Origin of the sequence: Lysinibacillus sp. FSL K6-3209, assembly GCF_037976175.1 — a bacterium.
Classification (GTDB): Bacteria; Bacillota; Bacilli; order Bacillales_A; family Planococcaceae; genus Lysinibacillus; species Lysinibacillus sphaericus_D.
In genome coordinates this window covers 1264975-1322645 of sequence record NZ_CP150264.1, presented here as the reverse complement: position 1 = coordinate 1322645, position 57671 = coordinate 1264975, and the positions used below count along the sequence as shown (strand labels likewise).

The following is a 57671-nucleotide window of genomic DNA, read 5'->3' as shown; positions in this document are numbered from 1 at the left end:
TGAAAGCTATACTTCTGTGACAATTGGTTGCTTTCAAACAGTTGTATTGTTTCGGGTTGAATGCAAAACGAAAAAGAATCAAGGGGAATAGTCAATCCTTTTCCCTCAGCTTTTACATAACTTTCTTTCAATGTCCAAAGTTTATAAAAATACTGTATTTGTTTGTCTTTTGGTTGACTTAAAATATCTTGATACTCACTGCTTGTAAAATACGCTTTTGCAATGTCCATTTCTATCATTGCTACTTGTTCTATATCTATTCCAATAGGCGTATCACTCACTGCACATACAACCCAGTCACCTGAATGCGCCAAATTAAAATGAATATGGTCGAAATTTTGAAGGCTAGGCTTACCATATTCATTGATAATGAAATGAATATGGTCATTTGTCATGCCAAAGTCTCTCTTCAAAGAATGACGTAAAAGAACTTCTGCCAATATAGAGCGCTTTTTATCTTCATCAAAGTGGAATTTGCTTACTTTCTCTTTTCTTTCAGCAGAAATCCTTAGCTCAAATTGTTGGAAAATATCTTGATACGCTTTTTCTGTTATTTTTATTGCATATTTATATATCATCATTGTGCCCCATATAAATTTTAATCAGCTGGTCTTTGGATTTCACTTTATAGTATAATTTTGCAACAAGAAATACAAAAGCGTTAATTACTTGGCCATCTTCTCTTCATCCTTGTTGCTATAAGTATCTGTACTTTCCACTATCCATTTCATAATGCTTTCTTCTCTTTCCTTAATATTGTCAACCTTCGCATCAAATTTATTCATTTTCTTAGAAGCGACAATTTTTCCATCTACCATAAATAGAACTCTTTCAGTTTTTGCCGCAACTTTTGCATCATGTGTTACCAGCATAACTGTTGTTCCTTCTTTATTGATTTCTGTTAAAAGTGACATAATCTCTGTCGCTGATTTAGAATCTAATGCGCCTGTCGGTTCATCCCCAAATATAATATCTGGATCATTAATTAATGCCCTACATATCGCGACCCTTTGTAACTGGCCCCCTGAAGCTTGATTAATATTATTATTTTCAAGCGCTGCAATCCCAGTCATTTCTAATAATTTTTTTGCTCTTTTATATACTTTATTTTTATCTGCATCTTTGGATACAAGCGCAGGGAACATAACATTATCAATTAACGAGAGGTTTTTTAAAAGATTTATATTTTGGAATATAAAACCCATATTATTTAATCGGATCTTTGCTAGATTTTCTTCTTTTAGTTTGCCGATTTCATTCCCTTTAAAAAGTACATCGCCAGAGGAAATTCGATCCATACCACTTACATTATATAAAAGTGTTGATTTTCCACTTCCCGATGGACCCATTACGGCAACAAATTCGCCCTCTTTAATTTCTAGATTTACATCTTTTAAAATATGCAGTTCATTGTTTTTTCCTAATTCTACTATTTTGTTAATTCTTGTCGCCTCTAAAATGTTATTCATATCTATTCCTCCATTGCATCGTCTTTCTACTTCTTAACCCTTTAAAATAACAGATAAATCATCTTTTACAGTTACTTTACAGCACACAGATATCGTAATACCAACTACTACTATTAATGCTAAAGGACATAGTAGCCAAGTCTGCCATGCAACGTTTACTAACTCTATTTTCGCAGCGCCCATAGAAGACATCCCCATACTTACAAGATACTCTCCTAAGTAATTTGAAACTAGTACACCTAAGAAGATTCCTACTATTAGTACTAGTAGTGTTCCTGCCATATATTGTTGTTTAATATTATTGGCTGTTAGACCCATACTTCGCATAATAGCGATTTGAGACATATCTTTTGATAATAACATTCTCAGGAATAGGGCTGTAATTAAAACAATAATGATTAATGAAATGGCAATTCCACCGATAACAACCGTGCTCATTTGACCAATAATATTGCCAAGTGTTTGTTGCGTATATTCTTTAATATCATTGACCTGTGCAGAGGCATATTGACTTTGATAATATTCCATTTTTTCCGGAATATTGACATCTTTAGCCACATCCATGTTCACTATATACCAAAGAATCGCATTTTCGTTTAGTTCAAGACTTGTTGTTGCCTTTGCCGTTTTCCCGCCATTTGTAATATCTTGATAGATACCACTTACGGTCATCTTCTTTTCTGCTCCAGCAACCTTTACAATTACCGTATCTCCGACTTTTTTATCTAAGCCATCTTTAGAGGCATTCGCATAAGATAGAGCAATTTCTCCATCCTCTTTCGGCGCATTTCCCTCCAAATAACTTAGTGGAAATACTGAAAAATCACCGGTTTCAATATTTATATAATCCCATGCACCTTCTGCATTTTTAACCTGAAACGAGCCTGTAATATAAGCAGCGTATTTTTCAATATCTGGATCATTTGCTAACTCTTCTTGCAATTTTTTATAATCTTCTGAAATCGTATCTGTTTTTCGAAGGTCAATCCTCATATCAGATTTCCCTACACCCATATAAGTAGAGAATTCCGGTGAATTCATTGTGTTATATACACTTATTGGAAGGATGATAATAAATGTACAGATAACAAATATAACGATAAGTAATCTATATAATTTGAAACGCTTAAATACATCTCTAATACCCATATAAATATTGGTACTGAAAAATTTATTTTTTAGCAGGGAGAAGCTATATTTTTTATTCTTACCACGTTGCATAATATCTGAACGAAGTGCTTCTACAGCAGAAATCTTATCAATTCTTTTTAGCACTTTCTTGAAATACAGCGTAATGATGAAATAAACAAATAATGGAGCTATAAGGGAAAGTACATATTTCAAGTTACCTGATAAATCAGAAGATATGTAAAGTCTCATATTCCCCGTAAACAGATTAACAACTACAAAGGACAGTAAATATCCCACAATACCCGCAACTACAGATATAGCTCTATACTTATTAAGATATACCTTTTTAATATCTTTCTTAGAGATTCCGATCGCTTTCATTACACCGATCTCTCTTAAATCCTCATCAATCGTTGCTAAGAATGTAAGTCGAATACAAAGCGCAGCAATAATAATAAGCAAAATACTAATCAGTATAATAACCATTGCTACAATCGTATCTGACATTGCATTAAATATTAAGAATATTTTCCCACCAACTGTAGGTCCATTTGCTGGAAGACCTGCATCAATATATGCTGTCTGAACAGCTTGAGCATCGCCAGTTTCATGTAGTTTGAATTGAATTAAATATTCGCGTTCGCCTACTTGATTTACCAACATTTCATTATAATCAGATTGATTGATAACAAAACGTTTGGACGAAGTAAGCGAAGAATTCATCTCATAGTCTCGGGCATAATCTGAAATGGTAAATTCCTTTTCATAATCGCCTCTTTTCACCGTAATCGTTTCGCCAACTTTTAAGTCATATTGTTGCATAAAGTAAATAGGAACTGCTACAGTACCTTCTTTTACGTCCAACTTGTTGTTGTTTAGATCCAATATATAGTCAAAATTTTTATTTTGAACAACAAATGATATGTCCTGTACAGTACCTGCCATTGTATTGTTGTTTCCAAAATGTATATTGTTTCCATCTAAAGTGAGAAGAACCATCGTTTCCTGCATTGCAATATGTTCACGTTGTTCTTCTGTAAAATTATCAATATCCCGCTGATTATAATCTCCTGCATGCATCTGCGTGATATCAGCCGGGTGTGCTCTTTCTTGCAGTTCTGACATTGACTGCGTTAAATTTGCAATGATATTTGTTGCACTAGCTCCTAAAATTACTGCCATCGTTATAAATACAAATATTGTTGCAGTAACAATTTTCTTTCTGTAGCAATCATTCTTTACCATTTTCAGAAACAAAGCTATTCCTCCTTCATCTAACTACACGACGTACCTATTTATTAAATTCTTCTTATTGAACTGACTGCCCAGTTGGTATTAGCTCAGTATCTTTTTGTTTTTCCATTTCTCGAATACCTTTAGATTTTGAAACAAATAATGCCGTAATTATTAGCCCTACTCCAGAAAGAATGATTAAAAAACCAATTCCCCTAGTTTCACCAGTACCTATAATTTTTCCAACAGTATTTGCTAGAACGCCACCTTCAACTAATGCTGGGTTAAATACGTAATCGGCCAGAACACCTGCAATAACGTAAGCAACGACGAAACCTATTTGTGATATTAAAGAAATAAGTCCCCATGCTCTACCTTGCTTCTCATTGTCTATCGATTTTCGTATTAAAACATCAATACATGTCGTTGCAAATGGCAATGAAGCAAAGAATAAAAATCCGGAAATAATAATAACTGGGATACTTGTTGTGGCGCCGAATCCTGCCATCGTTATACCAGATACAATAAAACTAACGACCATTACCTTTACAAAATTTCTTTTGATGATTCCCGTACCGATTAAAATACTGGATACCATCATACCGCATGCTACAACTGTCTGAAGTATTCCGGTTGTTTTCTCACTCGCAAATGATAAAATCATCGGTTTTGATAGTACTTGAATAATCCCCATATAGAACATTAAAACAGAGACCAGTACTATAAGAAGCATAACCCCTTTTGATTCTACAATAATTTGCCAGCCTTCTTTTAAATCTTTGAAAAAGTCTAAATCTTTTTTCTCCAAAGGCTTTACCGAAAGAGATTTTCTTACAAAAAGAATTGTGGAAACTGTTATAACAAGTGTCAAAATATCAATGATAATAATTAATTCCATACTGTAAAATGCTAAAATTAGACCACCAATAATTGGTGAAATCAAAAATTTAGAAGAGGAAGCAATCCCCACCATACCACTTGCCTTTGCATATTCATCCTCTGATAGTAAATCCGTTAGTGTTGCTTTATACGCTGGATCTAATAATGATGCGAAGGCTGAACTAAATCCTACACAAAGACAGATTTGCCACACTTGAATATTTCCTGTATTCATTAGCACTAATAACAAAACGAGTCCCAACCCTGAGACACAATCACCAATAATCATAAGGAGTCTTCTGTCAAATCGATCTGCAAGAACTCCTGCAGCCGGACTGAATAAAATCATGGGTAGTAGCGCTGCCATCTCAACCATAGCAACATCCAATGCGGATTTCGTAAGTTGCCAAACGTATACGCCAAGACCAAAGGCAGTCATACCAGTACCGATATTAGATATCAGCTCCCCCATCCAGATGACCAAGAATTTTTTAAACCCTGCATCTGTCTTTACGTCATTCATAATTCGAGTCCTCCTTCTTTTAAAAATTCACTCCAATATTATTTTACAATTTTATCCGTTAAATAACACATATATATTTGAAATTTTTTAATTTTTTTCCATAATCTAATACTTTTTCATATGTAAAAACAACTTCGATTTCAGTTTGTCATTTTCAAGTTTTATTGTTATGCAAGTATCCCTCTTTTTATTTCCGTAAAGCATTCCTCTTTCCGTCTGCGACACTCTGTTTATACAAGGTGCACTATTCAATTCCCAGATCTAAAATTCCTTAGACCTGGGAAGAACAGTAACTACTTGCCCTTAAGTTCTAACACTTCTAAGTTAAGAAACTGATTAATGTACTCGACAACTTCCTTTTCGAAATTATGAATAAACATATGCTCTGCATTTTCAATAGAAGTTACATTTAAATCTTGAACAAGGTAATCATTCCACATAATCGCTGAACGAATATTCTCTGATTTATCATTTTCTCCCCATAACAAATGTGTTTCGATATCAATTTTTTTGTATGGCGCTTTTGCTGAAGATTCTAAAATGCCATAATCAGCGCGAAATATGGGGAGCATAATATTCATTAACTCTTTGTCTTGTAATACAGCCTCTGGCATACCACCATAAACCTGTATTTGCTTTATCAAGTCCTCATTACTAAACTTGCTATACTGTTTATTTGCAAAACTGGATGGTGCAACAGAAGCAGATAATATTAATGTTTTTGGAAGAACTTTTTCCTGGTTTTGAAACATTCTTTCCAACAAAAAATATGAAACTACGCCACCCATGCTATGCCCCAAAAATACGCTTCCTGGGCGAATAATCTTTGATATCTCCTGATAATATAACGAAATTAGCTCATGAATATCACTAATTAATTCAAGTTGAGAACCAAAATGTCCAGGAGGATTCGCCACCCATATTTCAACATCCTCTGGCATTGCACGCACAATTTCATTGAATGAGTTGACATAGCCTCCTAGATAAGGAAAACAAATTAACTGCCCCTTACTACCTTCTTTGGATTTGAAAAATGTTTTTAGCTCCATCATGATATTTCTCCTATTTCAACTAAATATTATGCTCCAATCCCAACATATTCGGGTAATACTTGAAGCTTTTGTTCAATATTTCTCTTCTTCGTAAGGAAATGCATAATAACAACAGAAATTGCGAAAAATGCAATCTGTAATAATTGAACTTGTGCATTAAAGTAATATAACTCCAGTCTCGCACCTGATGAAATAAGCCAGAATAATAAAACGTAAAAGAGTAGATTTCCGTTTGTCGCATTAAACATATAACTAATAAAAATAAGGAATAACATTAATTGAATAACGTACAATGGGAAGATAGCTGCCAATTCAAATGATGTAATTACATATCCAGGTAATACATAGATGCCGAATATAAGACCTGTTATCACACCCGCTTTTATATTACTGTTATATTTTTTCTGAAGATACGGCATTAAAAACCCGATCCAGCCAAGTACTCCACCAAGAATTCCTGCTTCTTCAAACAGATTTTTAACTACTTCTATGACCATTTGCTTAAAAGTTAATGTCATCTCTGGTACTTCAAAACCAACAGCAATGGAACCATAATGAATACTACCTACATAAAGAAGAAACAAACCGATAATGATTGGAAACCATATCAAATCTTTTTTTCTAGGAATAAACTTAGAAAATAGATTTTTGATCGCCTCAAAGCCGCCCATTAACCAATAAACAAATAAACCTGCAATGGATGGCGAATACAAAGCGATCATAACAATCGGGTTCGTAAAGGACGTTTCACCAAAAAGTTTTGTAAAAAAATCATTAAAAATCATAGATGCCGATGCAAGCCCCCAACATAAGCCAAATGTAATAATTAAATAAATCGTTAAATATTTATTTTTCATTGTGATACCCTCCCTTGTTCGCTTCTTTTTTCTACAATAGTTCTAAATTTTTTCTCATCAATTCCAATAACATCTTCAAATTCAATGTACAGGTGGTCACTATCGTAATTTAATGTTACAGACATACGGGCAAGGCTGTTTTCAGTATTGTTATGACTAAATGCTTGTTTCTCATCCGCTTTAACAAATCCTTGGAAATTATAGAGGATGAAATTACAGTACTGTTTATCATTGAAATAGTATTTTCTAAGGAGTTGATTTAATTTTGGATATGCCTTACTAAATCGTTCTTCCCCCAGTAATGCGAGATAATTGATGGAATGCTCTTTACAAAGCTGAATGGCCGTTTCAACTGATGTTTTATTTCCTTTTTCACTAATAATCGGTACAATATCTAAAAACTCGCCTACGCTATTATAAAAATCCTTCCCCTGATAACTTCTCGCATACTCCAGCATTACAAAGGGAATGACTTCTGTATTTGTGTAATCTCTTAAAATATCAGATACAAAATCAAACGCATACCACCAAATATCTAAATGCTCTATATCTGATAAAGGAATGATAATTTCTATATTATTTTGTAAGGTTGCGTTACCTTTTGGTTGTGCCATTACCTTACGATTATTTTCACTCCACTTCACCAAATGAAATTTTTCAATTAGCTCCTCCTCACTAATCCCTATTGGCCCTTGGTTTAGCACATCAACATACTCTTTAAAACTTGGAATAGCTGTTTCGATGTTCGTTGTACCTTTTAATCCTTGTTCAATCTGGGATTTGATAATCTCGGCACTCATGCCATCGAAAATTAAATGATCAGCACCCCAGATAATAAGATGTCTCGTATCACTTTCTTTTAGTACACACATTCGCCATAGTAGTTCATTATTTGAGTAGGTTCTTAAAAGTATTTCTTCACTAAGCTTATTGATGATAGTTGTTTTTACACTCTCGGTATACATAGATATATCTACATATGTAAGATAATTACTCATAATGGTTTCTAATTTGAGTACTTCATGTTCACACCATTTCTTTTCGCCATCGGTTTCTACTAATGAGCAGTGAAGCAACTGATTGTTACTTATTACGTCTGCAATAGTATTCTTTATTCTATTTTTCGAAATTATTCCATCGAAATGGTTTATAAATCCACTATAGTTCGACCCTTTTGACATATGACCTTTCTGAATTGGAGATAGAGAAAATGCCATTACCGTATCAGATGCTGCGATAATGTCGGAGAGACCTTCAATACGAGCAGTCACATTCTTTACAAGACTAGTAATTTGTTTCGCATTTAATGCTATATTTTTGCTTGTACTTATTTTATCAATCCTAGGCGGCGATACTTCCGCAAGCGGTTCTATCGATGCAGCAATTTTTTCTGCTGTCTGGTACTGGAAAATTTCATTTATCTTGAGGTCCACACCTTTGTTTGACAATGCCTTCACTAATGCAATGGCTTTAATTGATTGACCACCGAAATGGAAGAAGTTATCTTTCAATCCAAATTCCTTGACATCCAGTATCATCTGCATTGTTTTCAGAATCGTTTTTTCTAAAGGTGTTCTTGGCTCATCCTGCACTATAACTTTTTTAGAATATTGTTCAGCGTTTACAAGCGCTTTTCGATCAACTTTTCCGCTAAAGTTGAGAGGGAATTCTTTTAAGACCACAAATTTAGACGGTATCATATATTCAGGTAATCTATTTTTTAAATGATTGCGCACATAATCGCCATCATATTTTTCTATATGATGATTTTCATTCACCGTATAGTAAGCTGTCATAGATAATGTGTCTAGATGATCCCTATCAGCAGTAACAATGACATTTTTTATTCCATCAATATTTTTAATATGTCTCTCAACTTCTCCAAGCTCGACTCTGAATCCTCTTAGTTTTATCTGAAAATCTTTGCGACCTAAAAATACAAGTTGGCCTCTGCTGTTCCACATCACTTTATCGCCGGTACAGTACACTCTTTTACCGCCTACTGCCTCAAGGGTAATAAATTTTTCATTTGTAAGGTCTTCTCTATTTAGATACCCTACTCCTACCCCATCTCCACCTAAACATAATTCACCTGCAACGTTCATCGGTACCAACTGTTTCTTTTCGTCCACAACATAAACTGTTGTATTAGACAATGGAATACCAATAGGAATAATTGAAACATCCTCTATATCATCTATCGGGTAGTATGTTGCAAATACTGCCGATTCGCTTGGACCATAGGCATTAATCAGCTTCCCTTTGCCAATTTGATTTACTGTTTGTTGCGCATGTGTAAGCGAAATCTGCTCTCCCGCTACAATGATTTTACGTACATTCTTTAAAAATTCGACCTTCCCGTCAACTAACATATGGAATAAAGCGGTTGAAATACAAAAAACACTAATTTCCTTCTGCTCTATAAATTCCGCTAGCAAAGGAATATCAAGGGAGGTCTCTCTTGGAATAATGACAAGATTAGCACCATTTAGTAAAGCGCCATAAATATCAAATACAGAACAATCAAATACATAATTAGATATCTGCATAATGCGGTCATTTTCATTAATATCAATATAGTTCGTATTCTTCACGACACGAACGACATTTTTATGCTTAATTAATGTTCCTTTCGGTTTACCTGTAGAACCGGACGTATAGATAACATAAATCAAATCATCGCTATTGAAATATTGCGATGTATGGCTAGATTCTATGCCGATATCGTGTTCTCTATTGAGTGTATTTTCATCTTTATCAATTAAGAATTTTTCAATTTCTACACTTATTTTCTCTTCCAAAGAATAATCTGTAATAATTACTTTGCTTTGGCAATCCTCTAGAATATAATCAATTCTTTCTTGAGGAAATTTAGGATCAATCGGCACATAGACAGCACCAAGTTTCATAATGCCCAACATACTAACAATTTGCATATAACCGCGGTCTAAAAGTATGGCCACCTTATCTTGGTATCCAACATTTCGGTCTTTAAGTTTTTCAGCTAACTGATTGGCCATATTATTTAACTGTTTGTAAGAAATTTTATCTTCCAACCATTCAATAGCAATAGCATTTGGCGTATCTCTAGCATAGTCTTCAAAAATAGATAACACTGTTTTATGTGCTGGATAATCCGTAGTCGTTTGATTTACTGTTTCAATAAGCCAGTTCCGCTCTTCCACAGTCATCATATCAATATCTTTAAGCTTTACGTTTACATCCTTTAGCATTTGCGAAATGATATAAATGAGTCGCTCGCCCATGACACGAATCGTATCTTCTTTATACAAAGCTTTTGAATAGTCAATATCCATATAAAATTGCTGATTCTTTTCTTCCAATGTAAAACTAATATCAAATTTCACATTAATTTCGTTATTTTCATATGGTGTTAAGGAAAGTCCTTCAATATTGACCTCATCCGTACCAATATTTATGTAATTAAACAAAATATCAAATAACGGATTTCTAGATACACTCTTTGGTATACCAAGTTCCTCCACTAGCAATTCAAACTGACAATCTTGATTATCATAAGATTTGACTAGCTTATTTTTTGTATACTGAAGAAATTCTTCTAGTGGTGTATCTTCATCAAGCTCACTTTTAATAGCCAAAGTATTAACAAACATACCGACAATCGATTCTAATTTTGCGTGGTTTCTGCCTGAGATAACGGTACCAATGACAATATCTCTTTGGTTTGTATATTTCCAAAGCATTATATTAAGGGCTGCCATAATAAACATATATGGTGTGATTCCATGCTTCTTAGTGAAAGCAAGAATTCCTTGATTTAGATTATGTTCAAAAGAATAGTGAATTTGACCGCCATCATAGCTTATAAACTCTGGTCTGTCATAATCGGTATACAAATCTAGTACTGGAACACCTTCTTTAAATTCATTTTTCCAATATTCCAGTTGCTTTTGCACTTTTCCACTGTTATAAAAATCGTTTTGCCATTTAGCAAAATCTTTATATTGAATCTCTAAATTTGGAAGCTCCTCACCCTGATAAATGAGCCCGATTTCTTTTAGCAGGATATCTAAAGAACTCTGGTCTGAAATAATATGATGCATATCCAGAACCATTACATGCTCTTCCTCATTTAAGCTAATAAAAGTTACGCGCAATAATGGTGCATTTTCAAGGTTAAATGGCTTTAAATTTGCTGTTATCGCTTCTTCTAACCGCTCTTTTTCAACCGTTTGAAACTTCACTTTGAAATCGACATTGTCTTCAATAATTTGAACTATTTCACCATCGACCATGTCGAACCGAGTTTTGAATGCCTCATGTCTTTCGACCACTTTAGAAAAGCATTGTTGGATTTTAGTATGCTGTAATTTTCCTTTGACATGATAGACAGCTGCAAAATTATACGGGATTGCATCCTCAACCAATTCGTTCATTATGTACATTCTCTTTTGCGCAGAGGATGCTTCATAATATTTCTGAACGCCAAGCTTTTCAATTACATCTACTGATTTTTGATCTAAATGAGCATCAATATATTTTTCCATTTTGCCAAATGTTGAATGAATAAATACGTCAGACACTGGAAATTCAATTTTTAATGTTTCCTTGATTTTAGAAGAAAGCATAATTGCATTCAGTGAATCTCCACCCATTTCAAAGAAATCAGTTGTTTTCTGAATATCCGTTATACCAATTACTTCTTCCCAAAGCTTCCTTAATACAACAGCAGGATCGAGTTGCTCTATTTCATCTTTTTCTATAGCAGAATGTATTGATTTATTACTTGTTAAAGGATTTATGCCATTTACTACGTCACTATCATATTCTTTTTTATCAAAGACATAAGTTGGTAATGCAATTCTTTTTAAAGAAGAAGTAGTAGCACTAAGCGTATCCCAATCAATTTTTATCCCTCTACACCATAGGTCCCCGATAAGGCGGTAAACATTATTGATATAGCTATCACTCGGATTTTCTATCAGATTCAAGACATTTTCATCTTCAACATTTGTCATACATCGTTTTGTAATCGAATTTTCTAAATCACTACTGCCAAGTTTTATGACAAGCGCATCTTCAATATGTTGTTTAGCTTTTATACCAGGCTTTTTTATTAACGGAATTTGTTTGTTTCTTATAGCATATTTTTCATAAATGGCTTCATACGTAGCAAGTTGTCCATATGTTTGAATTATGCTAATCGCATCTCTCAACGTCACTGCACCTGCGCAAACCATAGCGACAAGTTCAGCAATCCCTTCCCCAACTAATGCGGATGGTTGAACGCCAAGCTCCCTTAGCATCTGGACACATGCATATCCACCTAGCAATGCTCTATAACACTTAACTTCATTATCGTCATTTTCAATGCTTCTTACTTTTTCCGCAGTTTGGTGTGGTAACATTTTTAATAGTTGCTCTACTGTACGTTCATAACCTTTTAATAGGGGATAGAGACCTTCTATCGTCCCGCTTTTTCTCCATAAAATATTAACATCTTGTACACTAGGTAATATCAATACTAGATTTTGTTTCCTTTTCCCATTGTTACTGCAGACATGGAAAGTACTACTTTCCATGTCCTTTCTGCTCGTAACAAACACTTTTCTATGTTCTAATGCTCTTCTCCCTTTTTGAAGGGTCCAGGAGGCATCTGCTAAATCAATATGATGGAGTTCCTTTAAATAACTCATCACTTGCGCAGAGGTATTATTTAAAGCCTCCCAACTCTTTGCAGAGAAAGGTAAAATGTATGAAATATTGTCTCTTTGCATGTTGTTCCATACCTCCTTACTTTGGCGCTTCTTCTAAAACAATATGTGCATTCGTTCCACCGATGCCAAAAGAGCTAACTGCTGCTTTTAGTTTCCCATGAGTTGTATCTAGCTTCTTCGCCTCAGTATTGAAATAAAATGGACTGTTGTTAAGATCTAGTTTTTCATTAGGCTGATTAAAATTAATCAATGGTGGTACTACTTTTTTATCAAGCACTAAAACTGTTTTTATAAATCCTGCCACTCCTGCTGCTGCATCTAGATGACCGATGTTTGCTTTTACCGCTCCAATGGCACAGTAATTTTTTTTATTCGTTCCCCATGCCTGTTTTAAAGCTTCTATTTCAATTGGATCTCCTAAAGAGGTTCCCGTACCATGTGCTTCTACAAAACTAATCTCCTCTGGTTTAATACCAGCGTTTCCTAATGCAGATTTAATGACATCTGTTTGGCCCTTAATACTTGGTGCAGTATAGCCAATCTTGTCAATGCCATCATTGTTAACGGCAGAGCCTTTAATTACTGCATATATATGATCATTGTCTTTTAAAGCTTTTTTCAAAGGTTTTAACAATACGACGCCGCATCCGTTCCCAGAAACCGTACCTGAAGAGTCATTAGAGAAAGGTCGACAATGCCCATCTTTTGAAAAAATCATGCCTTCATGCCATAGATAGCCTTCTTTTCTAGGATAGGAAATACTTACTCCACCAGCGATTGCCATATCTGCCTCTCCATTTATGACAATCTGTGCTGCTTGATGGATCGCAACAAGTGACGTAGAACATGCCGTCTGAATGTTCATATTAGGACCTTTTAAATTCAACTTGTATGCAATTCTAGTTGTCAGAAAATCCTTTTCATTGTATGTGATTGCTTCGAATGCATTGATGAGGTCATTCTGGTTGTTCCCAAACTTCGACATCCATAACAGATTGGAACCACTTCCAGCGTACATAGCAATTTTTCCGTCATAGTCGAATGAATTGTATCCCGCATTTTCCAATAGTTCATACGTACATTGATGCAATAAACGTATTTGAGGGTCCATCATGCTAGCTTCCTTATCCGAATAATCAAATAGTTTCGCGTCGAAATATTCAACATCCTTTAAGAAGCCTTTTGCCCTTACATAGTTCTCTTTCTCAAATACTTCTTTAGGAATGCCACTCTGTAAAAGATCATCATCATTAAAGAAATGAATACTCTCTTTGCCATTGACAATATTCTGCCAGAATGAATGAATGTTTTCTGCGTCTGGGAATCGACATGCCATACCGATTACAGCTACATCGTCATTACGAATTTCCTCGGCATTCAACGCTTCAGTTGAATCCTCGAAGGCTTCATCAAAACCGTCATCATCAAAATAATCTTGATCAAATGATAGTTCCTCGGCATTCGTCTCGTTTTGGCTACCATTCTTACCACTTTCCTGTGATAATACTTGAACTAAACCATCGATGGTCGGATATTCAAAAAGCTTCATGACTGGAATCGTTAGCCCTAACTCACTATTAAGCTTGTTATTGACCATCATTAATGTGAAGGAATTCCCTCCTACATCAAAGAAGTTATCATAGATACCAATATGGTCTTTTTGTAAAATCTCTTTCCAAATATTCAGTATTTCACTTTCAAGTACTGATTTTGGTGGCATATTAACTTCAGTTACTTTCTTTTCATCTAAAGTTGCTAATGCATTTTTGTTTATCTTTCCATTCGGAAGGACAGGCATCTTATCTAATTGAATATATTCAGTTGGTAACATATAATTTGGCAATTTTGACTGTAACCATTTTTTTAGCCATAGTGAATCTGTTCTTGCTGCACTAGGAGCATCATCCTTTAGGCAATAATATAATGTCAAATTTTTGTTATAATCTGCATCTTCATCCGCTTTTACTACAACCATATTGACATTTTGATGTTCTAAAGCAGCTTTTTCAATTTCACCTAGCTCAATTCGATACCCTCTGATTTTAATCTGATTATCTAATCTACCAGAAATTTCGATTTCACCATTAGCATGCATTCTCCCTCTATCACCCGTTTTGTAAACTTTAATACCAGGTAAATCTTCTACTAAAGTGAACTTTTTATCTGTTTCTAGCTTATCGTTGTAATAGCCCCTTGCAAGCCCTTCTCCGGCAATACATATTTCTCCATAAACTCCATATGGTTGTAACTGTTGTTCTTCATTTAGAATAAAAATTTGTGTGTTGGCAATTGGCTTGCCGATACTTATATAATCTGAATGTGTAAGGTCTTTTGTAGTTGACCATATAGTTGTCTCAGATGGCCCATACATGTTATAGATACTTGCTAGAGATTTTGATCTAATATCTTTAAGTAATTGAATTGGGAAGTTCTCTCCACCACTTAAAATACATTTCAATTGTGATAATGCCGGTGCAAACGCAGGATTATCGACAAATGCTTTAATTCTTGATACCGTACTTAAAATATGTGTAACGCCATATTTTATAATTTTTTGTGCAGCTAAAGTTGAATCTAGCTGTTCAATTTCATCTGCCATGTATATAGAATGACCTGTGCACATTGGTACAATGGATTCAAATGCAAAAATGTCAAAAGATAATGTCGTTAAGCAAATGACTCTATCTTCTTCATTTCTAAATAGCCTTCTATTGACAATATCGTAGATAAAATTCACGACAGATGCATGATTGACCATAACGCCTTTTGGTTTTCCTGTTGATCCAGAAGTGAATATCGTATAGGCTAGTGAATTTACGTTGCAGGTCACTTCAGGATTTTTAATATTTTGTTCGTGTGCTTCTAATGCTCTACAGTCTATATTGATCCCGTTATAATCAACTGTTCCCACGTTATCTCGATCTACTAGCAATGCCTTTGGTTTACTTAATTGAATCATATGGTCAATTCGCTCTTTTGGATAATTATGATCAATCGGAACATAGGCAGCTCCTGCTTTTAAAATGCCAAGCATACCAGCTAACATATTTTCATTCCTTGTTGTCATAATACCGACTAAATCTTCGTGTTCGACATGTAAGGATAGTAACTTGTGGGCAATTATATTGGCCTTTTTATTCAACTCTCGGTATGTCCAGACTGTACCATCTGAAGTAATCAATGCTGTTTTATCTGGATGTTTATCGACATTTCTTTCAAACATTTTGTGAAGTGTTACTTGATCTGCTAGATCAAGCTTTGTCTCTTCCAATTGTCTTAAGATGTTGTCTTTATCTATAGAAGAAACTACATTCATTTTGCCAATTAGCGTTTCGCTATCCTTTAAGATACTTTCAAGAATTGTCTTGTAATTACTTTGCATTCTCTCCATCGTATCCTCGTTAAATAAATCAGTTGAAAAGTCAATAAAGCAGTCAATGTCTTTATTTTTACTCTGTTGTTGACACGTTAGAACTAAATCATAAGCTGAAGTTTGCGTATCAAATTGGAACGGACTAATTTTTATGCCATCAATATTCAAATCGTGAGTCTCCATGTTTTGGAAATCAAAACAAACATCGAACAGTGCATTGCGATTAAGTGTTCGTGTAATATCCAATTGCTCAATCAAATCATCGAATTGATACTCTTGATTTTTTAATGCTTGAATGGTATTTTCTTTCACTTCGTGGAAGAAATCGATAAACTTTTTCTTTGCCATTGGCTTGTTTCTTATCGCAAGCATATTAACAAACATACCCATGATATCCTTGACTTCATCCGTTGTACGTCCTGCTACCGGTGAACCAATCACGATGTCTTCCTGTCCAGAATATCTTTGAAGCAATACATACCAAGCACTTAGTAACGTCATATACATTGTGGCACTGTTTTTTTGTGCAAACTTTTCCAATCTCTGCGCCATTTCACTTTCAATAGAAAAATGAATTCTTTTTCCTGCGAAAGTTTTGATTGCAGGTCTTTCCTTATCAATCGGAAGCTCCAATACAGGAATCCCATCTTTAAACATTTCAGTCCAATATTTTTTAGATTCTTTTATTTTTTCAGATGCTAGATACTGATTTTGCCATTCTGCAAAATCTTTATAATGCACAGTTAATGGTGGCAACGAAGACACATATAAATCATTAAAATCTTTTGTCAATATTTCAACAGATGTCCCGTCTGCAATAATATGGTGTACATCGAATAATAGGATGGATTTCTCATCTGAAACTGTCACTAATTTTAGTCTACATAAAGGCGCTTTCGATAAATCAAAAGGTCTTATGAAATCCTCAATTAAATCTTTTACTTGATCATCATTGTCAATCAATTGTTCAGTAAAAGTTAATTCCATATCTACATAATCCTCAATCAGTTGGACAACTTTATTATCTTTGATATCAAAGGACGTTCTTAATATTTCATGTCGCATCAATAGCTTTTCAGCAACTTGTCGTACCTTTTCCTCACTTAGTTTTCCTTCTATAATAGTGGCTGAAGGAAGATTGTATGCGGTACTTGTTTTATCCAGCAAATGCAAACTATACATACGTTTTTGCGCGGAAGAAGTATTATAATAAGCAGCTTTTTTTAATGGGACTATTTTATTTTTATTTACAGAATGTCCAGTCAAACTAGCGATATAGGCATTCATTTTCTTTGGTGTCGTATGCTTAAATATTTCAGTAACAGCTATTTTTATACCTGTTTTACCCTCTATCACATTCGAAAGGCTTACCGCTTTTAATGAGTCTCCGCCTAATTCAAAGAAATCCTGATTTTCTGTGATATGTTCAAATCCCAGTACGGATTTATAAGATTCAATAATGCATTCCTCTAAAGAATCCTTGCTTTCAATCGTTGCCGTAATTTGCTCTGAAGCTTCGAGTACTTTTTGCATTTCCGGATTACTTCTCACTGTATTTCCTTCTTGAGCTATTGTAATCGTAATAGGGTATCGTTTTTTCTCGAAATGATAGACTGGTAGCGACACTCTATTGCGGACGTTACTGCCCATAAATTTCTGCCAATTTAGTTTTACTCCAGCACTCCATGCAAGTCCAAGTTTTGCATAAACATAGTCCAAATCATGTTCTTTTTCTATTGCGTGTCGTAAAATATTCAGGAAGATTTGCCCTTCTTTTCTCTCTTTATGCTGTAATGCAAAGGTACATAAAGATCTTCCTCCACCTATCTCGATAAATGCTGCATGCTCATCTTGTAAGATTAATGCTAGGTTTTTATCAAATTGTACTGGGTTTATAATATGTTCTGCCCAATATGTTGGCGTGCACATTTCATTTTCCTTTACCCATTCACCAGTGACATTTGAAACAATCGGAATGGATGGATTGTTAAATTGAAATGCTTTGAGATATTCGCCGAACTCCATTGCGGCATCCTGCATCATATAGGTATGGAATGCATGTGAGGTTTTAAGTATTGTCGCATCAATACCTTTTTCTGACATTATTTTTTCAAATGCCTCTATTTTTTCTTTCGTTCCACCTACGACACAACGATCCGAAGTATTATTTAATGCTAACGATACGCCCTCAGTTAGCATTTCTTTCACTTCGTCTACACCTTTCATTACAGCAAGCATGACACCCGACTTCTGCTTCTGCATAATATCTCCACGGGCTCTGACAATTTTTACGGCATCAGCAAGACTCCATACGCCTGCAACTGCTGCGGCTGTCACTTCACCAATACTGTGTCCGATAAACGCCTTTGGCATTATTCCAACATCCATCAATATTTTGGCAAGTGAAAATTCCGTAACAAATAATGCAAATTGACTATATTTTGTCTGATTAACGAGAGAGGAATCGGCATTTCCATAGATAATATCAAAGAATTCATGTTGTTCTTCTTCATTTAGATAGCCGAATATTTCATCAACATACTGGCGGTAACGTTTACCTATAAAGCTGTCTGTTGCGTAATATAATTCTCTTCCGATTCCTTGATATTGGCTACCCTGTCCTGAAAACATAAAGTAAACATGCTTACCTTCGTTAGCTTTTTTAAAATCACTGTCAAGAATTTCTTCTATAAACTCATCGACATTTATATCTCTTCCAAGATGCTCATTCACTACAACGGCTTTTCTATATTTGAAATGCTTTCTGCCCGCCATCAATGTCCAAGCAGCATCGGAACGGTTTATACTTTGATCTGACGCAACATACTTTAGCGTTGATTTTATATTTTCAATTAATGCATTTTTTGTTTTTGCTGAAAACAGGAACAGGTTGGTCTTTTCTTCCTCACCGCTGTTTTTTACAGGCGGTGCTTCCTCCAATACCATATGTGCATTCGTTCCACCAACACCAAATGAATTAATGCCAGCTCTAAGAGGACGGTTGTTGTCATTTTGCCATTCCATGCCATTACTTTGTACAATAAATGGTGTCTCATCGAAATTAATCTTTGGATTAGGATTTTTATAATTTACTGTCCCAGGTATAAATCGATTCTTTAAGCTTAATGCCACTTTTATTAATCCTGTTACACCTGCTGCCGTATCGGTATGACCGATATTGCCTTTTACAGAACCTAAGAGACTGTATCTTTTTTTATCTGTGGCAAATGCTTTTGTTAACGATTCAACCTCAATTGGATCGCCTAATATAGTACCTGTTCCATGTGCTTCAATATAGCCTACCGTTTCGGGGTCGATTTCTGCTCGTTTATAAGCTTCTCTTATTACCTCTGCCTGTCCCTCTACACTTGGCGCAGTAAAACCTGCCTTTTGACTGCCATCATTATTGATTGCAGAGCCTTTAATAACTGCATAAATATGATCTCCCGCTTCAAGTGCCTCATCTAGTCTCTTTAATACAACAATCCCCATTCCATTTGAAAATATTGTACCGCTAGCTTCCGCATCAAATGGACGACAGTGTCCATCAGATGAAAACATCATCCCATCTTGATACATATAACCACCATCATTTGGAAGTTCAACAGTAACACCACCAGCAATGGCTATATCACATTCTCCTAACATCAGTGATTGACATGCTAGATGTGTTGTCACGAGGGTCGTTGAGCATCCAGTAAGGGATGAGAACACAGGCCCTTTAATATTAAATTTGTAAGCTAACCTTGTTGCGAGGAAATGATTCGTACTCATAGTAAATGCTTGATACATATCGCTGTAATTGTCATTATTGCCCAACGCTTCGTTATACCATTGGAAATCATCTGAACCACCGATGAAGATACCCATCTTATCTTCTGTCGATTCTGGATAATATCCCGCATCCTCCAATGCCTCCCATGTTCCTTTGTACAAAAGCCTTAACTGCGGCGACATAAGATTTACTTCGCTCGGTGTATATTCGAAAAATTCTGAATCAAAATATTCAATGTCTTCTACACGACCTTTAGCCTTTACATAATTACTGTTATGAATCATGTCTTCACTAATGCCAAGGTTACGAAGTTCGTCATCATTATAAAAATGGATACTCTCTTTTTCATGTTTCAAGTTATGCCAAAAATCTTTAATATTATCGGCACCTGGAACGTCAATTGCCATTCCAATGATGGCAATATCAGAATAGACTGATTTTTTCTTTCTCTTGAAAAAATTCTTTCTGTCCTGAATTTCTACCTTTTCGTTTTTCATCATGTGCTCAGATAATAGACGTATCGTTGGGAATTGATATAAAACAGTAATAGAAAATTCCATATCAAGTACTTGCTTTAATTTGCTATGTACTAGAATCGCAGCCATGGAATGCCCACCGATTTCAAAGAAATTATCTTCTATTCCTACATGATCAATTTCTAATACCTCTTTCCAAGTTTGAGCAATAATTGTCTCTAATTCAGATTCTGGTACCTGATTAATTTTAGTAGTGTGATGATTATAGGTAGTATCTGCAATAAGTATTTTTCGGTCTATTTTCCCACTACTATTAATCGGCAGTTTCTCCATATGAACAAAGAATGCTGGGATCATATAGTCAGGTACATAATGACTTAAAAATGCTCTTAAATCAGCTACAGGCACTTGTTGTGGAGCAACATAATAAGCGCACAGTACAGGTAAATGGCTGGAAGATTGCTTCGTAACTACTACAGCTTCTAAAATGCCAGCAAACTGAACCATTGCATTTTCAATTTCCCCCAGTTCAATCCGCAATCCGCTAATTTTAACTTGGTGATCCATTCTCCCCATAAATTCGATATTGCCGTCAGGAAGCCATCTCGCCAAATCACCTGTTTTATACATCTTCTTAAACCAAACGGGATCTTTTCTTTCATCGTAGAATGGATTTTCACAAAATTTTTCATTTGTAAGTTCTTCTTTATTGAGATAACCTCGTGCCAATCCTACTCCACTTAAACATAACTCACCAGGTACACCTACCACCTGAAGTTGATTATTTTCGTCAATAACATACCATCGAATTTCATTTAATGGATGTCCAATTGGTACATTTGAAACACGCTCACATTTTTGAATAGAATGATGTGAAGCCCACATTGTACATTCTGTCGGACCATAAACATTTTCAAGATTTACAGCTAGTTTCATGTCAAAAAATTTATCAATTATATCAGCAGTTAATGCCTCTCCTCCAACAAAAATCCATCGTAAGGAGTGTAACTTTTCTTTATTATTTTTTACATTCAACAGTTCTAAAAACACCTTGAGCATGTTTGGTACAAAGTTGATATGGGTTACATGATAGCGATCTATACATTCTAAGATAAGTTCTGGATTTTTCTCACCATCATGTTCTAAAATACACAGTGCACCTTTTCCCATAAACCAGCCATACAGTTCCGTTCCCGAAATATCGAATGAAAAAGGTGTTTTATATAGATAAACATCCCCTTCTTGGACAGGAAAACGTCTCTCCAAATCCATAATGGTATTGACTACACTATGGTTTTCAATCATTACCCCTTTTGGCTCCCCAGTCGAACCTGAAGTATACTCAATGTAGGCCAAGTCAAAAGGATTTAATACAATATTAAGATTGCTATCATCCCCGCTGTATGTTTCATTATCATCAACAAAAATAATTTGTTTATCCTGACAAAAATCATATTGCAAGTCTTTCGATGTAATTAAAATATTGATATCGGCATCGTTAAAAATATAATTTTTTCGATTTTCAGGATAATAATTTTCGATTGGTACATATGCACAGCCCGCTTTCAAAATCCCTAATATAGTAAGGACCATTTCTTTAGAACGTTTTAACTGTACACCAATTACTTCATTCTCTTTTTTCTTATGTTGCAATATTTTTCTTGCTATCTGATTCGCTTTTTTATTGACTTCTTCATAGCTCATGCTGCCATTATCAAAAAGAAGTGCTGTATGTTCTTTATGCGTGTGAACTCGCTCATGGAAAATGTCTATAATATGCATTGGTTTAAAGTCGAAGAATGCACTTTGATTGAAAGTATTCAAAATTTGCTCTTTTTCATCTTCCAAAAATAAGTCGATATCTTTCACTAGTACATCCGTATGCGCTGTTACAGTTTCTAACAGTTTAATAAAACGTCTTCCTAGCATTTCGATCATTTCTTCTGCATAGATATCAGACTTGTACTGAATCTTAATCATGTCACCATCAGGCATTTCAGCAAGGATTACCATCATATTTCCAGGGAACATCGTATTGTCCAGTTCAAATGTGTCACATTCTACGCCTTCCCATGTCGGTTTACTATATTTGTCATATACAAAGGTAATATCGAAGATTGACTGAATCCCTGTATATATACTAGATTCCGTTTCACGGGCAATTAAATTGTTGGGATACCCAATATTTTTATATGCCCCAATCATTTCCTCATACATTGCCTCAATAACATCTTTAAATGGTTTATGATTGTCGATTGTTACACTTAATGGCAATGTATAAATAAAGCATCCTATCGTTTCTTCAAAGTCAAACCCTGGTCTATTTGTGAATGGACTGGATACTACTACATTCTTTTCATTGCAGCATTTTCCCATCAATGCACTAAATGCCGCTAAACAGAAAATAAACGGCGTCACTTCTTCTTTTTGAGATGCTTTCTTTATACTGTTCATTAAATCCTTTGAAATTCGGTAAGACTTCTCTTTCCCTATCCCGTTATGATGAGCATTCGAGAAGTCCTTTGGAAAGTTCAAAGCATTTGCATCTTTTACTTTTTCTCGCCAATATTCCTTTTGTTTTTCATAGCTGCCATTCGCAAGTTTTTTATTTTCGGTTTCAACAAAATTTAAAAATCCGCAGTCTTCTGTTAATTCAATTACTTCACCATTTAGCGAATTGGAATAATAGGTAAATAGTTTTTTGATAAAAATATCAAGTGACACTCCGTCAGCAATAATATGATGAAGATTCAGTACTAGAATAAATACATTATTATTCTCTTTAATCAAGGACACCCTAAAAAGCGGTGCCTTTGATAAATTAAACTCATAGCCAACCTCTTCGTTAACTATTTCATCTATTCTCTTTTTATTATTTTCATTAGAAACATCATAATAATGAACAGCAGCATCTACTTTTTCGTTAATTATCATGGACACACTGCCATCTAGTAATTCAATATGACTGCGCAGTGCCGCTTGTTCATTCACCAACAATTGTAATGCCTTTTCAAACTTCGCAATATCTACTGCATTTTTTATTTTTATTGCTGCTGAGATATTATAATTATTTTTTTCTCCTGTTTGGCATTCAAAATAGATGCCCTTTTGGATCTCTGATAATTCGATCTTTTTTTTCAGCATTTTACACAGCACTCCTAAAATGGATTTTTATGTTTTTAGCCAATTACCCATATTCCACCAATAACAATAGATAATACGGTTATAAAGGTCTGATATGCAATATCCATTATGATATTTGCAATGCTGTCCGCGTCTGCCTTTTTATTCATTTTCATAACATTCCAGTGTGACCAAAGACCACTAATTCCATATATATACATAGCTACGATCGTTCCTAACCAGAACCCATCTCTAAACCAAATACACATAACGCCCATAACACCTAGACCTAATTGTGAAAATCCGTATTTTATCTGGAACGGCCCACCTGGCCAACCGACCATTTTCGCATTTTGTTTTGCAAAAATCATATTACTTAATAATCCTGTAATCCCTAAAAGTCCAAATGTTACTACGAACTGATGAAGTAAAATTACCGAACAGATCAACTGAGGGTCAGATGGAAATCCCTTCATATATAAGTCAATAACCGCAGTAACAATTCCTAATCCCCATAACACTAAAAAGAACATATTTTTATCTCCTATTTATATAAATCTATTTTCTGTCCAATCTTATTTATTGATTAAAAAAATTTGCTTCTTTCATCTCATATACAGTTTTCTTTACAGCCTCTATAACATATTCGATATCTTCTTTGGAATGCTCTGTAGATAAGAAACAATTACGCCCTTCCCAAATATAGATACCTTTTTCTAACAAACCATAATAAAATATTTCTTTTTCTAAATTTACGGTAAATCTAAATAATGAACCAAACTGATTGATACGAATATCTACGTTTTCACGTTCAAAGAATTGATTTAATTCGTTGACAAAATTCGTAGTTTTTAGATTCAATGTTTCATAAATAGTGTGTTTATTTTCCTTAATATATTCCAGCACTGCATTCGTAGCTGCCATCGCCATAGGATGATGACAGAAAGTACCTGCAACAAAAGTTCTTTTATCTTCATTAGGAGGAACAGAGTCGTCTCCGAAGTTCCACATTCCACCATCTATACTATCTAAATATTTTTTCTTACCAGCTAAAACACCTATTGGCATTCCGCCACCAATAACTTTTCCATACGTTACAATATCAGCTTCCACACCAAAGTACTCTTGTGCTCCACCACTGGCAATTCGGAAACCTGTAATAATTTCATCAAAAATTAAGGCAACGTTATGGTCTTGTGTTACTTGTCTTAATTTCAACAAGAAATCCTTCGGTTGAATATCTGGTCTGCGGCTTTGGATTGGTTCCGTTATAACGGCCGCAATCGTATCACAATGTTGTTCGATATAGCTCAAAGAAGATTCCGAGTTAAAATCCAACATCACAACGTCTTGCACTGCACTATCAGTAATACCTGGAACTAATGAAGTAGTTGTATGATTTGAATCATCTAAATAATTCGGCATTCCTAAAAAACCATCGTAAGTTCCATGAAAAGCCCCTGTAAAACACACGATTTTCTTTTTACCTGTAACAGCTCTTGCTACTCTGACTGCAAACATATTTGCCTCTGTTCCAGAATTACAGAAAAATACTCTGTCTACTCCCGCTAACTCGGAAATGTTTTGGGCTACTCGTCCAGTAAGCCTACCCATCGGACCAACAGGCATCCCTTTTTCAAGTTCATTTCTTAATGCTTTTCTAACAAATTCTGGGCTGTGTCCAAACATTAAGACCCCAAATCCCATCGTCAGATCAATCATTGTATTACCATCAATATCTATAATCTTTGAACCTTGACCTTCTTCGGCAATAATTTGATAGAGCATTTCTTTATATAAAGGTCTAAAGCCCGCAGAGTTTCGATTACTCGCATATATATTTCTATATTGTTGAGTTCTATCCTTAGAGTTTTTAGTAGAAATATTAATGCGTTGTTCAATATTTTTAATGTATTTTAATTGAAGTTCATCTACTTCATCTTCTTTGTTAAAGTCTAGCTTTTTATAAGGCTTGTAATAATCATCGGATTTTGTCGGGGCTATTGCCGAACTGGCTTCCTTTGGCGCACCCTTTGTTTTCTGGCCTTTATTTTGGACTTTCGTTGTACTAGCTATTACTTTTAAAATCTCATTTTGTTTCGTCATAACATCATATTGGTTGTTAAACACTTGCACCATCATATTCATATCTAATTTCCCTACATTCTGATAAGCGACTTCATTTGTAGGATTGTGAAGTTCTTCAGGTAGCGCATCAATAACATCCATTACTTCTTCATACGTTTCCTCTTCTTGTACAGTCTCCACAATGCCATTTTCTGCAATGTAATCTGCAATTAGTTGTAACGTATTTAAAGTTGTAAAAAATACATCTAACGGAATTTCTACCTTGTACTTTGCATGAATTTGCTTTGCAAGTGTTAGGAGAAGGATTGAATCAAGACCATAGGAAATTAATCTCTTCTTTTCATCTATTTCTTCTTTTTCCATGGCAGATATAATATGAACAATTTCTTTTAATTCTTCTATTACGCTCATAGTTTTTGTTTCATCTAGAACTAGATTCTTCATTTTTTTACTCCTTCCTTGCTGTTTATTTAAAAATATTTTCAAGAAGCTGTTTCTGTAACATTAGTTGCTCATTTTGTTTTTCTAATAATTGTTCCAAATTTGCATTGCTTGTATCTGCTACCGAAGTTACTTTGTCTTTCCACAAGGGCTTTCTCTCAAAAGGATAGTTAGGCAAAATAATTTTCTTTTTATTGTAATTTTTATAGAAGCTATTCCAATCAATCTTCATCCCATTAAGATATAAAGATTTCAAAGATTCCAACAGCTGCTTATAATCGCCTATTCCTTTTCTAAGTGATGGAACAAAAATGGCATCTTCATTTTGCAAACATTGGCCTGCTAAGCCACATAAAGTTGCATTACCACCAATTTCAATAAATGTGGAAACGCCTAATTTATCTACTTCCTGCATAGCTTTCATAAAATGAACTGTTTTTTCAAGATGTTCTGTCCAATACCCTTTATTTTCAAATGTACCAACGTCCTCTAGCTTTCCTGTTACACTTGAAATTATTGATTTTGGCGTTTTATTGCAAACAACATGCGCTAAACTTTCCCCATATATTTCCTTATATTCTTCCATTGCAGTTGAATGATAAGGATATGGAATATTTAAATCGTTAACAAAAGCTCTGACCTTTTTATGTAATTGACTAATTACCATATCAACTTCTTCACTTAGACCAGATACTGTAATATTTTTAGGTGCATTAACAGCAGCTATTGATACATTTTTACATCCGCTTTCCAATATTGCTTCCTTCATCGTCAATTCATCTACTAACACGCCCACCATTTTGCCATTCGGTGTCACACTAACCATAAGTCTACTTCGCATTGCAATCATGTTTGTAGCATCTTCAAAACTTAGCATGCCGACATAACATGCTGCGGCATACTCGCCAACACTATGCCCAATCACGTAATCTGCTTTTATATTTAATGAATCCCAGATTTTCGTTAAAGCGTATTCCAACGAAAATATAATTGGTTGCGAATAAAGCGCATTCGTTAATAGTTCTTCGTTTGCTCCAAACAAAGTGTCTTTGATAGAAATGCCTAGGAGCTTCTTAAATCGATCATCACAAAGATCAAAGCTTTCTCTATACGCTTGCGAATTTTCATAAAATTCTCTTGCTGCATCTTTGTAGATGGAGCCTTGCCCTGTAAATAAAAATGCAATTTTTTTCTTTTTACTTTCTGCTTGTCCAATGTAGTATGCCAGTGAATCTTCATTTTTGAGCACATGATCTATTTCTTCAATAATTTGCTCTTTACTGTTACCAACTATTGCGAACCTGTATTCATGTTTATCTCTTGTAATATTTGTTGAATAGGCGATATCACTAAGTTGTTCAGTTGAAATGCTAAGATAATCCCTCATTTGAGAAACTGCTTTTATTAATACATTTTTGTTCTTTGTTGATATCGTTACCATACTTTCAGGTAGATTGATTTTTTCAGTTTGTGGCGTATTTTCGTCGTGCTCTGCTTCTTCTAGTATTAAATGAGCTAATGTTCCACTAATGCCATACGCACTAATACCTGCTCGTCTTTTTTTCCCTTTACTTTCCCATTCTGTGAGCTTATCAACTACTTGAATTTTATCCCAATCAATATTGGGGTTTGGATTTTTAAAATGGATACTTGGCAAAAGCTGTTTATGTTTTAAGGAAAGTAATACCTTTATCATACTTGCCATCCCAGATGCCGCCTCTAGATGACCAATATTTGACTTTACAGAACCAACCTTTATGGGTGCTTTTCTGTTTTTAAATACCTCACAAATTGCCTGTGCTTCAATAAAGTCACCAAGAGAAGTTCCTGTCCCATGGGCTTCAATATAATCAATATCGTCTACATCTAGCCCTGTCCTTTTCAACGTTTCTGCAATCACTCTTTGCTCTGCCAGCCCATTTGGTGCAAAGAAGCCATTGGATTTACCATCTTGTCCGACATATATCCCTTTTACTAATGCCTCTATACTGTTGTTATCTCTTTTAGCATCGCTTAATCTTTTTAATATGATAATTCCACAGCCTTCGCCTCGGCCAAATCCATCTGCGGATGCATCAAAAGTTTTACAACGTCCATCTGGTGATAAACCACTGTTTTGAGATAGTCCCACATATGGTTCTGGATTTAGTAGCAGATTTATTCCTCCAACAATGGCTACATCACATTGCCCACTTTTTAGGCTGTCTACTGCCATGTTCATCGCCGTTAATGACGATGAACATGCAGTACTTAAACTTACTGCTGGTCCTTTAAAATCATAAAAATAAGATATTCTACCTGCAGCGGAATGAGAGGATGCTCCAACAAGTGAATATAAACCAATATCTTTTATATCCCCTGACATCATTTCTCTGTTTACATAGTCAACTGCGTCGATTCCTATAAATACGCCTGTTTTACTGCCCTTCATCTCTTCGATATCAAGACCAGCATTCTCCATTGCTTCCCAGCTCACTTCCAATAGAAGTTTTTGCTGGGGATCGACAGATACTGCCTCTAATGCAGAAATTTCAAAATGCACATTATCAAATGTCTTAATATCTTGATCTATAAAGGAACCATAACGGGTATACATTTTTCCCTTATCTTGCCTATCTTCGCTGAAAAATGCTTCAACTGGAAATCTTTCAGGTTTGATATTTGTAACAGCATCATATCCTTGTGATAATTTGTCCCAAAATAAACTGCTGTTATTTGCACCGCCTGGAAATCTACAATTATAACCAATTATTGCAATTTCATTTTCCTCTTTTGATTTTTTCAATTCTAAATCTAGCTCTTTGATTTTTTTAGCAGCCTTTAATAAGGCCTCTTTATATTTATTTTCAATGTCATTGTTCATACATAACACCTCTGACTATATCGTTAACTTATCAATTTCAGATAATAAGTCCTCTATGTTTTCGGACTGCTCTTCTAACTCACCCGTATTTTCATTGTCAAGAATTAGAACTTCACTTAATAAATAATCAGAAAGTTTTACGATGGTTGGATAATTGAAAAATACAGAGACATTGACATCAATACCTAGCAATTTATTAATCGCTGTTCGCATAGAGAATATCATTAAAGAATCTGCACCTTGTTCTTGGAATGCCTTATCTATGGAAAGTACTTGATTATGATCAAAGCCCATAATTTTTCCACAAATACTTTGCAGTTTTTCAATTAGGAGCTCATTTTGACCTTCACCTGATAAACTCATAAGCGTTTCCAAGAAATTGTCCATTTCATCATGAACTACATCTACATTTACGTCCTTTTCAGACACTAATTTAGATAGGAATGCTGTCTTGCCTGCTGCAGTTTCCAAAGATTTTACTAGAGTATTCCATTCTATATCGGCAATTAGCAGATTCTCATATGGTTGATCCATAAAGTCATTAATAATGCTTTGTCCTTGGCCTTTTGAAAAAGTTTTCATACCCATTCTTGCCATCGTACTTGATATCGCATCATTATCTGCTGCCATCCCACTTTCATTCCATGGTCCCCAGCAGAAAGTATAACCAGGAAGCTTGTTCATGTTCATATATGTTGCAAATGAATTCATAAAATGATTTGCAGCAGCATAGTTGCCTTGTCCCATATTTCCAATAACACTCGTGATAGAGGAAAGCATCATGAAGAAATCCAATGTTTCCTTGTCCATTGCATGGAAAACATTAAGCGTTCCAACAACCTTCGGATTCATAACCTTTTCAAAATCATCCCAGTTGAGGTCAATCAACATCTTATCGTTTAACACGCCTGCTGCATGAACGACACCTCTAATAGGAGGCATCGTAACTTTAATGTCATCTAGCGCTTTTATCAAACTTTCATCGTCACATACATCCGCATGGACAATCTTTACTTGAACTGCTTTGTCTATCAATTTTTGAATTGCTGCTTTGGCATGTTCACTTGGTTCGCGTCTGCTTATTAAAATAAGGTTTTTAGCACCTGCATTTACAAGTTCTTCTGCATAAGCAAGACCCAATGCTCCTGTTCCACCTGTAATTAAATAAGAAGCCTCTTCTTTTAATACAATTTTCTTATTCTTTTCTAACCCTTTTTTCATATAATCCGCATGAGCAATTAATCTTCCTACATAACGTTCGTTTTCTCTTAAGCAAACTTCCTGTACACTATCCCCTAATACTTCATGGATAAAATCAGTATTTTCATAGAAAGTTACTTCATCCGTATCAATGATGCCGCCAAAAATTCCAGGATATTCTATGCTCATTACTTTTGCTAATCCCCAGACCATCGATCCTGATAAATTTAGTTTTTTCTCATTACGAAGCTTTTGCACATCTTTGGTCACGATTTTAATTTTGCTACCTTGTGTGTAACCCTCTTCATTCATTACTTGAACCAAATAGTGTAATGCTTTAATCGCTCTATAATTCACCTTATTATTCGCTAGATTCGGAACACTATCCTTAGTAGTACAATAAATAATATTTAAGTTTTTCTTCCCGCTGTCTTTGCATACATCCGCAAGAAGCTTCGACCACTCTTCTTTATTGTCCTGATTGATCGTATAATCATGGGTATTTTTCTTTAGGAATTCATCTCCATGTAGTACACATATTGTGTTTAAATGGTGTTTCTCCATATTTTCTTTTAAACTTGCTGCCGCAATTGCCTCATCTGCAATCAGAAGGTACTGTTTATTGACTGGCAACTCCTCTAATTTTCTAATGGCATCTGTTTGCACCCAGTCTGTATGGTAATACAATTTGTTTGCACTACTCATTTCTTGTAATAAACTTTCGCTTTCTGTAATTTTAGCCATGAGGTTATCTATTTTCATTAATACTTCGCCTTTTTCGTTATATACAATAACGTCCGCATACGTAATATCATTTTTTACAGTTGATTTTGAATAACACCATAACTGATCGGATTCTCGATAGTTAAACGTCAATTTTTCTAAATAGTATGGAATAACTGTTTTATTGCCATCTTCATTGACATTTGTGCGTTCTTTTAATTTTTCCAAAACTAAGGCAATACCTGTTTGGAATATGGAGTCAATTGTTCCTGGGTAAAGTACATAATCTTTAAAGTATGGAATGGTTTTTAAAGGCTCTACCACACAGACACATTCATCTTCTCCGTAACTAATACGCTTAATCCGTTGGAAACCTTCTCCTAGTTCAAAGCCAGATTTACTCATAAAATAGTAGATACTATTTTCAATATTTTCTTCATAAGAAAGGGATTTATAATCATCCATATTTGCTGTGTGTTCTGAAAACTCATATTCATCTTGCATGCATACATTCCCTTTAGCATGCATCAGCCATTTATCATATTTAGAGTTAAAATCTCTACTTACAATATTAAATTTGTAATCATCGTCTTCTTTTTCTAAACAAATTTGCACCTGTTTTTCTTCATCATCTGTTGCAGCTAATGGTACCCTGAAATCTACTTTACTTAGCACACAACTTTTAGCGTTTCCAATTTCTTTCACAGCCGAAAGTATCATGGCCATATGGGCTGCTGCCGGTGAAATGGCTGTTTTGAAAATTACATGTTCTCTCATAAAGTAAGGTTCCAATGCAGTAAATTTTCTTTGGAATACTACAGCGTCACGCATTGATGGAAGATCAATTCTTTGGCCTAGAATATTGTGATAATCTTCAGCATTGATACTCTCTGATGCTCTATCGTATTTTAAATCCATCCAGTATTTGTTCTTTTCATAAGGATAGTTAGGAAGTTTTATTTTATTCCAATTCGTTTTACCAGCGAACGTAATATTGCTCCAATCCACATCTACACCCGTTACATAAAGCATTGCAATTTCATTTGCCAGTTGTACTTTATCGTCCTTCTTCATGTTTAAAGTAGATGCAATGACTCTTTCATCTTCAAAAATTAATTTACAAAGTGCTGCCAACACTCTATTACTTCCTACTTCTAGCAATACATAATTTTCTTTTTTATCAATGCTTGTCACCGCTCCAAAGAAGTCGACTTTTTCTCTAATATGACTAGTCCAATAATCACCATCAAGAATTTGACCTTCTTCTAATTCTTTGGCGTAGAGTGATGAAACAAATTTTACCTTAGCTTCTTTATATTCCAACTCTTTTGCTATTAAATGGAAGTACTCTAATATAGGTTCCATTAGCATTGAGTGAAAAGCATGAGATACCTTTAATTCTTGTACACGCATGCCTTCCATCTTTGCTTTCTCAACCACTTTTTCTACATCTTCTGCCATCCCAGAAATTACACAAGTTTCTTCTGCATTGTGTGCTGCAATACATACCGTTTCTTGGAAATCAGTAAGAAGTTTTTGTACTTTCACTTTATCGGCAAAAACAGTTGCCATCTTGCCTTTTCCTGGTGCAGCATCCATCAGTCTTCCTCTTATTGAAACTAGTTTAATAGCATCTTCCAGCGTCATCATCCCTGCTACAACTGCTGCTGGATATTCACCAATGCTATGTCCCATCACTACTTCTGGTTTAACACCATAGCTCTCCCACAGTTTGTATAAAGCATATTCCACCGCAAAGATTAATGGCTGCGCGTAAACCGTTTTTTCAATAACTTGTTCTTCTGCATTATCCCCATATATTAAATCGGCAATGGATTTTAATAAATACGGTTTAAACAATCGATCACAAGTGTCAAATGCCTGTTTAAAGACAGCATTAGAATCATAAAGTAGTTTCCCCATATTGAGATACTGTGAGCCTTGTCCAGTAAACATAAAGACAACTTTTCTATCTTTTTGCATCAACTGGTGCTTATCTATATTTTCAAAGACGCCTTCTGCATAACCATTCTTCAAATAGCTCTCTAGTCTTTCAGCAATCACTTTTCTATTACTGCCACAAACAGCAAATCGGTATTCTAAATCCGCTCTTCCCAAATTGGCTGTATAAATAATATCTTCTAATTCATTGTCTGAACTTTTTGCTATTAATTGATAGTACTGTTCAATTAGTTCATTTAATGATTTCTTGCTTTTTGCTGAAATTTTAAGTATATAATCTATGCCATCTTGGAGGTTTGTTTCGTTTTTACCGAAATCCTCATTTTTGTATTCTTCAATAATCGCATGGGCATTTGACCCACCAAATCCAAAGCCATTAATGGCTGCAGCTCTTAAGCCATCCTCTTTTTTCCACGATGCATGCTCGCTTATCACTTCTACATTTGCACCTTCCCAGTCAATAAACGGATTAGGTGTATGGAAGTGAAGATTTGCAGGAATCATATTATTCTTCATAGATAATAAAACTTTAATAATGGAAGCTACCCCTGCCGCAGCCTCCAAATGACCAATATTAGATTTTACAGAACCTATCTTTAAAAGATTATTTTTACTTCTGTTCTTTCCATACGTTGCACCAACTGCATGAACTTCGATTGGATCTCCAAGTTTTGTTCCAGTTCCATGCATTTCTACAAAATCCACATCATGAGGATCCATACTCGCATGCATCAAAGTTTTTTCAATCAACTTTTCTTGTGCTTCCCCATTTGGTGCAGTTAGACCGTTACTCTTACCATCCTGATTAATGCCAGTTCCTCTAATAACACCTAGAATTTCATCTTGATCTTTAATAGCGTCAGATAACTTTTTCAGTATAAGGACGCCACCGCCTTCTCCACGCCCATAACCATTTGCTGCTTCATCAAATGCTTTACTATGTCCATCTACTGATGTCGCTTGTAGTTTTGAAAACCCAATATTGGTAGTCGGAGATTCCATTAAGTTAATGCCAGCTACAATTTGCATATCCGCTTCTCCTGCATGGATCGCGGTGCAAGCCAAATGCAATGCCGAAAGCGTAGACGAGCATGCGGTATCAACTGTAATACATGGTCCTTCAAATCCAAACGTATAAGATACCCTTCCACATGCAGTACTCATACAGCTTCCTGTCAGAGCATATGCACCAATACTTGATAATTCTCCTGAATATAATTGAGCAAGATTGTATTCATTATTAGACATGCCCACATATACGCCTGTGTTCGATCCATTGTATTTAGTAATATCCATATTTGCATTTTCAAAAGCTTCCCATGTCAGCTCTAAAAGCATTCTTTGTTGGGGATCAAGGGCAGCTGCTTCTTTTGGAGAGATATTGAAAAAACCTGCATCAAATTCATCAATATTGATATTTAAAAACCCACCCTTTTTGCAATACATTTTTCCAGGAACGGTTTTATCTTCATCATAATACTTTTCAATTTCCCATCTATTTTCAGGAACATCACATACGCCATCTACTCCATTTACAAGTAAATCCCAGTACTCATCAATACTATTAGCACCACCTGGAAAACGACAACTCATTCCAACGATTGCTATTTTATCTTGCATATGCTCTTCGTTCATGTTCCCTAGACTCCTTTGCTTCTCTTCTAAATTAACAAGTGAATAAATATGTTCAGACAAATCAGATATAGTGAAATACTTAAAAATATCTGCTACAAGAATATTTACGTTAAATTCTTTATTTAAATTTTCAATAAACGACGGTATATTAATAGATACAATGCCATACTCAGAAAAAGGTATGTCATGTGCTAATACTTTTACATCGAAACGGCTCTCAATATATGTCACCATTTTCTTCGCAATAGAATTTCGAGAGTATCTCGTTTTTTCGGTATTAACAATTTGACTTTTCTTACTATAATTCAATTTATTTAGTAATGTTTCATATGTGCCGGCATTATATTTTTCAGTTAATCCACGTCGAAAGGCTTTGCCACTGTTTGTTTTAGGAATATCATCAACGGGTACTACCTCGCTAATAGTCAGTCCCATTTTTTCAAAAACCATTGAAATAATGTTGTTTGTAAAGTCCTTAAATTCTTCTACATCTTTGTCATTTTTAAAGTCCATTTGTGTTTTGATAAAAACAATCACTTTCTCATTGTCATTTTCATGCTTTGTTCCATTGCATACTGCACACTGTTGATGCTTTGGGTTATGCAAATGTTTATTTATTAGTTCTTCAATTTGTGCACACGAGACTTTTTTTCCGTTGGCTACAACAAGTTCTTTTTCTCTGCCAATAATGATAAGATTGTTATCTTGAATAAATCCTATATCCCCTGTACATAACCATTTCTCTTCAAAAAATACTTTTTCGGTCGCTTCTGAATCTTGATAATAACCTGATGTTATACAAGGACCACTTGCACAAATTTGTCCCAAATGCCCTTCTGGGAGCTCTTGGAAGTTATCATCACGAATACTAAGGTGTACCGTTTCCAAAGGGGTACCCATTTCAAGGAATACATTATCTGCTGTTTCGCCATCCGCTAATTCCTTACAATGCACTTTGTCACCAATCACAAGCTTATCGTTTGTAATTTCAAATGTTCGAGCATGCTTTCCTAATCTATTTGCGGTTAACATAATAGTCGCTTCAGTCAATCCATATAGCGGATAAACCTTATCTATAGAAAACCCATAAGCATTTACTTCGTTACAGAATTCTTTGTATAATGCTTGACTAACCGACTCTCCACCTAAAAACATGCTATCTACACAGGACAAATCCCAATTAAAGTTTTTCTCCGAATTCATATAAACATTATTAAAATGCTTCAATGCAAATGGCAGTGAACCAATTCTAGTTGCACGATATTCATTAATTGTTTCTGCCCAAATTAACGGCTGATTCATATACAATTTCGTAGAAAGTAGACATTGATCTGCGCCCGCCATTAAAGGTACAAGGTGGAATATGACTAAACCATAACAATGTGTTAATGGTGTCCACGATAAAAACTTATCATTTTCATCTATCGCATAATGTTTAGCAAAACCATATACGTTAGCAGCCACATTGGATTTGCTAATCATAACCCCTTTTGGCGTGCCAGTTGTTCCAGAAGAATATAAAATATATAGGATATCTTCTGGTGAAGTTTGATACTCTACATTCAAATTATTCGGACACTTCAAAATCTCAGTATAGAAGTCCTGAAGGTATAGCACCCTTCCTTTGTCCTTATCCTGTTCACTATCACTGACGATGATTGGCTGAACTGACTTTTCCAAAACATGTGCCAAAAGACTGTCGACATTACTATTTTTACTTGCATCAATCGGAACAGCGATATAGCCTCCTATTGCACACGCCCAAAATGAATATAAAAAGAGCTCTAGATTTTCACATCGAATAATAACTTCTGTATTTCTGCTAACACCTTGTTTTTTAAATAGCTCTGAAACATAAAAACTTCTATTCCATAGTTCTTTATATGAAATAAATTTTTTATCTTCTCTTGAAAGTACAATTGTAATTCCTTTATCTGTTTTACTAAGCTTTTCTAGTGCTCCTACTACATCATCTGTTTTTTTCATTCCATTCCCTCCCCTATCAAACTTTCTTCTATGTCTTATCAAACGCTAAGTACATCTTTTGTACCTATCCTTCAGCCATTTTTTCTAATTCAGCTAGTATTGCCTCCACATCATCTACGATAGCGTAATCCGCATACTCGAATATGGGTGCATTTTTATCTTTATTGATGGCAACGATTATTTCAGCATTTTTAACGCCAATCATATGTTGGCTAGCGCCTGATACACCGAAGCCTACATAAATAGGTGAAGCTAGCATTTTCCCAGACTGACCAATCATTCTCTCTTTTTCAATAAATCCCGTTTCAACAACTGCTCGAGTTCCAACTAGTCCAACATGAAGTTTATGCGCAATTTGGCATAGTCTTTCAAAAGTATCTTGATTTTTAACGCCTCTTCCAATACAAAAAACTTTATCGAAATTCGTCATCTCTTTCTTTTCAAACTTTTCTATTCGCTCTAGAACATCCCACGAATTGGACAACTTTTCCCTGCCATCATCATATGTAACTTCCTCGATCATTCCTTGACATTGCCCAGCCTTTATTTGTTTTACAAAGATGTCCTTTTTCACAGTTGCGATGATAAATTCGCCATTAGAACAATTGTTTTTGGCAATTGTCACACTATTGAAGGCAGTCCTCAAAAAAGACAGTTCGTTATTTTCATCAAATTGAATATCAGTACACCCTGCTATAAGCCCAACTTCAAATTTGGCAGATAATATTGCTGCCGTTGTTTTTCCATTGATAGATTCCGGAACCAATATGACTTTTGGGATGCGTGTCTTTATCATATTTGAGATTATATTTGTAAAATACGGCATATCAAATGGCTCGTTTTGTCTACAGATCACTACATTGTCTGCCCCATATTGAAAGAACATATCAATCTGCTCACTATCCTTATGTCCAACACATAATACTGTTACCTTACAGTTGCATTGATTACTGAGACTACTAGCTTTTGTGATGATCTGTAATATATTTTCATCATCGTATTCTTGAAAATCACCTATGATCACAATTTCTTTTTCCATTCAACGTTCATCCTTCATGCAGGTTATCGTTTACTATTGTGTGCCTTATCTGTTACTAGGTTATAGATTAAAGCCGCTTTTTCTTGTGCCGTTTCTTCTATATATAGCTTTTTCTGTTTTGCTTCTTTTTGAACATGCCATTCTTTCACTTTTACACTAGCAAAACCACACTTATCTCCATCAACAGCTAAATCAGTGGCATTCCATACAAGAATCTCTTTTTTTCTTGCTTTTTTTAATGCAAGTAAATTGATTAAAGGCTGCGTAACTACATAATCGTAAAAAGAAATAACTGCGGGTGGTTTCAATTTCCCAATAATTGTTTCATTGTCTTTTACTTGTTTTAGCTGAATTGCTGAAGCCTCATTCCCTAAAATTTCAGCTATATCAGTTAAACAATAATAGTTAAGACGTTCTCCAATGCCATATACTGCTTGTCCAATTTCCCCATCACTACTTCGTCTTCCACATGTTACGAAATCAACATCTTCAATTTTTTTGATCGCCTGTACCAAAATATATGAAGTAGCGACTGTATCCGAACCATCGAATAGCGCATCATTTAATAGAATGGCTTTATCTGCTCCTAAAGCAATGGCTTTTTGAAGCAACCCTTTTGTACTGTGAGAACCCATACAAAGGCAGATAATTGTACAATCAATTGATTTTTTTAATTCTATAAATTGTTGTAATGCATATAAGTCATATGGATTTATAATAAAGTCCTCTGTTCGTAATTCATTTGGAAACATCTCTTCAGATTTAATTGGTTTTAAACATACTACAACTTTCATGAGCGCTCCTTATCACATGTATCTTGCATTGGCCATATTATAAATTGTATTTTTTTGCATTTCATTTGTGCCTGAATAAATACTGCTTGCCATGGCATCTCTTAGCTCTCGTTCCATCTCATACTCTTTTGTATATCCATATGCACCAAAAATTTGCATTGCATCCCTACACGTCTTTATGTAATTTTCACTTACAAAAAGTTTAAAAATAGACGTTTCAAGGTAAGCAGATTTTTTTTGATCTTTTAACCAAGCAATTTTATATAACATTAATTTTGCCATTTCAATATTTACTTCCATTTCAGCAATTTTATGAGAAACTGCCTGATTTGAACCTATTGGTTTTCCAAACTGTTTTCTTCCATTCGCCTGTTTGATGCATTGTTCCATAATTCGTTGCATCACACCAATATGTGGCGCAAATTCAAAACATCTTTCCCATTCCAACGCACCTGTAAGAATATTATTACCATAGTTAAATTTCCCTAAAATATTATGCTTCGGTACTTTTACATTATCTAAAATAAGCTCACTCGTCGGACATGCATTCAGCCCCATCTTTTCGATATCATTCCCTGTCGTTACACCTTCAAAATTGCGCTCAACGACAAAAGCAGTGATTTTCTTATCTGGAACTTCCTCTGTAACAGCGAAAACAATAAAAATATCAGCGATAGGTCCATTGGAAATAAACATTTTTGTACCATTAAGTACAAAACAATCATCTTGTTCCTTTACATTTGCAACCATCGCAAATGCATCAGATCCCGCTTCAGGCTCTGTAATAGCAATCGCCCCAATTTTTTTCCCTTCAACCATCTCTGGTAAATACTTTTCTTTCAATTCATCCGAACCATATAAATTGATTAAATTTTGACATACCCATATATGATTATTAATCACAAAAATAAACCCGTTATTTTTACATGCATATCCAAGACTTTCAAAGACCATAGCCGCAGTCCCATAGCTTTCCCCAAGACCCCCATATTTTTCGTCTACAGTTATCCCTAGCAATCCAAATTCACTAACCTTTTTCCACATATCCATAGAGAATTTTTCGCAAAATTCACTATCATTAAGATTTTCTCTCGCGAAATCAATGATTTCCTGATTGTATTGTTTCTGCTCTTTCTTTACTGAAAAATCCATCAACGTTCTCCCCTTCATAAACAAACGTTACATAGTCTGGTATAATTCGCTCGTATGACATATCTGCTTCAAATATTACGACATCACCGTCTTTACCTAACTCTTTAAAGCCGTTAAATTTGTATGTAATGTACATAATTCTATTTTTATCTGTTGGAATAAATTGTGCTCGTAAAGTTTTATTATTTTTTATCGATTCATTAATAAGAAAATTCATGAAAATATTACCAATACCTTTGGACATTACTCTGCATGACATAAGAAGTAGCTTCAAATCCCAAACATCAGCCTTCTTTTCTACAAGCGCCAAGCCGATTTTTCCGTAAGTACCATATTTATCATCAAGCTGTGCAACATACACTTCATAATCATCTGCTTCAAGAAAGTTCTTTAATTCATCATAAGAATAAATGTAACCTGTGGAATTTAACTGGTGTGTTCTGACAGTAAGCTCTTCAGCTCTCTGAAGATCGTCTTCTTTAGCTTTGTCAATTTTGAAAGTCATATTAAGCGTGGATAAAAATTCTTCTTTCGTACCACTATACGCAAGCTCTTCTCTATTTCTTTGAATGTCACTGTGGTACATTTTCCTTCTATTTTTCGAATCATTTGTTATAAATTTTGGCATCATTCTTTCCATATCTAGGATTTTATCAACATCATTTGCGTCGATACATAAAATTTCTGGATAACTAAATAACACTTCTTCTCGTTCAAATTCTTGGTCATCTACAAAACTCAAAGTATCTATACCAATATTGATGTCTTTTGCAATTTGAGCAACTGCTTCGGACTTACTGTTCCAGTTAATTTGAGGATAAATAAAATAATCCCACAATCCAAATTCTTCAAGTTTTTCTTTAGCCATATCATAGTTGTTTTTACTGCTGATGGATTGCAAAATTCCTCTTCTATCTAGTTCCTTTATTACTTCAACTACATTTTCTTTTAATGTTAAATTGTCATCCTCTATTAGAATTCCATCCCATAATGTATGATCTAAATCCCAGACAACACATTTTATTTTCTCCCCAGTCATACTGTTTCCTCCATTGCTAACTTCTTTTCAACTAAGGCAACAATTGAATTGATATCTTTAAAATTGTCCAAATCTAATTCCATATTATCGATGGAAATATCAAATTCAGTTTCAATAAAATTAACTAGATTCATTGCAAATAAAGAATTAACTAATCCTTTTTCAAAAATATTGTCTGTGTCATTGATCTCCGTAATTTTTATAAACTTTGATAAAAACCCTTTAATTTTCTCTTTTGTATTCATTATTATCACCTTTCTTTTAGTAAGTATAAAAACCTTTTCCGCTTTTTCTTCCAGTTGAACCTGCATATACCATTTGTTTTAAAAGGGGACAAGCTCTAAATTTTGGATCTTCGTAATGGGTATATAATACTTTTAATGAATCTAACACCGTATCAACACCGATTAAATCAGCTGTTTCAAGTGGACCCATTTTATGACCAAAAGCATTTTTAAAAATATTGTCAATTTGCTCTGCAGTAGCAACACCCTCATACACTAGGGCTGCAGCCTCATTCATAAATAAATGAGATAATCGATTAGATACAAATCCTGCACTGTCCTTAATTACTTCAATTTCCATTCCTACATTATTTAATAACTCACGAACATGTTGAATGGTCTCTTCAGATGTTTTCCACCCCTGTATAACTTCAGCAAAATTTTTCATAGGAACTGGATTCATAAAATGTACACCAATCACTTTTTCAGCTCTATCGGTATATGAACCAATAAGCGTAATCGGAATGCATGAAGTATTCACCAAGTAAATACATTTTTGTTTACAAACCTTCTCCAAATTTCTATAAACGGTTTCTTTCGTTTTAATATTTTCATCTACATTTTCAATAATAAAATCCATATCTGCAAAACCTTCATAACCTGATGTAATGTCGATATTGGCAACAATTTTTTCAGCATCTATCGTTTTATTAAACATACTTGCTATTTTTAAATTCTTTTTTATCTCTTCTCGTGCAGTTTCAAGAACATTTGAAGAAATATCATATAAAACAACATTATGACCATATTGTGCAAACCTTTGGGCTACACCTTTCCCCATTACACCGGCTCCAATTACACCAATTTTCATGTTAACCTCCATTAGCATTGAACTTTTTTTATTATAGTTTTGTAGTAAAATTTATTAATGTCGATATACTAAACTACCCAAGTAACCCCACTTGTCTCTCGTTATTTAAATTCTACCAATACATTTACCGTACTTTATAGGGCGGGTTTCCGATTAAAATAATGCGGAAAACCACACTTGACATTAAAAAATAAATATTTACACTAGTTGATAGCAAAGTAAAAAAAACGACAAAACACTTTACCAGTGTTTTGTCGTTATTAGATGTGTATTAATATTACAAAAAATTATTGCATTATTAGCAAAAAACGCATAATTTATTATACCTAATTAAAATGATATTTATCAGTTTCTAAAGTAGTTAATTCATTCCATTTAACAGCTGCCTCTGCTCGTGATTCAACACCAAGCTTAGAAAAAATGGTTGTTAATACTTTCTCTATTGTCCGTTGGCTTAAATGAATTTCTAGTGCAATAGCCTTATTAGTATAGCCATCTCTGACAAAATCTAAAATTTGTCGTTCTCTCTCTGTCAAGTTTATAGACTCTTTAGCTCCAACATTATGTACACACAGCTTTTTAAGAAGCGAAAGTGAAATAATAACTTTCCCTTCAAGTGCATATTGAATTGTATCAATCAATTGTTTTCTACTTTCCGTTTTACTAATAAATCCTGATATCCCCTTGTTTAATAATTCGGGTAAATATTTCTCGATATTATAACCTGTATAAATAATCGCGATTGCTTCAGGATGAATTTTAAGTAACTTTTGAATAAATTGCAGTCCATCCATCCCTGCTAAGTTAAAATCAATTAAGTAAATATCATAAAATGATTCAGATAAGTGCTGTAATGCAATACAAGGATCTGTAAACACCACTGCTTGACAGTCTAGTTCAGCTTGCAATATGGCTCGTGTGCCTTCACCAATAGCAATATGGTCATCCAATACCATTATTTTCAAAATCCTCACCTATTTTCATAGATAGTTTAATATTTGTCCCTTGTGGCTGATTTGAGCTTATTAAAAATGTCCCCTGATAATACTTGATACGCTCCTTCATCCCCATTAGTCCTATACTTTTCATACAGTCTTGTTGAATATTTTCATCAATATCAATACCAACTCCATCATCCCAATAGTCAATAAAAACTTTTTGTGCTCGGGATGTTAATGAAATATAGACGGACTGTGCTTGTGAATGTTTATTTGCATTGGAGAGCAACTCTTGAATAATACGATAGATTGTAGTGGATTGCTGCAATGATAAACCTTCAATCCTTTGAAAATCCTCTTTAATCAAAAAGTTAAACCGAATTTTACATTTCTGTATTAACTCCTCTAACGAGCGGTGGAGACCAAGTCTATCGATTAAAGGCGGATATAAATTTTCACAAATTTCTCTTGTATTATCCACAATATCCAGTACTTCTTCACGCAAATGCATAAAAGCCTCTTTGTCATCTTTTTCTTTTGTTGCAGCTTCTTCAATATTACGACTCATACGAATCAAATCTTGTAAAATCGTATCATGTATCTCTGTAGATAACCGTAAACGTTCTTTCTCTGAAGACAAAATCCATAGCCTATTGTACCATCGAGGTGCTTGCAATTTGTCTAACTTCGTCAGTTGTGCCATAAGTTCATCCAACTTAAGTGAATTATCAATAATGCTTTGAACATAATACAAAAAAAGTTCAAGCATTTTTAAAGATTCGGACGGTATTTTACGAAATTTTGTGTCTGTGATTGCTAACAACTTAGAGTCTACTGTTTCATAGAGTACCAATATGTATTTCGTGTCATGTTTATAAATTAAATTTGGACAAATAGCACGACACTTATGTTCTTCTATATAACCAAGAGATTGTGTTAAATGATCTTCTATAATCTCAATATTATTCAACATTAACATTAGATTTAGCTCTTGTTTAATATACTCCATAAGCTTGTCGAAGTTAGTAGCATAATGTGCTGATGATTTAATAAAGCGATAAAAATTGGAAAAATTATAGTTCTTTAAAGTACTTAAATAACGAGCATTCCGTACTTCCATACTTTCCTTGTATGACAACAGTAAGATGGATGAAATAAACGTAATCAAAAAATAAAGACTATATATGTAAAACGAGCGTACTTCCTCAAGAGTTAGTAAAATAAACGATAACATGAGACTGAATGGAATCGCCAATTGTAAATGTGAAAACATGCGATCAAGCGCATATTGTAAGTTAACAAAATTCCCTGCCATCTCTAAGTAAATCAGACAAATAGGGACCACTAATAAAAACAACGCCGTCACATCTGCAGGTAGAAATGGATGCACATTAAAAATTGTTGGAATGCCATAACATAATGCAAACGGTCCAATTCCTAAAAAAAAGATGCAGAATAATGGCTTGGCATAGTATTTAGCATTGCTTTTAGCTGCGACAATAATATTAATTGCTAGTAAGCAGGATAAAATTAAATAGACTGATAGTTCAAATATAATTTGTACTTTCAGAAGATCTTCCATGAAAATCCGCACTATATTTATCACTACAATCATTATACCGATAACATAAAAAACATTACGCAACTTTTTTTGAAAGGCATCACTCATTGTTCTTAAAAAATAATTACAGTAGAAAATACAATTTACAATGCTAAGGAAGATCGCTAATGAATTAATAACAATACTAATGAAATCTCCTCGTCCTGCAGCACCTGCACTTATATACGCTAATGCCGTAAACTGTAAATGAAAAATCAAATACTGTTTGTTCTTAGTAAGTATTTGTTTAAATAAAAAAAGACAAAAAGCAGTTGTGATTAAGGTATATAATAACGGCATTATTAATTGCTTTATTAATTGTGCATTTATATTCTTATTCGAGACGATTAACTTTTCCACTTTTCCTTCATGCCATATTGTTATGCTATGCGCTTGTGTAATTAGAAAAGGGGATGAAGTATTGACTGACAGCTTCATCCCATCTAATTCTAAAACTTTCGTATAGGGCTCTAAATTTTGAGATGCTGCCCAACTTTCCTCTTCAATCTGTTGAATATACCAACTTTGATCTTGTGATTGAGCCAGGGTAATTCCAATAATAGGCCCATTAACGATAACTGATAAACAATACAACTGTATGAAAAAAGTGAGAAAAAGCGAAATTAAGATTTTAGCTTTTCCTTGTTCCATCTGTTTACGGACGCCAATACATTAAATATGAATCCTTTAATGTTTTCTTTTCACCATGTTCAAAGGATTCTAAAATTAAATTTTGCTCTAGTTCATTTACATTTAAAAGTGAAACTCTTTTTTCTTTTAAAAGATCTAAAATATTGCGATTTTTATTAATATATTGAACGATTTCTAACATGTCCTTCACCTCTTAAATATATTTTTGGAATAGCGATACATCTTGAGTTGGATAAATTTCTTTTAGTAATTCAAGTGCTAGATTTCGATATTTAGACTGTAATAGATGCATGTATATAGATAACCCTGAAGCTTCAATTTGCTGTGGCGAAATGCACATATTCTTTGTTGAATCGACCTGCTGACTATAATACAAGCGTAATTCATCAAATGCTGAATCTTCATATTGTAATAGATACAATATTGGCAATGTTCTTTTTTTGTTTTGTAAATCTTTTTGTAAGTTTAATAAGTCGCCATAATCATTATTTAACTGTGCAACCATTGCAATATAGTACGCACTCATTTCAAGCTTTTCGGAATACTTTCCAGTTGCTAATACTTCTCCGAGCAATGAAGAAAGTGCTATTAACGAACCAGATTTCTTCTTTACAATGGCTACATACATTTCTTCAGATGTAATCTGATTGATTAGGTCATGATGCTGACCATCAACTGCTTGAAGTAAGTAATGGCAAAATAAACGAGTAACCTCACTTTTATAAGGTATTTCTACCTTTTGTAGCTCCAACATAACGATACTAACGAAAGCTGTCGAAGCATTAAGCAATAAATTCCCCTCTATTCCCCATTTTGATTCATCACCGTCTTCGATATCATCAACAATATCTGTAAAAAGAATCCAGAGTTCCAAAAGATTAAAAACTTCCTGGATAGATTTCGTTAATATACCGCCATTCAATTGAAAATGCAATTTACTTAAATCACTAAAATCACCACCTTCATGTTGATCTAACAAGGAGGTTAAACAACGGCTAAACTCATCCGATAGTTGATAATTACTGATAATTCGCCTTAATGATTGTTTTAATTCTTCCATCATTCACCTTACCAATTATTTATTTTAATTGCGATTTGGCTTTGAGCTACTTCTAACAATCAAAATGAATAGTTAACAATGCAGATATCCTTGGTGTTTGACTTCGGGTATTTCAAGTAAATATACTTCCACCTTAAAATAACAAAGGAGTTGTGCTTCCTAGAATGAACAACAGGCAGCGCACATATTGCTAAGAATTCATTACATTAAACATACTTAATTTTGACTGTTATGTATCACCACTTTCAAACGGCATCAGAGGCATAAATAATAAAGGTGATTTCGCTCTTTTGTAGGAATGGAAAAGCCCATCTATTTACAATTATTTTAGAGCTAATCATTAAATTTGTCATCTATGACTCATGACAGTTATCCTTTTTTCCAATCATTAACTATTATACCTAAAATACTAAAAATGTAAATATATTCATAAATATTAATACCTATTAACAATATAATGCATTAATTTACATAATTACGCAACTATAGTTTCATAAATTTTATTAGTACAAATATAGCAAGAAAGAATTTAAGTAACTCACTATAAATGCTGTATTTCATAAAGGATACGCTCTATTGACAGGTAAAAATAAATTAAAAGGAATGTTACACAGTGTAAAGAAGAGCTTTTTTCAATAGGTGACTGCATTATTGTTTCCATATGAGGGACAGCCTCAAAATCAGCTATATACATCAAGACGAGAAAAGCAATATCGCCGGATTTTTTCAGTTTTTGGAAGGAGCTATTCTGGAGACTACAAATACAAGCATTAAAATGTTAGTAGAAGATACATTTCAAAGAGAGGAAATCATAACGAAATACTCTAAATCTAAGCACAATTCAGTTAGAAGAGGCTAGGACCAAGAGAAAAAGTGTTAGATTGATGGCAATCAATCTAACACTTTTTTGCTACGCCGTTATTGTCCGCTTCGGCGGTGCTTTCCGCTCAGCACAGTAAGCCGTAACCCTCCTCGCTAACGCGCGAAATGCCCGCGTCTTACGCTGTGTGCGTTCTGAGCAGGAGTCACCGCCTTCGCTACCAACAACTAGTGAACACTTCTATTTTTTTGCAAATAGCCAAGTTCCCATAATAGCAAAAATTTACGAACACCTTTCCTCTGTTCCTTAAATTTTTTTAGTTATGTCCCAGCCTCTTTGTCAATACTTTGAGCATGTTAACATGCTTTCTACCATACAAAGTTAGATTTAGTAAGCACGGGCGAACCAAACTGTATGTTGTGCTTCTTTCCCACAATGAATGCAAGTATGCTTTGTAACGGGTGGGTTGAATGGTATATTACGAGTTGTAAATTTTGTTTCTTCTTTTACCTTTTCTTCACACACATCATCTCCACACCAACCCGCTAAAATCCAACCTGGGATTGTTTCATTTTGTTCTGATTGAGCTAAATGCTGTTTTAACTGTTCCATTGAATCGATATGGGTATGAGAGTTGTTTGAACGGAAAGCTCTTGCTTTTTCAAATAGGCGCGTTTGCATCGTTTCAAGTTCTGTTTCTATGCTTTCTACAATTGTTTCTAAAGAAACAGATACTTTTTCTTCTTCATCTCGGGCTTTCATTAAGCCTTGCTGATTTTCTAAATCACGTGGTCCCAATTCAATACGCACAGGTACACCTTTTAGCTCCCATTCATTAAACTTATAACCAGGTGATTGGTCTGAATCATCAAGACGCACACGGATGCCCTTTGCTTTTAACGCAGTAAAAATTTCATCCAATTTCTCAATAATCCCAGGGTTCTTTTTCCAAGGACCAACTGGGATTAACACAACTTGCGTTGGAGCGATTCTTGGTGGTAAAACAAGTCCTTGTTCATCACCATGCACCATAATAACAGAACCAATTAATCGAGTAGATGTTCCCCATGATGTTGTATGCACATGGACATGTTTATTTTCTTTGTTTAAATATTTGATATCAAAAGCTTCGGCAAATTTTGTGCCTAAATAATGAGATGTCCCTGCTTGTACGGCCTTGCCATCCTTCATCATAGCTTCAATTGAAAATGTATCAACTGCTCCAGCAAAACGTTCTGACGGTGTTTTTTGTCCATCATAGACAGGAATTGCTAATAATCCTTCCACAACTTCTTTATAAATAGCTAACATTTGCATTGTTTCTTTCCGTGCATCTTCTTCATCAACATGCGCCGTATGGCCTTCTTGCCATAAAAATTCCGAAGTACGGATAAACGGCAGCGTTTTCTTTTCCCAACGGAATACATTGGCCCATTGATTGATTAAAACAGGAAGGTCTCGATAACTTTTAATCCAGTTTGAATACAAATGCCCAATCATTGTTTCCGAAGTTGGGCGCAGCGCTAAACGCTCTTCTAATTGTTCACCTGCCGCTTCGGTCACCCAAGGAAGCTCTGGCGAAAATCCTTCAATATGATCCTTTTCCTTTTGGAAAAAAGATTCTGGAATAAGCATCGGGAAGTAGGCATTGCGGTGACCTGTTTCCTTAAAACGCTTATCCATCTCCGCTTGAATATGTTCCCACAGTTCATAGCCGTCTGGTTTAAAGGCAATACAACCACGAACCGGCGTATAATCCATTAAATCCGCCTTTTGTATCGTTTCCACATACCATTTTGAAAAATCATTTGTTTTTTGAGACATCTTTTTTCCTCCTATTTTGAAAAAATCTATTTCACTTCGACAAAATAGCATCTAGACTTTATTCGAGCCTGCTCAAACAGCTCCTTTTAAAATCTATGTTACCCAGCGAAGCATTTAACTTAATTCGGTCAAGGCATGCATCCAAATCAAGTTCATAAAAAAAGCATAAAGCATCCTAATAAAGGACGTCTTTACGCTAGTTGACGTGGTACCACCTTAGTTCGGCATAATTAATAATATGCCCTCTAAACGTTTGTAACGAAACGACTCGGTTAGTTGTTAACTGACATCTCCGTGGTAGGGTTCAATAAGAAGGGGTGCTATAGCTCTCAGCCTAGGCTATATTTTCTGTTTCACATTTCTTATTTACTTAGTCACATCATCGATTGTATATGTATACATTAATATACCAATTTGCTAAATGTAATTCAATCATTACGATAGGTCATTGAATGATAAAATATAGTTTGCATACTATTACGCTAGCTCTTGTATCAGCTTACCCAAATTCCCCTATTTTTAATAAATGCTTTACTATACCAGCATAAAAACATTTTGATGTTTTCATTAAATCAAGTAGAATGAGTTTGAAACAGTTATGTGAAAGGTGATTAGATGCAACGTCAACTAACAGAAAAATTATGGCGTGAAGAAAAATATCGCGTTATGTTTCATAGCCAAAAGCATTACAATCAACTCCGTCTGGCCATGCGCGACATGATGAGCCATGAACAAATTAAACAATTAATCGAAGTTGCATTACAACAAACGCCAACTGAAGGCAGCATGCGCAATGCTTGTCAGCATATGTGGGGGTATTTTCGTAAAGTAGCCTCAATAGAAGAAAAACGAACATACGAGCAACTGCTTCTTACTTGTCAAATACCAGCGCTTCTTTGTTTTTTACAACAATTAGCCATTCAATATAACGTTACTTATTTACGTGAAAGTACTATTTTACAAATACAGTAGCAGTAGTTATTGCCTAAATGCAAGCCTACGAACAAGTGGCTCGCCCTTTAATATTAAGCTCTTAGGAGAATCTATATGAACACCAATAAGGACAACGAGGACATTATCTTTCTTACTAATCTAACCGAACGTATAATGCATCCATTTTATAATAAACAAATCGTCTTTACAGGGGCTCTTTCTACGATGACACGCGCAGAAGCTGCAAAAAAAGCACGAGCTTGTGGCGGTTTAATGCAAGGGGCTGTCACTAAGGACACCGCTTTTGTTATTCTCGGTCATAACCGACGAGGCAAAAGCACGAAACATTTAAAAGCAGAGCAACTCATCCAACTTGGATACGACATTCAAATTATTGCTGAAGATGATTTTATTTGGCTTATTTCCATGCAAAAAGAGTATATACCTTCTTCAATCCTAGAAATATCAAAAAATGCACTCCAAAAATAAAAAACTGAAAGAGGACACCTTGTGCCTCCCTTTCAGTTATTCTTTGATAGAAAAATATTGGCGCACCCTACTAACAATCATATAATCCTTTCTTTTAATAACATAAATGCTTCTGCAGCCTCAAAGCCACTTGCAGCACCACGAACATAAGCAAGTGATGAAACAGCTTTTTCACTTCTTGGAAATGGAAAGTTACTAATTTCTGATTCATAAATATTCATAATTTCAATCTTACGCTCTAAATAGTCTTTAATATCAACATAAACATTAGGTCTAAAATTGTTTGCATCAGGATTTATTGTAAAATCCGTTTCAGATAAAGTTTCATAAGCTAATACTTTTTCTACAGATGAGTATCTAAACCATTTAGTACAAGCCATAGTTGCATCAAACACAAATTTATGATCAGAATGAATGTCACTTGGATAGGGTACGTATATTATGTTTGGTTGAATTTTATGAAAAACACTACTAATTGCTCCAATTAAATTACTTTCTGGGACTTGGTCTAACATAGCCGCTTCAAATCCCAACTCAAAGGTTTCATTGAAGTTATATTGCTTTGCCACCTTTGCAATTTCCTTAGCTCTTTTCAATTTAGCTTCTTCTTTAAAAAAGCTACCCATAGTAGTAATAATTAGCCAAAAAATTTTATCACCATGCTCTACATGTTTTAAAATAGTACCCCCACACCCTAGCGTTTCATCATCTGGGTGAGGCGTTACAATCACGACATTTTTACTCATTCATCTAAGTCCTCCAATGGGTCTGTTATTTTATATATAAAATCACTGTAATTTAAATTTTGTAAAAATTTTAATGCTCTTTGTGTGGATTGACCGTCCCCGTAAATAGATTTTACATTTTGTAATTTTTCTATATAATCCACATTTGATAGTCTATGAATTGCATTTTTTATCGATTGTTTAGAACTATCAACAAATAGAACGTTTTCAGTAGAATATCTTCCGACTTGCCGATTACCTACATTAATTACTGGCTTTTTTATCATAGGTGCTTCATAAATCCCCATACTTGAATTTCCAATTAAAAAAGAACTATTTCTAAAAAGATTTACAAATATATCTCTTGGAAGGTTTTTATACATAAAAAAATTAGTATCAGAAGAATATTTTTTTAATGTATTGATAATCTCTACTTGACCACTATCCGAATTTGGATATCCTACAAATGTAAAAATATTTTTTTCTTTTAAAACATCCAATATATTACTCAAATGTTCTCCAGAGTCCCGCTCATGTTGTGCTTCAGGATGAAAAATCAACAATGCATAATCTTCAATATCCATTGAAATACCTATCTTATTAAACACTTCTTCTTTAGTTAAAATGGGTGTATCTTTAAATTTGTCTAATGAAGGGCTACCAATGTTAAAAATTCTTGATTTTTCTTCGCCCATTGCAAGCAATCTTTTTTCTGAAACTTCATTAGATACAAAATGAATATTAGCTAATTTGGAAGTAGCGTGGCGGATAGGGTTATCTACATGACCGTCCGTACTATGATCGCCTCCAAAAAAATGCGCGACAGGTATATTTAAATAGGTCCCAATCGTTGCTCCAGTTAGGACTTCCTCTCTATCACCAACTACAATTATTAAATCTGGATTATAATCTACTATTGAATGGATGGCTCCTTGCATTAGAATAGATAAAGACTTGACCCTACCAGCAAGACTATTAGAGTCTAATAAAGATTCAATTTTTGCTAAAATAGGAATGCCATCCTTTATTATTTCTTGCACAGAGTATGCCATCGTTTCAGAAAGATGTGCACCACTAACAATTAATTTTAGTTCAAAACCCTCGATTTTATTTATTTCGCTATATAATTTGCTTAGTAAATCATAGTCTGAACGAATTCCAGTAAAAGCAACTATTTTTTTAATAGACATCTGAATCACCCATAAAAATGTTCCACGATTTATAAGAACGAATGTTTATATTCTCACCAAGGCTTCTAGCTCCAAAATATGTAATAGGCATAGTATTTGTAAACCCAATTCTCTCAAAAGCACTATGAAGTGGATCATTTACATTTAGCCAGCAATTTATTTGCTCTTTTTTCTGCTCTTTAAAAATATTTATTAATTTCTTTATTAATTTAATTTTATCAACATCCGTTAATCCGTTGATTTCAACAATATCTATACTAGCTCCATATTCCTTATAAATAATATTAGCTCGATATACATCTAAATCTTTCAAATAATAATTGTAATATTCATTTACAGGATTATTTAAATAACGCCATTTATAATACGCTGAACTTTTTTTGACCTGATATTGTTTTTCTTTAGAAAACATAACTATTTTGTCAAAGCTATTGTCAAAACCATAACTATAAAGATCATCTAAATCATTCATTTTTGCTGTGGATAGATTTAATGTAAATGTCGGAATTTCATAAATATCTTGCCACTGTAGTTTATTTTTAAAAATGCCATGAGAGTTATTATTAGGAAACCCCCAAATTAAACTGTAATTTCTTCTAATCATCTCTTGATATAATAGTTCAGCTAATTTAGTAAATAAACCGAGACCGTTATAATCAGGATGTGTCATTGTTGTCATTGACAGTGCAGCTTTATATGTAGTTTTATCATTCTCTATTAAATGAGGTGAAGCAGAATAATTTGCAATAATTTTATTATTATCTATCGCAACAGCAACTAATAAATCATCACAAGGATTATCATAATACCTCCATTTTAGAAAATTCGGATGAATATCACGATTAAATGAAATTCTAAAAAGTTCATTTAGTGACTCTAAATAATATATAAAATCATTCTTAGTTAATATCTTTATTTCCATTGTCGTCCCCTCTCTAATCCTTTATCTTTAACAACAACATTTAAACAATAACACAATTTAACATTATTGTTTATATAAAATAAAAATACCAATAAAAACATTTGATTACCCCGTACTTTTTATCTGTTTATCTATCCCTTAAAATTTATTTCACTACATTTCTTGTTTTGTAGAATATTGGGTTATAATAATAAAATAGTTCTATATATAATATTAGGAGAATAGTTATGAAAATTCAACAAAGCAAAGGTCTATTTACTCAAAATCGTTATAACCATCTAAATACTGAGTTGAATAAAACACTTAATAAATTATCTACTGGTTACCAAGTTAATAAAGCTGCCGATAATGCTGCAGGGCTTGGTATTAGCGAAAAAATGAGAGGGCAAATTCGCGGACTGGAACAAGCGGAGCAAAATGGACTAGCAGGAATATCACTTATCCAAACTGCTGAATCAGGGCTTGCCCAAATTCAAAATCCAAATTTAATTCGTTTGCGTGAGCTTACACTGCAAGCATGCAATGATACATTGACAAACCAAGACCGTGCACTAATTCAAAAAGAGATTGATGCCATTAAAAGCGGTATTAATGACATTGCAAATAACACGGAATACAATATGTTGCATCCATTACGCCAAGAGAAGTTATCAGGTTACTTTGAAATTGAAGGTGCAGAAAATTATATAATGAATAAATATCTTGCATTAAATGTTACGCCAGATGGTAGCTTTGACTTGCGAACAAATCTTGGCTATCCGGGTAGTGAAAATGATGATAATCGAATTTTAATTTATGGTGCAGGTAAAGCAACAACCCAACCTTCATTATTAGTAAATGGTAGTTCTAGCAACTTAAAAGCAAATATATTGCAGCCTACAACTTATTCGAATGGTATATTTAAAACTGTCTATTCCATAAATGATATACAAGTTACTCAATTTGTAAAATTAGTAGAAGATCAATTTGAATTTAAATATAGTATAGAAAATACAAGTAGTAGCCCTCAAAATGTCGGATTCTATTTCCATATGGATACAATGTTGGATACCGATGATAGAGCACCAATTATAGTTGATAATCAACAGTTGGCATATGAAAAAGGTTTTGTAGGAAGCGATGTGCCTAATTCATTTGAAGTCTTTAATAATGCAGGGAATTCAGAATTAAAAGCAAAAGGTACAATTACTGGCAACAATATTCTAATAGCTCCAGATGAATTCCGTGTTGGTCAATACACAAATATTCAATCTCCCGCTTGGACTGATAATAATCGCCCAGTTGGTGACAGCGGTTATGCATTAAAATGGAATGAACGTGCACTTACACCTGGAGAAACGCTAGAAGTGAATACTTTCTATGGATTAGATGTTCCTCCAACTGTAACAGATAGTACTTGGACACCGTCAACAGTTGATTCAGATTATTTGTTATTACAAGTAGGTCCAAATGCAGGACATCATTTTAAAGTTGTATTAACAGATGCGCGTACTACTTCCCTTGGTATTGATGGTCTTAACGTCTTAACACGCGAAGATGCTGAACAATCGCTTGCCTTCATCGACAATGCTAGCCTATATGTCTCGAAAGAACGTTCAAAATACGGGGCATATCAGAATGCATTAGAACACATTTTAACTAATGTTAATAATGCTAAAGAAAATCTTATTTCTGCAGAGTCTAAATTACGCGACACCGATATGGCTAAGGAAATTTCTAAATTACAAAAAGACCAAGTATTATTACAAGCATCTCAATCCATGATGGCCCATATAAATCAAACAAGCCAAGGCGTTTTAGAATTACTAAAATAAACAAGAGGAACGAAAATCTTTTCGCTCCTCTAAAATCAGAACCACCAGTCTAACTGGTGGTTTGCTCTACGCGTGAAACGCTGGGGTACTGGCCCATGTCTAAAGACACACTGAAAGGTCCGCCAACCGCACTCCGTTTTCACGCTACCACTAAAGTGGTTTTATCATTTTCGCTTTTTTGCTTTTATTTCTTCTCCTGTAAATGGATCAATGAATTCTTTCATGCTCATTTGATCCTCAAGAATATCCTCCTGTAATTGATTTTTTATATATTCCTGAATGATTTTTCTGTTTCTTCCTACTGTATCTACATAATATCCGCGACACCAAAACTTCCTGTTTCCATATTTGTATTTCAGGTTCGCATGTCGATCGAATATCATTAAACTACTTTTCCCTTTCAAATAACCCACAAACGATGAAACACTTAATTTTGGTGAATACTTACCAACATATGAATATGATCAGGACATGCTGTTGCTTCTATAATTTCTACTCCTTTTCTTTCACATAACTGTCGAAGAATTCGACCAACATCTACCTTGATTTGCCCATAAATAATCTGTCTTCTATATTTTGGCGCAAAGACGATGTGATACTTACAATTCCATGTCGTGTGTGCTAAACTTTTATTATCCATTTGGATCCCCTTTCGTACGGAGTCGGTTGACCAGACCTGATTTCATTGTACGGCTGGGGATTTTTTCTTGTCCATAGCTAGAAGCTCTTTAGAACCCCTCGCATAGCAAGGGGTTTTCAAAAAATACAACAATAAAACACGTTGACCAGCTGCGCATCATTGCAGCCAATCAACGTGTATTTTAATGTGCGTACTATTTTTGCACTACTGGTGCAGGGTAGTCAAAGCCCTTTGTATCCACTTCGACTTTTTTCATGATTTGATCTTCTAATGGCTTATCTGTGGCATCACGTTCCACAGCAACGATTTCATCTACCGTTTCCATTCCTTCAATCACTTTGCCAAATGCAGCATATTGTTTATCAAGATGTGACGCTTCTTCTGTCATAATAAAAAATTGAGAGCCCGCAGAATTTGGGTCACCGTTTGTCCGTGCCATTGAAATGACACCGCGTTCATGTTTTAAATTATTTTCAAAGCCATTCTCAGTAAACTCACCTTTAATTGAATAATCGGGACCACCTGATCCATTTCCTGAAGGATCGCCCCCTTGAATCATAAAGCCAGGAATTACACGATGAAAAATAAGCCCATCATAAAATCCTTTGTTTACTAAGGAAATAAAATTCGCCACTGTATTCGGCGCAACTTTAGGTTCTAGTTCAACCACAATTTTTTTATCATCGTTCATTGTAATCGTCACAATTGGATTTTCTTTCACAGCCGATGCATAATCTACTTTTTCTTCCGCTGTCTTCTCCTCTTTTGACGTCCCACAACCCGTCAGAATAAAAACTACTGCCATTAGGCTAAAAACAACATACAATACTCTAGATTGTGCCAATAGTCTTTCCACTCCCTATATCAGTTTATTAAAGTATATAACTACGAGATTATTCATCACAACTTTAAACTTACAAATGAATAGTAAAAACAGCGATTTCAGGCGGAACCATAAAACGAGCAGCGATTCTAGACGTGCCAATACCTGTATTGACATAAAGCTGCATGCCATTGTCTTTATTAATCGTATAAAATCCATCATCATATTTTTCAGCCAACGACGTCTTTATAGTTTTCATAAAGGGAATCCTTATTTGTCCTCCATGACTATGTCCAGCTAACAGCAAATTAACGGAAGTATCTTGTAAAAGCTCTGCCATATCTGGCTCATGCATCAGTACAATTTCATAATCATACGTATCATTCATTTGCGATAACAACAGGTCTATATCTGGCTTTCCAAGTAACCCATCATCCATTCCTCCGATAAATAGTTTTTTATCATTCGAAACTGGAACCGTAACGCCGCTATTATTCAATAATGTAAAATCAGCATTTATTAATAAATCTTCATAGATTTTAAAAGCTCCGCCACCATAATCACGATTACCCCATACTGCAAATTTCCCCATCGTAGCCTTCAGTTGCGATAAACTATCAGTGACTTCTTGTTTTTGTGGAAACGTAGAAAAATTTTCGAATAAATCCCCCGTAAACACAATTATATCAGGCGAAATTTGGTTAATCTTTTCGACTAAACGATTTAATTGATTGACGGTATATGTTTCACTAACTTGAATATCTGATATTTGAACTATTTTAACTGATGCGCCTTTGTCTTCATTCAAATGATACGAATGAACGACAAGCATCTTTGGTTCAATTTTAAAAGCGTATCCTACAAGTAAACCTATTAATACCACGACTAATAAAACGATTTTCACAACTCTTTTAAAGTTCTTGTTCATCATTCGACTACGAATGCCCCTTTCCAACTGATAGGTGCGTATTAAGCTCTTTTCACAACTGAAAAGGTACTAAAAAAGAACGTGCACACAACCGATGCTCGTTCTTTGTTTATGTTGATTTAGCTAAATCAAACCTTATGGTAAAACGAATATACGAGTCTACTAACACCACTCCATACTGTAAATCATTTTTATCGAATATGCCATACATTATTACCGAAAAACTGCTAAAGCTATAGGGTTTTAAAGTATCACTTATGTATAATAGAGGAAAGTCATATTAAGGACGTGGTACAATGCGAATCGAAAGAGTCAGTATTCCTAAATCGGCACAGCCTATAATTAGTACATCTAGTAAAGGCGACCAATCAAAATGGCGTATTGGCGACAAATGGGTAAAACAAAATGCCCGTGGCTATGAAGGTCATGCAGAAGTATTGGCGACCCTTGTACTTAGCTGCTCCAGTTTGCCTATCAACCGCTACGTTCAATACTTTCCTTGTGAAATTGAATTACCTGATGGTGAAATGACTAAAGGATGTTATTCATATGATTTTCGTGGAGATTTACAAGAAGTTACACTCGAACGGTTATTTGAGGCAAATTTCACCTCAACTGATGCTATTACTTCAGACAAGACACTATCAACAGCAGAGAAATTTCAGCAACTATCTGCACAAATTGAAAGCTTTACAGGACTTAACGTA

Annotated in this window: 32 protein-coding genes, 1 pseudogene and 1 other annotated feature (2 of these 34 only partly in view); of the genes and pseudogenes, 4 read left to right on the top strand and 29 right to left on the bottom strand. The window is 34.5% G+C overall.

Going from position 1 to position 57671, the window contains the following annotated elements; genetic code table 11:
* The 23 genes from MHH88_RS06170 to proS all read right to left on the bottom strand — a co-directional run.
* Positions 1-581 carry the 5' portion of a 4'-phosphopantetheinyl transferase superfamily protein gene (locus MHH88_RS06170; RefSeq protein ID WP_339261866.1) on the bottom strand. It extends 103 nt beyond the left edge of the window, so the window shows 581 of its 684 coding nt (coding positions 1-581); its start codon is at positions 579-581; the stop codon falls past the left edge of the window.
* 84 nt (positions 582-665) lie between these two features.
* Entirely contained in the window at positions 666-1469 is an 804-nt protein-coding gene (locus MHH88_RS06165) for an ABC transporter ATP-binding protein (RefSeq protein ID WP_339261865.1), read from the bottom strand.
* A 33-nt stretch (positions 1470-1502) separates the two neighbouring features.
* Positions 1503-3857 (bottom strand): FtsX-like permease family protein, encoded by a 2355-nt coding sequence (locus MHH88_RS06160; RefSeq protein ID WP_339261863.1) that lies wholly within the window; start codon positions 3855-3857, stop codon positions 1503-1505.
* 52 nt (positions 3858-3909) lie between these two features.
* Entirely contained in the window at positions 3910-5235 is a 1326-nt protein-coding gene (locus MHH88_RS06155; RefSeq protein WP_069509910.1) for an MFS transporter, read from the bottom strand.
* Between the two features lie 293 nt (positions 5236-5528).
* Positions 5529-6287, bottom strand: coding sequence for a thioesterase domain-containing protein (locus MHH88_RS06150; protein ID WP_339261861.1), 759 nt, complete (start codon positions 6285-6287; stop codon positions 5529-5531).
* A 26-nt stretch (positions 6288-6313) separates the two neighbouring features.
* On the bottom strand, positions 6314-7144 hold the full coding sequence (locus tag MHH88_RS06145; RefSeq protein ID WP_176723145.1) for a hypothetical protein: 831 nt from the start codon (positions 7142-7144) through the stop codon (positions 6314-6316).
* The gene (locus MHH88_RS06140) at positions 7141-12534 is read right to left on the bottom strand and encodes an amino acid adenylation domain-containing protein (RefSeq protein WP_339261860.1); all 5394 of its coding nucleotides are present in this window, start codon (positions 12532-12534) and stop codon (positions 7141-7143) included. Before MHH88_RS06140 ends, MHH88_RS06145 begins: the two co-directional genes overlap by 4 nt.
* Positions 12535-12919: 385 nt before the next feature.
* The gene (locus MHH88_RS06135; RefSeq protein WP_339261859.1) at positions 12920-23611 is read right to left on the bottom strand and encodes an amino acid adenylation domain-containing protein; all 10692 of its coding nucleotides are present in this window, start codon (positions 23609-23611) and stop codon (positions 12920-12922) included.
* A gap of 35 nt (positions 23612-23646) precedes the next feature.
* Positions 23647-24123, bottom strand: a complete 477-nt coding sequence (locus MHH88_RS06130; protein WP_024361545.1) for a DUF6790 family protein — start codon at positions 24121-24123, stop codon at positions 23647-23649.
* Positions 24124-24169: 46 nt separating this feature from the next.
* Complete coding sequence (locus MHH88_RS06125) at positions 24170-26122, bottom strand: aminotransferase class III-fold pyridoxal phosphate-dependent enzyme (RefSeq protein ID WP_339261858.1); 1953 nt, start codon at positions 26120-26122, stop codon at positions 24170-24172.
* A 22-nt stretch (positions 26123-26144) separates the two neighbouring features.
* Positions 26145-28982: a type I polyketide synthase gene (locus tag MHH88_RS06120; protein ID WP_339261857.1), complete on the bottom strand. Its 2838-nt coding sequence runs from the start codon at positions 28980-28982 to the stop codon at positions 26145-26147.
* A 15-nt stretch (positions 28983-28997) separates the two neighbouring features.
* The gene (locus MHH88_RS06115) at positions 28998-36488 is read right to left on the bottom strand and encodes an SDR family NAD(P)-dependent oxidoreductase (RefSeq protein WP_339261856.1); all 7491 of its coding nucleotides are present in this window, start codon (positions 36486-36488) and stop codon (positions 28998-29000) included.
* 64 nt (positions 36489-36552) lie between these two features.
* A complete protein-coding gene (locus tag MHH88_RS06110; protein ID WP_339261855.1) occupies positions 36553-37527 on the bottom strand; it encodes an electron transfer flavoprotein subunit alpha/FixB family protein in 975 nt (324 codons plus the stop codon).
* Between the two features lie 23 nt (positions 37528-37550).
* Positions 37551-38321 (bottom strand): hypothetical protein, encoded by a 771-nt coding sequence (locus MHH88_RS06105; protein WP_339261854.1) that lies wholly within the window; start codon positions 38319-38321, stop codon positions 37551-37553.
* A gap of 12 nt (positions 38322-38333) precedes the next feature.
* On the bottom strand, positions 38334-39473 hold the full coding sequence (locus MHH88_RS06100) for an acyl-CoA dehydrogenase family protein (protein WP_339261852.1): 1140 nt from the start codon (positions 39471-39473) through the stop codon (positions 38334-38336).
* Positions 39421-40512, bottom strand: a complete 1092-nt coding sequence (locus MHH88_RS06095; RefSeq protein WP_069509928.1) for an HAD-IIIC family phosphatase — start codon at positions 40510-40512, stop codon at positions 39421-39423. Before MHH88_RS06095 ends, MHH88_RS06100 begins: the two co-directional genes overlap by 53 nt.
* On the bottom strand, positions 40509-40757 hold the full coding sequence (locus MHH88_RS06090) for an acyl carrier protein (RefSeq protein WP_025218865.1): 249 nt from the start codon (positions 40755-40757) through the stop codon (positions 40509-40511). The genes MHH88_RS06095 and MHH88_RS06090 overlap by 4 nt, the downstream gene beginning before the upstream one ends.
* A gap of 16 nt (positions 40758-40773) precedes the next feature.
* A complete protein-coding gene (locus MHH88_RS06085; RefSeq protein WP_219818997.1) occupies positions 40774-41607 on the bottom strand; it encodes a 3-hydroxyacyl-CoA dehydrogenase family protein in 834 nt (277 codons plus the stop codon).
* Between the two features lie 326 nt (positions 41608-41933).
* On the bottom strand, positions 41934-42563 hold the full coding sequence (locus MHH88_RS06080) for a response regulator transcription factor (protein WP_081327887.1): 630 nt from the start codon (positions 42561-42563) through the stop codon (positions 41934-41936).
* Entirely contained in the window at positions 42550-44796 is a 2247-nt protein-coding gene (locus MHH88_RS06075) for an ATP-binding protein (protein WP_339261847.1), read from the bottom strand. The genes MHH88_RS06080 and MHH88_RS06075 overlap by 14 nt, the downstream gene beginning before the upstream one ends.
* A 4-nt stretch (positions 44797-44800) precedes the next feature.
* Positions 44801-44977: a competence pheromone ComX gene (comX, locus tag MHH88_RS06070; RefSeq protein WP_103977245.1), complete on the bottom strand. Its 177-nt coding sequence runs from the start codon at positions 44975-44977 to the stop codon at positions 44801-44803.
* Between the two features lie 12 nt (positions 44978-44989).
* Entirely contained in the window at positions 44990-45859 is an 870-nt protein-coding gene (locus MHH88_RS06065; protein ID WP_339261844.1) for a class 1 isoprenoid biosynthesis enzyme, read from the bottom strand.
* A 1204-nt stretch (positions 45860-47063) separates the two neighbouring features.
* Entirely contained in the window at positions 47064-48500 is a 1437-nt protein-coding gene (gene proS / locus MHH88_RS06060) for a proline--tRNA ligase (protein WP_339261842.1), read from the bottom strand.
* Between the two features lie 178 nt (positions 48501-48678).
* Positions 48679-48892 (bottom strand) — a binding site (T-box leader).
* A gap of 223 nt (positions 48893-49115) precedes the next feature.
* Here proS and MHH88_RS06055 point away from each other — a divergent pair.
* Both MHH88_RS06055 and MHH88_RS06050 read left to right on the top strand, forming a co-directional pair.
* A complete protein-coding gene (locus MHH88_RS06055; RefSeq protein ID WP_069509934.1) occupies positions 49116-49472 on the top strand; it encodes a YbgA family protein in 357 nt (118 codons plus the stop codon).
* Between the two features lie 75 nt (positions 49473-49547).
* Positions 49548-49922 (top strand): BRCT domain-containing protein, encoded by a 375-nt coding sequence (locus MHH88_RS06050; RefSeq protein WP_339261840.1) that lies wholly within the window; start codon positions 49548-49550, stop codon positions 49920-49922.
* Between the two features lie 77 nt (positions 49923-49999).
* On the opposite strand, the gene MHH88_RS06045 is transcribed toward MHH88_RS06050, so the two are convergent.
* From MHH88_RS06045 to MHH88_RS06035, 3 genes are read right to left on the bottom strand one after another with little or no spacing between them, the layout of a single operon-like run.
* A complete protein-coding gene (locus MHH88_RS06045) occupies positions 50000-50668 on the bottom strand; it encodes a PIG-L deacetylase family protein (protein ID WP_339261839.1) in 669 nt (222 codons plus the stop codon).
* Complete coding sequence (gene neuC / locus MHH88_RS06040; protein WP_339261838.1) at positions 50665-51837, bottom strand: UDP-N-acetylglucosamine 2-epimerase; 1173 nt, start codon at positions 51835-51837, stop codon at positions 50665-50667. Before neuC ends, MHH88_RS06045 begins: the two co-directional genes overlap by 4 nt.
* A complete protein-coding gene (locus MHH88_RS06035; protein ID WP_339261836.1) occupies positions 51827-52759 on the bottom strand; it encodes a GNAT family N-acetyltransferase in 933 nt (310 codons plus the stop codon). The genes neuC and MHH88_RS06035 overlap by 11 nt, the downstream gene beginning before the upstream one ends.
* A 227-nt stretch (positions 52760-52986) precedes the next feature.
* Here MHH88_RS06035 and MHH88_RS06030 point away from each other — a divergent pair, with 227 nt between their 5' ends.
* Positions 52987-54573 carry a flagellin gene (locus MHH88_RS06030; RefSeq protein ID WP_069509940.1) on the top strand — a complete coding sequence of 529 codons (1587 nt, stop codon included), beginning with the start codon at positions 52987-52989 and terminating at the stop codon, positions 54571-54573.
* Between the two features lie 164 nt (positions 54574-54737).
* Here the strand turns inward: MHH88_RS06030 and tnpA are convergent.
* The 3 genes and pseudogenes from tnpA to MHH88_RS06015 form a co-directional block, all read right to left on the bottom strand.
* A pseudogene (tnpA, locus tag MHH88_RS06025) lies at positions 54738-55213 on the bottom strand (IS200/IS605 family transposase).
* A 193-nt stretch (positions 55214-55406) separates the two neighbouring features.
* Positions 55407-56018 carry a peptidylprolyl isomerase gene (locus tag MHH88_RS06020; protein ID WP_339263001.1) on the bottom strand — a complete coding sequence of 204 codons (612 nt, stop codon included), beginning with the start codon at positions 56016-56018 and terminating at the stop codon, positions 55407-55409.
* Between the two features lie 109 nt (positions 56019-56127).
* Entirely contained in the window at positions 56128-56967 is an 840-nt protein-coding gene (locus MHH88_RS06015) for a metallophosphoesterase (RefSeq protein ID WP_339261834.1), read from the bottom strand.
* Positions 56968-57260: 293 nt separating this feature from the next.
* Here MHH88_RS06015 and MHH88_RS06010 point away from each other — a divergent pair, with 293 nt between their 5' ends.
* Positions 57261-57671 carry the 5' portion of a hypothetical protein gene (locus tag MHH88_RS06010; RefSeq protein WP_141705566.1) on the top strand. 399 nt of this gene lie beyond the right edge of the window, so only the first 411 of its 810 coding nucleotides appear in the window; it begins with the start codon at positions 57261-57263; its stop codon lies beyond the right edge, outside the window.

Excerpts from the sequence above, each read along its gene's own strand:
- MHH88_RS06165 (WP_339261865.1), bottom strand. The coding sequence starts at position 1,469 with ATGAATAACATTTTAGAGGCGACAAGAATTAACAAAATAGTAGAATTA.
- MHH88_RS06155 (WP_069509910.1), bottom strand. The coding sequence starts at position 5,235 with ATGAATGACGTAAAGACAGATGCAGGGTTTAAAAAATTCTTGGTCATC.
- MHH88_RS06150 (WP_339261861.1), bottom strand. The coding sequence starts at position 6,287 with ATGATGGAGCTAAAAACATTTTTCAAATCCAAAGAAGGTAGTAAGGGG.
- MHH88_RS06145 (WP_176723145.1), bottom strand. The coding sequence starts at position 7,144 with ATGAAAAATAAATATTTAACGATTTATTTAATTATTACATTTGGCTTA.
- MHH88_RS06140 (WP_339261860.1), bottom strand. The coding sequence starts at position 12,534 with ATGTTACCACACCAAACTGCGGAAAAAGTAAGAAGCATTGAAAATGAC.
- MHH88_RS06135 (WP_339261859.1), bottom strand. The coding sequence starts at position 23,611 with ATGCTGAAAAAAAAGATCGAATTATCAGAGATCCAAAAGGGCATCTAT.
- MHH88_RS06130 (WP_024361545.1), bottom strand. The coding sequence starts at position 24,123 with ATGTTCTTTTTAGTGTTATGGGGATTAGGAATTGTTACTGCGGTTATT.
- MHH88_RS06125 (WP_339261858.1), bottom strand. The coding sequence starts at position 26,122 with ATGAAGAATCTAGTTCTAGATGAAACAAAAACTATGAGCGTAATAGAA.
- MHH88_RS06120 (WP_339261857.1), bottom strand. The coding sequence starts at position 28,982 with ATGAACAATGACATTGAAAATAAATATAAAGAGGCCTTATTAAAGGCT.
- MHH88_RS06115 (WP_339261856.1), bottom strand. The coding sequence starts at position 36,488 with ATGAAAAAAACAGATGATGTAGTAGGAGCACTAGAAAAGCTTAGTAAA.
- MHH88_RS06110 (WP_339261855.1), bottom strand. The coding sequence starts at position 37,527 with ATGGAAAAAGAAATTGTGATCATAGGTGATTTTCAAGAATACGATGAT.
- MHH88_RS06105 (WP_339261854.1), bottom strand. The coding sequence starts at position 38,321 with ATGAAAGTTGTAGTATGTTTAAAACCAATTAAATCTGAAGAGATGTTT.
- MHH88_RS06100 (WP_339261852.1), bottom strand. The coding sequence starts at position 39,473 with ATGGATTTTTCAGTAAAGAAAGAGCAGAAACAATACAATCAGGAAATC.
- MHH88_RS06095 (WP_069509928.1), bottom strand. The coding sequence starts at position 40,512 with ATGACTGGGGAGAAAATAAAATGTGTTGTCTGGGATTTAGATCATACA.
- MHH88_RS06090 (WP_025218865.1), bottom strand. The coding sequence starts at position 40,757 with ATGAATACAAAAGAGAAAATTAAAGGGTTTTTATCAAAGTTTATAAAA.
- MHH88_RS06085 (WP_219818997.1), bottom strand. The coding sequence starts at position 41,607 with ATGAAAATTGGTGTAATTGGAGCCGGTGTAATGGGGAAAGGTGTAGCC.
- MHH88_RS06080 (WP_081327887.1), bottom strand. The coding sequence starts at position 42,563 with ATGGTATTGGATGACCATATTGCTATTGGTGAAGGCACACGAGCCATA.
- MHH88_RS06075 (WP_339261847.1), bottom strand. The coding sequence starts at position 44,796 with ATGGAACAAGGAAAAGCTAAAATCTTAATTTCGCTTTTTCTCACTTTT.
- comX (WP_103977245.1), bottom strand. The coding sequence starts at position 44,977 with ATGTTAGAAATCGTTCAATATATTAATAAAAATCGCAATATTTTAGAT.
- MHH88_RS06065 (WP_339261844.1), bottom strand. The coding sequence starts at position 45,859 with ATGATGGAAGAATTAAAACAATCATTAAGGCGAATTATCAGTAATTAT.
- proS (WP_339261842.1), bottom strand. The coding sequence starts at position 48,500 with ATGTCTCAAAAAACAAATGATTTTTCAAAATGGTATGTGGAAACGATA.
- MHH88_RS06055 (WP_069509934.1), top strand. The coding sequence starts at position 49,116 with ATGCAACGTCAACTAACAGAAAAATTATGGCGTGAAGAAAAATATCGC.
- MHH88_RS06050 (WP_339261840.1), top strand. The coding sequence starts at position 49,548 with ATGAACACCAATAAGGACAACGAGGACATTATCTTTCTTACTAATCTA.
- MHH88_RS06045 (WP_339261839.1), bottom strand. The coding sequence starts at position 50,668 with ATGAGTAAAAATGTCGTGATTGTAACGCCTCACCCAGATGATGAAACG.
- neuC (WP_339261838.1), bottom strand. The coding sequence starts at position 51,837 with ATGTCTATTAAAAAAATAGTTGCTTTTACTGGAATTCGTTCAGACTAT.
- MHH88_RS06035 (WP_339261836.1), bottom strand. The coding sequence starts at position 52,759 with ATGGAAATAAAGATATTAACTAAGAATGATTTTATATATTATTTAGAG.
- MHH88_RS06030 (WP_069509940.1), top strand. The coding sequence starts at position 52,987 with ATGAAAATTCAACAAAGCAAAGGTCTATTTACTCAAAATCGTTATAAC.
- MHH88_RS06020 (WP_339263001.1), bottom strand. The coding sequence starts at position 56,018 with ATGGCAGTAGTTTTTATTCTGACGGGTTGTGGGACGTCAAAAGAGGAG.
- MHH88_RS06015 (WP_339261834.1), bottom strand. The coding sequence starts at position 56,967 with ATGATGAACAAGAACTTTAAAAGAGTTGTGAAAATCGTTTTATTAGTC.